Source organism: Burkholderiales bacterium (assembly GCA_035518095.1).
In the GTDB taxonomy this organism is placed as follows: Bacteria; Pseudomonadota; Gammaproteobacteria; order Burkholderiales; family JAHFRG01; genus JAHFRG01.
This window is the reverse complement of record DATIXX010000020.1, coordinates 1-57,671: the sequence shown is the minus strand read 5'-3', so window position 1 is coordinate 57,671 and position 57,671 is coordinate 1. Positions and strand designations below refer to the sequence as shown.

Annotated in this window: 57 protein-coding genes (1 of these 57 running past the window's edge); 16 read left to right on the top strand and 41 right to left on the bottom strand. The window is 56.1% G+C overall.

Annotated features, from left to right (window positions below):
• The 9 genes from VLV32_04060 to VLV32_04020 all read right to left on the bottom strand — a co-directional run.
• Positions 1–118 carry the 5' portion of a nitroreductase family protein gene (locus VLV32_04060; protein HUL41069.1) on the bottom strand. 488 nt of this gene lie to the left of the window's left edge, so 118 of the gene's 606 nt are visible here — the first part of the coding sequence; the start codon lies at positions 116–118; the stop codon falls past the left edge of the window.
• The gene (locus tag VLV32_04055) at positions 115–543 is read right to left on the bottom strand and encodes a DoxX family protein (GenBank protein ID HUL41068.1); all 429 of its coding nucleotides are present in this window, start codon (positions 541–543) and stop codon (positions 115–117) included. Before VLV32_04055 ends, VLV32_04060 begins: the two co-directional genes overlap by 4 nt.
• Before the next feature lie 26 nt (positions 544–569).
• The gene (locus VLV32_04050; protein ID HUL41067.1) at positions 570–1,268 is read right to left on the bottom strand and encodes a pirin family protein; all 699 of its coding nucleotides are present in this window, start codon (positions 1,266–1,268) and stop codon (positions 570–572) included.
• Between the two features lie 451 nt (positions 1,269–1,719).
• Entirely contained in the window at positions 1,720–2,091 is a 372-nt protein-coding gene (trxA, locus tag VLV32_04045; protein ID HUL41066.1) for a thioredoxin, read from the bottom strand.
• A 22-nt stretch (positions 2,092–2,113) separates the two neighbouring features.
• Positions 2,114–2,779 carry a hypothetical protein gene (locus tag VLV32_04040; GenBank protein ID HUL41065.1) on the bottom strand — a complete coding sequence of 222 codons (666 nt, stop codon included), beginning with the start codon at positions 2,777–2,779 and terminating at the stop codon, positions 2,114–2,116.
• A 78-nt stretch (positions 2,780–2,857) separates the two neighbouring features.
• A complete protein-coding gene (locus tag VLV32_04035) occupies positions 2,858–3,898 on the bottom strand; it encodes a trypsin-like peptidase domain-containing protein (GenBank protein ID HUL41064.1) in 1,041 nt (346 codons plus the stop codon).
• Positions 3,899–3,915: 17 nt separating this feature from the next.
• Positions 3,916–4,770: a substrate-binding domain-containing protein gene (locus VLV32_04030; protein HUL41063.1), complete on the bottom strand. Its 855-nt coding sequence runs from the start codon at positions 4,768–4,770 to the stop codon at positions 3,916–3,918.
• A 64-nt stretch (positions 4,771–4,834) separates the two neighbouring features.
• Entirely contained in the window at positions 4,835–5,227 is a 393-nt protein-coding gene (locus tag VLV32_04025; protein HUL41062.1) for a cytochrome c, read from the bottom strand.
• A gap of 111 nt (positions 5,228–5,338) precedes the next feature.
• On the bottom strand, positions 5,339–7,150 hold the full coding sequence (locus VLV32_04020) for a methanol/ethanol family PQQ-dependent dehydrogenase (GenBank protein HUL41061.1): 1,812 nt from the start codon (positions 7,148–7,150) through the stop codon (positions 5,339–5,341).
• Between the two features lie 397 nt (positions 7,151–7,547).
• On the opposite strand from VLV32_04020, the gene VLV32_04015 reads away from it, so the two are divergent.
• Positions 7,548–7,931: a 4a-hydroxytetrahydrobiopterin dehydratase gene (locus tag VLV32_04015; protein HUL41060.1), complete on the top strand. Its 384-nt coding sequence runs from the start codon at positions 7,548–7,550 to the stop codon at positions 7,929–7,931.
• A gap of 65 nt (positions 7,932–7,996) precedes the next feature.
• Here the strand turns inward: VLV32_04015 and VLV32_04010 are convergent, their stop codons facing one another.
• Positions 7,997–9,331 (bottom strand): NAD(P)/FAD-dependent oxidoreductase, encoded by a 1,335-nt coding sequence (locus VLV32_04010; protein ID HUL41059.1) that lies wholly within the window; start codon positions 9,329–9,331, stop codon positions 7,997–7,999.
• Positions 9,332–9,373: 42 nt separating this feature from the next.
• Between VLV32_04010 and VLV32_04005 the strand changes: the two genes are divergently transcribed.
• Entirely contained in the window at positions 9,374–10,300 is a 927-nt protein-coding gene (locus tag VLV32_04005) for a quinoprotein relay system zinc metallohydrolase 2 (protein ID HUL41058.1), read from the top strand.
• 70 nt (positions 10,301–10,370) lie between these two features.
• The gene (locus VLV32_04000) at positions 10,371–11,216 is read left to right on the top strand and encodes a quinoprotein dehydrogenase-associated SoxYZ-like carrier (GenBank protein HUL41057.1); all 846 of its coding nucleotides are present in this window, start codon (positions 10,371–10,373) and stop codon (positions 11,214–11,216) included.
• Positions 11,217–11,538: 322 nt separating this feature from the next.
• Here the strand turns inward: VLV32_04000 and VLV32_03995 are convergent, their stop codons facing one another.
• Entirely contained in the window at positions 11,539–11,880 is a 342-nt protein-coding gene (locus VLV32_03995; GenBank protein ID HUL41056.1) for a hypothetical protein, read from the bottom strand.
• Between the two features lie 203 nt (positions 11,881–12,083).
• Between VLV32_03995 and VLV32_03990 the strand changes: the two genes are divergently transcribed.
• The 5 genes from VLV32_03990 to VLV32_03970 are packed head-to-tail and all read left to right on the top strand — an operon-like array spanning position 12,084 to position 17,334.
• Positions 12,084–14,030 carry a sigma-54-dependent Fis family transcriptional regulator gene (locus VLV32_03990; protein HUL41055.1) on the top strand — a complete coding sequence of 649 codons (1,947 nt, stop codon included), beginning with the start codon at positions 12,084–12,086 and terminating at the stop codon, positions 14,028–14,030.
• Positions 14,031–14,044: 14 nt separating this feature from the next.
• Positions 14,045–14,590: a flavoprotein gene (locus tag VLV32_03985; protein HUL41054.1), complete on the top strand. Its 546-nt coding sequence runs from the start codon at positions 14,045–14,047 to the stop codon at positions 14,588–14,590.
• A gap of 42 nt (positions 14,591–14,632) precedes the next feature.
• Entirely contained in the window at positions 14,633–16,039 is a 1,407-nt protein-coding gene (locus VLV32_03980; GenBank protein ID HUL41053.1) for a DUF6513 domain-containing protein, read from the top strand.
• A gap of 30 nt (positions 16,040–16,069) precedes the next feature.
• Entirely contained in the window at positions 16,070–16,645 is a 576-nt protein-coding gene (locus VLV32_03975; GenBank protein HUL41052.1) for a DUF447 domain-containing protein, read from the top strand.
• A complete protein-coding gene (locus tag VLV32_03970; protein HUL41051.1) occupies positions 16,642–17,334 on the top strand; it encodes a (5-formylfuran-3-yl)methyl phosphate synthase in 693 nt (230 codons plus the stop codon). Before VLV32_03975 ends, VLV32_03970 begins: the two co-directional genes overlap by 4 nt.
• A gap of 223 nt (positions 17,335–17,557) precedes the next feature.
• Here the strand turns inward: VLV32_03970 and VLV32_03965 are convergent, their stop codons facing one another.
• Genes VLV32_03965 through VLV32_03950 form a run of 4 tightly spaced genes read right to left on the bottom strand, consistent with a single transcriptional unit; the run spans position 17,558 to position 21,588 of the window.
• Positions 17,558–18,169, bottom strand: a complete 612-nt coding sequence (locus VLV32_03965) for an aspartate kinase (protein HUL41050.1) — start codon at positions 18,167–18,169, stop codon at positions 17,558–17,560.
• Positions 18,156–19,541 (bottom strand): aminodeoxychorismate synthase component I, encoded by a 1,386-nt coding sequence (pabB, locus tag VLV32_03960; GenBank protein HUL41049.1) that lies wholly within the window; start codon positions 19,539–19,541, stop codon positions 18,156–18,158. The genes VLV32_03965 and pabB overlap by 14 nt, the downstream gene beginning before the upstream one ends.
• A 9-nt stretch (positions 19,542–19,550) precedes the next feature.
• The gene (locus VLV32_03955; protein ID HUL41048.1) at positions 19,551–20,597 is read right to left on the bottom strand and encodes a hydantoinase/oxoprolinase family protein; all 1,047 of its coding nucleotides are present in this window, start codon (positions 20,595–20,597) and stop codon (positions 19,551–19,553) included.
• Positions 20,590–21,588 carry an ATP-grasp domain-containing protein gene (locus VLV32_03950; GenBank protein ID HUL41047.1) on the bottom strand — a complete coding sequence of 333 codons (999 nt, stop codon included), beginning with the start codon at positions 21,586–21,588 and terminating at the stop codon, positions 20,590–20,592. Before VLV32_03950 ends, VLV32_03955 begins: the two co-directional genes overlap by 8 nt.
• Positions 21,589–21,705: 117 nt before the next feature.
• On the opposite strand from VLV32_03950, the gene VLV32_03945 reads away from it, so the two are divergent.
• Positions 21,706–22,437, top strand: a complete 732-nt coding sequence (locus VLV32_03945) for a HisA/HisF-related TIM barrel protein (GenBank protein ID HUL41046.1) — start codon at positions 21,706–21,708, stop codon at positions 22,435–22,437.
• Positions 22,438–22,475: 38 nt separating this feature from the next.
• Here the strand turns inward: VLV32_03945 and fae are convergent, their stop codons facing one another.
• The 7 genes from fae to VLV32_03910 all read right to left on the bottom strand — a co-directional run bounded on the left by fae (position 22,476) and on the right by VLV32_03910 (position 28,945).
• The gene (fae, locus tag VLV32_03940) at positions 22,476–22,985 is read right to left on the bottom strand and encodes a formaldehyde-activating enzyme (protein HUL41045.1); all 510 of its coding nucleotides are present in this window, start codon (positions 22,983–22,985) and stop codon (positions 22,476–22,478) included.
• Between the two features lie 70 nt (positions 22,986–23,055).
• The gene (locus VLV32_03935; GenBank protein ID HUL41044.1) at positions 23,056–23,982 is read right to left on the bottom strand and encodes a triphosphoribosyl-dephospho-CoA synthase; all 927 of its coding nucleotides are present in this window, start codon (positions 23,980–23,982) and stop codon (positions 23,056–23,058) included.
• Positions 23,976–24,890, bottom strand: a complete 915-nt coding sequence (locus VLV32_03930; protein ID HUL41043.1) for a RimK family alpha-L-glutamate ligase — start codon at positions 24,888–24,890, stop codon at positions 23,976–23,978. Before VLV32_03930 ends, VLV32_03935 begins: the two co-directional genes overlap by 7 nt.
• Positions 24,883–25,905, bottom strand: a complete 1,023-nt coding sequence (gene mch, locus VLV32_03925; protein HUL41042.1) for a methenyltetrahydromethanopterin cyclohydrolase — start codon at positions 25,903–25,905, stop codon at positions 24,883–24,885. The genes VLV32_03930 and mch overlap by 8 nt, the downstream gene beginning before the upstream one ends.
• Positions 25,902–27,023, bottom strand: coding sequence for an ATP-grasp domain-containing protein (locus VLV32_03920; protein ID HUL41041.1), 1,122 nt, complete (start codon positions 27,021–27,023; stop codon positions 25,902–25,904). Before VLV32_03920 ends, mch begins: the two co-directional genes overlap by 4 nt.
• The gene (locus tag VLV32_03915; protein ID HUL41040.1) at positions 27,013–27,915 is read right to left on the bottom strand and encodes an NAD(P)-dependent methylenetetrahydromethanopterin dehydrogenase; all 903 of its coding nucleotides are present in this window, start codon (positions 27,913–27,915) and stop codon (positions 27,013–27,015) included. The genes VLV32_03920 and VLV32_03915 overlap by 11 nt, the downstream gene beginning before the upstream one ends.
• Positions 27,916–27,937: 22 nt before the next feature.
• The gene (locus VLV32_03910) at positions 27,938–28,945 is read right to left on the bottom strand and encodes a beta-ribofuranosylaminobenzene 5'-phosphate synthase family protein (protein HUL41039.1); all 1,008 of its coding nucleotides are present in this window, start codon (positions 28,943–28,945) and stop codon (positions 27,938–27,940) included.
• A 299-nt stretch (positions 28,946–29,244) separates the two neighbouring features.
• On the opposite strand from VLV32_03910, the gene VLV32_03905 reads away from it, so the two are divergent.
• From VLV32_03905 to VLV32_03880, 6 genes are all read left to right on the top strand, one after another.
• The gene (locus VLV32_03905) at positions 29,245–30,528 is read left to right on the top strand and encodes a formylmethanofuran dehydrogenase subunit B (protein HUL41038.1); all 1,284 of its coding nucleotides are present in this window, start codon (positions 29,245–29,247) and stop codon (positions 30,526–30,528) included.
• Positions 30,525–32,195, top strand: a complete 1,671-nt coding sequence (locus VLV32_03900) for a formylmethanofuran dehydrogenase subunit A (protein ID HUL41037.1) — start codon at positions 30,525–30,527, stop codon at positions 32,193–32,195. Before VLV32_03905 ends, VLV32_03900 begins: the two co-directional genes overlap by 4 nt.
• A gap of 89 nt (positions 32,196–32,284) precedes the next feature.
• Positions 32,285–33,181 carry a formylmethanofuran--tetrahydromethanopterin N-formyltransferase gene (fhcD, locus tag VLV32_03895; protein HUL41036.1) on the top strand — a complete coding sequence of 299 codons (897 nt, stop codon included), beginning with the start codon at positions 32,285–32,287 and terminating at the stop codon, positions 33,179–33,181.
• Positions 33,178–33,990, top strand: a complete 813-nt coding sequence (locus VLV32_03890) for a formylmethanofuran dehydrogenase subunit C (GenBank protein ID HUL41035.1) — start codon at positions 33,178–33,180, stop codon at positions 33,988–33,990. Before fhcD ends, VLV32_03890 begins: the two co-directional genes overlap by 4 nt.
• Positions 33,981–34,904, top strand: a complete 924-nt coding sequence (gene gluQRS / locus VLV32_03885; GenBank protein HUL41034.1) for a tRNA glutamyl-Q(34) synthetase GluQRS — start codon at positions 33,981–33,983, stop codon at positions 34,902–34,904. Before VLV32_03890 ends, gluQRS begins: the two co-directional genes overlap by 10 nt.
• Positions 34,901–35,560: a class I SAM-dependent methyltransferase gene (locus VLV32_03880; protein HUL41033.1), complete on the top strand. Its 660-nt coding sequence runs from the start codon at positions 34,901–34,903 to the stop codon at positions 35,558–35,560. The genes gluQRS and VLV32_03880 overlap by 4 nt, the downstream gene beginning before the upstream one ends.
• Here VLV32_03880 and VLV32_03875 read toward each other — a convergent pair.
• The 3 genes from VLV32_03875 to VLV32_03865 all read right to left on the bottom strand — a co-directional run bounded on the left by VLV32_03875 (position 35,550) and on the right by VLV32_03865 (position 37,673).
• Entirely contained in the window at positions 35,550–36,323 is a 774-nt protein-coding gene (locus tag VLV32_03875; protein HUL41032.1) for a class II glutamine amidotransferase, read from the bottom strand. The genes VLV32_03880 and VLV32_03875 overlap by 11 nt on opposite strands.
• 169 nt (positions 36,324–36,492) lie before the next feature.
• Positions 36,493–37,248 carry a molybdopterin-binding protein gene (locus tag VLV32_03870; GenBank protein HUL41031.1) on the bottom strand — a complete coding sequence of 252 codons (756 nt, stop codon included), beginning with the start codon at positions 37,246–37,248 and terminating at the stop codon, positions 36,493–36,495.
• Positions 37,245–37,673 carry a CBS domain-containing protein gene (locus VLV32_03865; protein HUL41030.1) on the bottom strand — a complete coding sequence of 143 codons (429 nt, stop codon included), beginning with the start codon at positions 37,671–37,673 and terminating at the stop codon, positions 37,245–37,247. Before VLV32_03865 ends, VLV32_03870 begins: the two co-directional genes overlap by 4 nt.
• 280 nt (positions 37,674–37,953) lie before the next feature.
• On the opposite strand from VLV32_03865, the gene VLV32_03860 reads away from it, so the two are divergent.
• Positions 37,954–38,181: a hypothetical protein gene (locus VLV32_03860; GenBank protein ID HUL41029.1), complete on the top strand. Its 228-nt coding sequence runs from the start codon at positions 37,954–37,956 to the stop codon at positions 38,179–38,181.
• 69 nt (positions 38,182–38,250) lie between these two features.
• Here the strand turns inward: VLV32_03860 and VLV32_03855 are convergent, their stop codons facing one another.
• The 16 genes from VLV32_03855 to VLV32_03780 all read right to left on the bottom strand — a co-directional run.
• Positions 38,251–39,120 carry a 2-hydroxy-3-oxopropionate reductase gene (locus VLV32_03855; protein ID HUL41028.1) on the bottom strand — a complete coding sequence of 290 codons (870 nt, stop codon included), beginning with the start codon at positions 39,118–39,120 and terminating at the stop codon, positions 38,251–38,253.
• A gap of 93 nt (positions 39,121–39,213) precedes the next feature.
• Positions 39,214–40,164: an AEC family transporter gene (locus VLV32_03850; protein HUL41027.1), complete on the bottom strand. Its 951-nt coding sequence runs from the start codon at positions 40,162–40,164 to the stop codon at positions 39,214–39,216.
• 110 nt (positions 40,165–40,274) lie between these two features.
• Positions 40,275–41,588, bottom strand: a complete 1,314-nt coding sequence (locus VLV32_03845) for an amidase (GenBank protein HUL41026.1) — start codon at positions 41,586–41,588, stop codon at positions 40,275–40,277.
• The gene (locus VLV32_03840; GenBank protein HUL41025.1) at positions 41,585–42,565 is read right to left on the bottom strand and encodes a D-glycerate dehydrogenase; all 981 of its coding nucleotides are present in this window, start codon (positions 42,563–42,565) and stop codon (positions 41,585–41,587) included. Before VLV32_03840 ends, VLV32_03845 begins: the two co-directional genes overlap by 4 nt.
• Before the next feature lie 423 nt (positions 42,566–42,988).
• Complete coding sequence (locus VLV32_03835; GenBank protein HUL41024.1) at positions 42,989–43,192, bottom strand: hypothetical protein; 204 nt, start codon at positions 43,190–43,192, stop codon at positions 42,989–42,991.
• Positions 43,193–43,270: 78 nt separating this feature from the next.
• The gene (locus VLV32_03830; protein HUL41023.1) at positions 43,271–44,647 is read right to left on the bottom strand and encodes an amidase; all 1,377 of its coding nucleotides are present in this window, start codon (positions 44,645–44,647) and stop codon (positions 43,271–43,273) included.
• A gap of 12 nt (positions 44,648–44,659) precedes the next feature.
• A complete protein-coding gene (locus VLV32_03825) occupies positions 44,660–45,979 on the bottom strand; it encodes a TRAP transporter large permease subunit (GenBank protein ID HUL41022.1) in 1,320 nt (439 codons plus the stop codon).
• Between the two features lie 39 nt (positions 45,980–46,018).
• A complete protein-coding gene (locus VLV32_03820; GenBank protein ID HUL41021.1) occupies positions 46,019–46,621 on the bottom strand; it encodes a TRAP transporter small permease subunit in 603 nt (200 codons plus the stop codon).
• A gap of 106 nt (positions 46,622–46,727) precedes the next feature.
• Complete coding sequence (locus VLV32_03815) at positions 46,728–47,894, bottom strand: TRAP transporter substrate-binding protein (GenBank protein ID HUL41020.1); 1,167 nt, start codon at positions 47,892–47,894, stop codon at positions 46,728–46,730.
• Between the two features lie 212 nt (positions 47,895–48,106).
• The gene (locus VLV32_03810) at positions 48,107–49,495 is read right to left on the bottom strand and encodes a citrate transporter (protein HUL41019.1); all 1,389 of its coding nucleotides are present in this window, start codon (positions 49,493–49,495) and stop codon (positions 48,107–48,109) included.
• Between the two features lie 67 nt (positions 49,496–49,562).
• Positions 49,563–50,690 (bottom strand): YbdK family carboxylate-amine ligase, encoded by a 1,128-nt coding sequence (locus VLV32_03805; GenBank protein HUL41018.1) that lies wholly within the window; start codon positions 50,688–50,690, stop codon positions 49,563–49,565.
• On the bottom strand, positions 50,687–51,889 hold the full coding sequence (locus tag VLV32_03800; GenBank protein ID HUL41017.1) for a cation:proton antiporter: 1,203 nt from the start codon (positions 51,887–51,889) through the stop codon (positions 50,687–50,689). The genes VLV32_03805 and VLV32_03800 overlap by 4 nt, the downstream gene beginning before the upstream one ends.
• Positions 51,890–52,167: 278 nt before the next feature.
• Positions 52,168–54,381, bottom strand: a complete 2,214-nt coding sequence (malQ, locus tag VLV32_03795) for a 4-alpha-glucanotransferase (GenBank protein ID HUL41016.1) — start codon at positions 54,379–54,381, stop codon at positions 52,168–52,170.
• 89 nt (positions 54,382–54,470) lie between these two features.
• Complete coding sequence (gene glgB, locus VLV32_03790; GenBank protein HUL41015.1) at positions 54,471–56,429, bottom strand: 1,4-alpha-glucan branching protein GlgB; 1,959 nt, start codon at positions 56,427–56,429, stop codon at positions 54,471–54,473.
• Positions 56,430–56,477: 48 nt separating this feature from the next.
• Entirely contained in the window at positions 56,478–57,122 is a 645-nt protein-coding gene (locus VLV32_03785) for a lactate utilization protein C (GenBank protein HUL41014.1), read from the bottom strand.
• Positions 57,119–57,671 (bottom strand): aldehyde dehydrogenase family protein (locus tag VLV32_03780; protein ID HUL41013.1); only part of this gene is annotated, 553 nt, incomplete at its 5' end. The genes VLV32_03780 and VLV32_03785, both read right to left, overlap by 4 nt.

Sequence of the window (57,671 nt, the reverse complement as noted above, 5' to 3'; positions counted from 1 at the left end):
GCGCCATTACCTGTCCGCGGCTTACCGGTTTCGATTCCTCAAAAGCGCGCGGACTCCAGCGCCTGGCGATGATATCGTGTATAGCGGTCGCGGTTTGGGCCTTCTTCTCTACAATCACGGATTGTCTCCGCACGTGTCCTTCTTGCCCAAACTGAATCGGCCGGAGCCGTAAGCCATGACGTACAGCATGCCGCCCATAATCGCAAGATTCTTCAGAAAGTTTACCTTGTTTTGCATTTGCGTCGCGTCAGCAATCCAGAATGGATGAAAAATGAGCGTGGTGGGAATGATAAATAGGAAAAGCGCCAGCGCTGCCCAGCGCGCATTCCACCCCAAAAGCAGCATCAGCCCCCCGCCCAACTCAATAATTATGGTGGGTACCAAAAGCACTTCCGCAATTGGCAACCCGCGACTCGCCATGTAACCCGCGGTCGCGTGAAATGCCATGATCTTACCGAAACCTGAAATGACGAATATTGCTGCCAGCAAAATGCGCCCGATGAGCGGTGCATATTGCTTGGTCATTTCACACGTTTTGTTCATGACTGTGCTCCTTTCATTGAATCAGCTCATTCAAGATCAAACAAAAGCAATTCGCTTTCAGCTGCAGCATTAACCTTCACCGCCTTCTCACCGCTGATTTTTGCGCCATCCCCCGCACTAAGGTGCTCACCGTTTAATTTGAGCGCGCCGCGCGCAACTTGGACGTACGCGCGCCGGCCGTTGGCAAGCGGGTGGCGCAGTTCTTTGTTTTGGCTCAATGTCGCGGCGTACATCAAGGCATCCTGGTGAATGGTGACGGAACCGTCGCGACCGTCCGGAGACGCGACCAAGCGCAATTTATCCCGTTTTTCCTGGGTGTCAAAATATCTTTGCTCATAGCTCGGCTGCAACCCGGTGTATTTTGGCAAAATCCATATTTGCAGAAGATGCACAAGCGCATCTTGCGACGCATTGAACTCGCTGTGGGTTACGCCGGTTCCCGCACTCATCCGCTGCACGTCGCCGGGCTTGATTATCGAGCCGTTCCCCATGCTGTCTTTATGCGCCAATTGACCTTCTAAAATATAAGTGATAATTTCCATATCGCGGTGGGGATGCGTTCCGAAGCCTTTCCCCGCTTTAACATAATCTTCGTTGATGACGCGCAGGCTGCCGTAGCCCATCTGCTCACGGTCGAAATAATCCGCAAAAGAAAAAGTATGGTACGTCTTAAGCCAACCGTGATCGAAATAACCACGGTCAGAGCTCTTTCTTACATCTATCATGGCAAAACCTCGCAATATTTACCGAGTCGATCCTATGCAAGCTTGTGTGCTTTGGCTGAATATTGATGGTGCGCAAATTTATTGACAAGCGCAATTCTATTGGGCTTCGAACCTCCTCATTGGATTTTGTTGCCTGCAAGCCCGGATGAGAAACATGAAGCAAGAAGCGCGAGATTGTGAGCGTAAAGCCCGAGTTCGAAGCAAGCACATAGTTAATTAGTAAGACACTGGAAATGATGTAATCCGCGCCTGATGCGAACCGGAATTGTGCCGTTTTACAGCGCGCATTCGGTACACCATGAACGGGGTATGTCCGTGGCACCCGCAAGCGGTACGGCGTTGGCAACGCGCTTGCACATCACTCAGTACGCGTCACGCTCACGCACTGATACGAAGCGTTCGTGATGCGACACCGTAAAGGAAAGCCTTCCGGCTAGCGCCGGACCCAGAACTAATGGCTAACCGGCTGCTCCTTCTTGATTTCCTCGTGCACCCGCGCCATATCCACCGCCTGTGCCTGCTTGATGATGTTTTCAAGCGCTGAAGCGTGAAGTGCGCCCGGTTGCGAGAACAAAATGACCTGTTCGCGCAGAATCATCAATGTCGGAATCGATCGAATCTGAAATTTCGACGCGAGCTCCTGTTCCTCGTCGGTATTCACTTTGGCAAATATGATCTCGGGATATTTCTGGGAAGCCGCATCGAAAATCGGAGCGAACGAGCGGCACGGTCCGCACCATGGAGCCCAAAAATCCACAATCACCATCGAGTTCGCGGCGATAGTCTGTTCAAAATTATCCTTGGTAAGCTGTATGATGGCCACTTGTACCTCGTTCAGAAGCGGTTTACTGCGCAGCCCGGTTTTCGTCCGGGCTGAACGTGAGGGTTTCCTCTATCAGCGGCGATACCTTGCCGGATTTGTCCACCCGGCTATCGGGATCCACACTGCGCAATTGGTATATTTCGCCCGGAATCCCCTCGGACAGAACAAAAAGATAATACTTGCCGATATGCGTGGCGGCACGCTCCTTCATCACCTCGTCATTGACGTAGGGCGAAATCTTGATTTCTTTCGCGTCCATTTCCTTGCCGTTATAGGCAATTTTAACCGGATGCACCTCGGCATGGTCGGCCAGCGCAAGCCGTATGCGACGCCTGAAAAACGGAGATTTGCCGCCGGTGATGCGCTGCATTTCGTGAATATCCCGTTCCAGAAACCACAATAAAACCGGGTTGCCCGTCACGTCCTCCATGGGTGGATAATTTACTTTGTTTGACCCGGACAAGAATTCAGTCGTCACGGTCTTACCACCATCCGGCATGACCTTATCAATCGAGATTTCAACGTTATCGTGGAAGTTTGGCTCCAATGTCCCGCTTCTAATAAAAATGTAGTGCAATTTTTCCGGCTTGGTGATCGTTTTCAAGTGGTTGGTTTCAAAAAGCAGAATTTCCGCCTCCGAAATTTTCTCATCGGCAAACGCGGCTGCCGGCGAAAATAAAAAAAACATCACTGCACCTGCCGTAAAAATATGTCTTGCCTGCATCAGGCCTTACCCCCGTCAACTGAAAATAAAATTTGCGCGCAACTACATTGCGCTATCGGAATTCTGGTGCAAAGTCTGTGCTTTTGACAGCTCTTGCGCCAGCTCCTGGTCCATGCCGCCCAGCACTTTGCTCACGTCCTCGGCTTCGCGGTCTTTTCCCAAGTCGAGATACACCAAACCGAGATTGTACCAGGCCTCCGGATAATCGCGCTCCAGTGCGATGGCTTTGCGGTAGGCTGCAACGGCTTGGTCATATTGCTGCAGTTGCTGGTGGGCTTTACCTAAAGCCAGCCAGGAATTTGAGTTGCCGCTCTCGGCGGCCGACCATCTTTGCGCAAGTTCCAGCATTTGGTTCCACTTTTTGCTTGCTTCCAGAGCCGCTGCCTGCAAAAAGAACGGCTCGCGCTCATACGGTTGTTGCCAGAACGCAAATTCCTCGGGCAACGGCGCCACGTTCTGCAACTTGTCCATCGCCATCCGGTGCGTTACCCAGCTCACCGGCAGCGAAAAATCGTAGCTCTGATCGAGCCGCGAAATGAAGGTCACGACCCCGACCAGCCTGCCTTGCTCGTCAAACAGTCCGCCGCCGCTGGCGCCAAACCTGAATTGAGTTGTGCTTTGTATGACTTTGCCGCCGTCATAGTTATACAGCGCCCGGACCTGGCCGCTGGTCATGCGCGGGCCCAGTCCGTTGACGTAACCGATTGCGTACACAAGCTGTCCTACTTTGAGCTCGTCGTTCGCAAACCGGGCCACCGGCACCGTGGCTCCCGGAACATAAAGCAGACACAAATCATGCTGCACATCGCTCAGCTGTTTTTGCGCGGACCAGCGCTGTCCGGATTTAATCACCGCGATTGTGGTGGCGTTCCGGGTTACATGACAATTGGTAACCAACCGGTTCGGGCCGACCACTACGGCAGAACCAACCGAAGTGCTGCCATCGGGGTTCGCTGCTTCGATTTTCACTACTGTGGAGGCAATTTTGGCGTAAAACTCAAAATCCATCGCGGCGGCGCCAGGCAGCGGAAATAATAGCAATGGCGCAAAAAGGGCAAGGGTCGCGAATTTTTTTTCAGCCATTTCGGGCGCTAGCCTCGTTACTGCTCCTTGACTAAAGGCACACCGTACTCGTCGAGAATCGCATTAATCTGGTCGCGATTTTTTTCTATCAGCTTGTTGACTTCTTCTTTCCATTCCTTGTCCGGTTGGCGCATACCCATGGCGATGGCGTAGTCAAAAGCGACGTTACGGCCTTGGTACACTTGACCATTTTCCGACTGCATGGAAACGAGGACGAGCTCAGGATGTTGTTTGGCAAAGTAACCCGCTATCGGCCCCCAAATGAACAGCACGTTGACCTTGCCGGGCAGCAGGTCGTCAAAAATAACCTTACCCGTGTAATCCGCGATGTCTCCGGTCTGCAATTGGTAAGGCACTACCTGCTCCATAAGGTTGTACTTGAGCACCCAATCCGCCGCCGGAGTGCGGCCAAACACGCCGAATTTGAGCGAACGGAGGTTGGGTAGCTTGAGCAGGTCTTGGGGCGTTTTCACGCTGTCGAGTCCCTTGCCTTTGACATATACCATCATATATGTCGACCGGTAATACGGCATGGAGGTCGCTGTCTCCGGATAATTGGCTGATACGCCCATAATCAGGTCGCATTTAAAACTGCCGTCCTCGACGCGCGCCCTCAGGGTGTTGCGCAAAAACCCGAAGCGCTGCGGATACCAGGTATATTCGAGCGGCAAGCCCAGTTGTTTCGCGAAAAGTTGCGCGATCTTGTTTTCGAAACCTTCCTGTTTGCTGTTGGAGAATGGCAAGTTATTCGGGTCTGCGCAGACACGTAAAGCTTTACCGCCCGGTGGTTCGGCGAAGGCCGGCGCGCTTATCATGCAAGCCAGGCTTGCCAATATGAATGTTAAGACCTGCAGGTTTTGAATGCGAATCATTAATTTGCCTTCTGTGAATAATACACTTTTTCGTGAAGAAAGACCGATGCTGCCACAGATATCGCTATTTGCTTTCAATTGGAAGAAGATGACCGGGCTTGATCGCACCGTCGGAACGCCCTTTGAGATACGCATAAAGATTGTCGATGTTGTCGTTAACCATTTTGGATTCCTTGAATGGCGGCATCACCGTACCGGGCCTGCCGTTCAACACCGTTTCCTTGAATTGTTCCTTGGTAAGCTTCTTCAGCCCCTCGATCAAAGACGGCCCGACCAGTCCTTGCTGCTGCGCGCCGTGGCAGCGTTCGCATGCCATCGCGCGCCAAGTTTTCCACCCTGCGAGGGTATTCGCGTCAACCTTATTGCCGTCCGCTACGGTATACAGCGGCTTGTCATCTGCAAAGACCACAACGCTTGTCAGCAGAAGAGCCGCCAAAAGCACAATTTTAAATTTCATGCGAAATACCTTTTCAGTTGGGCATCGCGCGGCAACAAAAAAACTGGCATCTCAACTTTAGTCAAGATGCCAGTTATTCGGTTCAACTAAATTGCCAAACGACCTCGTTCTCTATAGCGAGAACACGGTCAGCGTGCCGCCCAGATCTGTGTACCTGGAGAGATCCTTGTAGCCACCCACGGCACCGAGGCCGTCAGTGTCTTTCGTCAGACCGGCCGCCAAACCAATGCCGGCCCAGCCACCGATGCCGGATAGCACACCGATGTACTGCTTGCCTTTATATTCCCAGGTATTGACGTTGCCGATGATGCCGGACGGAGTTTTGAACTTGTACAGTTCTTTGTTGATGTTCCTAGCATCCACGCACTTCAGGTAGCCCTCGAGCGTGCCGTAGCAGGCAATTCCACCCGCGGTGGTCAGAACGCCGCTCCACACCGAGAATCTCTCCCCGTGGGATTGAACGATCTTGCCCGTACCCGCATCCCAAGCGATGAAGTTGCCCATATCGCCATGTTCGCCGGGTGCGGGGAACATCGACAGCGTTGCCCCTACATACGGCTGGCCTGCGGTATATTCAACCTTGAACGGCTCGTAGTTCATGCACACGTGGTTCGTGGGCACATAAAACAGGCCGGTTTGCGGGTCGAATGAAGCGGGTTGCTCGTCTTTAGTGCCCAGTGCCGCCGGGCACACGCCTTTGGTGTCGACATCGGGACCGTTTTGATCCGTGCTGTACTTCGCAACCACTTGCGGACGGCCGGTCTTCATGTCAACGTGCGTCGCCCAGTTCACCGCCGGGTCATATTTTTGAGCCACCAGCAGGGCACCGGTCACGCGGTCAAGCGTGTAGCCGAAGCCGTTGCGGTCGAAGTGCACCAATGCCTTGGTGTGTTTCCCATGCACCGGGATGTCAGCCAGGATCATCTCGTTGATACCGTCGTAATCCCACTCGTCGTGCGGCGTCATTTGGTAGACCCACTTAGCCATTCCGGTATCAACATTGCGCGACCAGATCGTCATGGACCACTTGTTGTCACCGGGACGTTGATGCGGATTCCAAGTGCTCGGGTTGCCCGAACCGTAGAACATCTGGCCCAAGGCAGGATCATAGCCATACCAGCCCCAAGTCGTGCCGCCACCGATTTTCCACTGATCGCCTTGCCAGGTCTTCAGCGAAGAATCGGGGCCAACCGGCGCCATCTTGCCGTCGGTCCAGGTCATGGTATTGTTCGGGTCCACGCAGATCGTGTCATCCGGTCCCGAGCTATTGCAACTCCACACCTTTTTGCCGTCGCTGAGGTTATAGGCAGTAACACGGCCCAGCACACCAAACTCACCACCGCTGATGCCGGTCATCACCTTGTCTTTCATGACAAACGGCGCGTTGGTGTTGGTTTCGCCGATCTTGGGATTGCCGTTCTTCACTGACCAGACTACTTCGCCACTATTAGCATCCAGCGCCACCAAAGTGGTATCCGCTTGCTGCAGGAGGATCTTGCCTTCGCCATAGGCCAAGCCGCGATTTACCGTGTCGCAACACATTACGGGAATCACGCTGGGATCTTGGGTGGGCACGTACTTCCACTTGATGGTTTGGTCAGCCAGGTTAATTGCAAACACTTTGTTGGGAAACGCCGAATGGATATACAGCGTGTCGCCAATCACCAGCGGCCCGCCTTCATGCCCACGCAATACCCCGGTGGAGAAGGTCCAAGCCACTTTCATCCTGCCCACGTTTTCTTTGTTGATTTGGTTCAGTTTGCTATACCGCCAAAGATAAAAATTGCCGCTTGGATGAGCCCAGTTGCTGGGATTGTTCATGAGCTTTTCCAAGTCGGAATCGGAACCGGCGAACGCCAAACCTGATATTGCCAGCGCAGCCAGCACCCATGGCAGGTGCTTCAATTGCGATTTAATCGTCATATCAACTTCCTCCTTCAAAGAATCTTTAAGAGAGAAAAACTATTTTTCACCACGGCCCCTAAATGACGAACAGCAAAAAATTGTTCGTCACAAGAGTTTACTTTAGGGGAAGGTAACGAGGTGCATTACCTTCACGCACTATAGCACAGAATATGCCCGAATCAAATTGCAATTTATGAGCACAACAGAACCGGTTTTTGTTGTTAATTTACAACATATTAATTGATCAATATGAATTTGCATTTTGTGTCATAAATGAATCCTTCAATTAAACTAGTTAACATCTTGTGTCAGAAATGAAAAGCCATTAGATGCAAATCCAGCTAAAGGATTTTGAATAGCGCAAATAATTAATAGGCGAACTTCCGGTTTATGTTAAATTAGACATGAGGTTGACATGCAGGCAGAAAAGCAAACCCGCGTATATTCTGAGCCGGAAATCAAGGCACGGCTGGAAAAGGAGCTGCCACACTGGTATTACGAGGACGGATGGATCCGCAGGAAATACCGTACCGGGAGTTGGAAGGGCACGCTCATGGTGGTAAACACCGTTGGACATCTCGCCGAGGCCGCGTGGCACCACCCCGACCTTACGGTTTCCTACGCATTCGTGATCGTTAAGCTCATGAATCACGCAGCCAAAGGTATCACCGATAAGGATTTCGAACTCGCCAAGAAAATCGAAAGCGTGATCCAGTGGCAACCCGGCAAGGAGGGTGGCGCTCTGGAAGGTACGCCGAATGAGGATCAGCGGTTTAAGTATGTCAAGTACGACGAGTAGTGGTTCACTGTGGCTCAATTCGCCGACTTGCATGCGCGTAACCGCGCCGGGCGATTTTCTGAAGATTAATGCAGCTTGACCGGCGGCTCAGTGCGCCGCGTAATCAGCCGCGCCAACGTATCCAAAAAAACCTTCCAAAAGCCGTGCAGCTCGTAAAGATGCATCTTGTAGAGCGAGACATACATCAGCCGCGCGAAATAACCTTCGAGAAAAAGAGTACCGCCGGTAAGCGCGCCCATCAAACTGCCGATGGTGCTGTATTTTCCCAGCGATACCAGCGAACCAAAATCTCGATAGCGGTAGGCAGGCAAGCTGTGCCCACGCAATCGGTATTTGATGGCCTTCACCAGAAATGAAGCCTGCTGGTGCGCGGCTTGAGCGCGTGGCGGCACGCTGCTGTTCCTTTCAGGCCACGGGCACGAAGCGCAATCTCCGAAGGCAAAAATATTTGCGTCGCGCGTGGTCTGCAGCGTGGGCCGCACCATCAATTGGTTTAACCTGTTCGTTTCCAACCCGTCCAGGTTTCTCAGGAAATCCGGCGCCTTAATGCCAGCCGCCCAAACGATGAGTTCTGCCGGAATCGTCCTGCCGTTTTGCGTTTGCACCGCGTTTGCCGAAACCTGAGTCACCCGCTCGCCCGCATAGACGTGTACGCCGAGGGGCTTAAGCTGATGTTCCGCTGCTTTTGACAAGCGCTCGGGCAACATCGGCAATATGCGCTCCGCAGCCTCGATGATGGAAACCTTGATATCTTTTTCCGGGTTTATTCTATCCAGTCCGTAAGCGATCAGTTCGCGGGTGGTGTTATGTAAATGAGCGGCAAGTTCCACTCCCGTGGCGCCGCCACCGATAATCGCTACTTGCAATTGCTCCGGGCGCAGCGGCACAGTCTGAAAGTTGGCACGGATGCAAGCATTGATCAGCCGCCGGCGGAAGTGCTCGGCCTGCTCCGGCGTATCCAATGCGATTGCGTATTGTGCCGCTCCCGGCGTGCCGTAGTCATTGGTGGTGCTCCCCACCGCGATCACCAGCGTGTCATACGCAATGACATGTCGCGGAATAAGCTCCTCGCCCTGGTCATCAAAAGTGGGCGCGACAAAGACCTGCCGTTGCGCGCGGCTTATCCCATCCATGCTTCCGAGACGAAACTGGAAATTATGCCAGTGTGCCTGCGCCAGATACTCGAGTTTATTGGTATCGAGGTCCATGCTGCCCGCCGCCACTTCGTGAAGCAAGGGCTTCCACAAATGCGTGCGCATTTTGTCAATGAGCGTGATCTGGGCGCGGAGTTTTTTACCCAGCGAATCGCCGAGCTCTGTGGCGAGTTCCAGTCCGCCCGCGCCGCCACCGACAATCACGATGCGGTGCGGGGATGATTCAGGGTTCGAGTGGACCTTCATCGGATTTTTTACTTAACGACAATTTGTGTAATAGTAGCAGAAATGGTATTTCCGTCTTTGCGCATACTGTTATGCTTATTTCTGGCTTTTGCTTCAGTCAAGGCCCGGGCCGATGATTTCGCCATCAGCGAGATCGCGCCCGGAATTTATGTACACACCGGCGCGCAAGAGGAAAGCTCGCCGCGAAATCTGGGGGATATCGCCAACATCGGCTTTATCGTTGGAGATAAATGCGTTGCGGTTATCGACACTGGCGGTAGCATTGTAATTGGACGCAGATTGCGCCAGGCGGTATTAAGCAGAACCCCTCTGCCGATATGCTATGTCATCAACACGCACATGCATCCTGATCATATTTTCGGCAATGCGGCTTTCAAACAGGATCACCCGGTGTTTGTCGGCCATTACAAATTACCTGCGGCAATGGCGGCGCGCGGCGCCAACTATCTGCATGCGCTGTTGCGCGACGTCGGGCCCGAGGCTCAAGGAAGTGAAATCATCCTGCCGACACTGACCGTCAAGGATTCGACGGAACTTGACCTCGGAAACCGCCGGCTTGTCCTCAAGGCCTGGCCTACTGCGCATACTGATAACGACTTGACAATATTTGACGAAAAAACACAGACGCTGTGGCTCGCCGATCTGCTTTTCACCGGGCATATTCCGGTCGTTGACGGCAGCCTCAAAGGCTGGCTCAGTGTGCTTACGGAACTTCGGGGAATCAAAGCGCGCCACGTCATTCCCGGACATGGAGAGCTTGATCCGGCCTGGCCTCAGGCGCTGCAGGCGGAATCCGATTATTTGAATGATCTGCTGCGCGAAGTGCGCGCTGCGATCAAGCGCGGGGAGACCTTGCAACAAGCCGTGGATACTGTGGGATTATCGCAGCGCGACCACTGGCTGTTGTTCGATTCATTCCATCGGCGCAATGTCACGGCAGCTTATGCCGAGCTCGAATGGGAAGACTGATGACTGGGCTGAGGTTCGCGTCTATACTACTGTCAGTGGTGTTTCCGAACCCGCTTTTGGAAGGCAAAAAATGAACAGTTTAATTTCTTTGACGCGGCTTGCGCTCGTTTTAAGCACGATTTTGTGCGCCGCTCACGCCAATGCGGCCGATACCGCTACGGATCCCTCCAAATCCGAAACCTGGATCAAGGTAAGAAATATGCTGTTCGAAGGCCGGCCGATTGAGACGTCTGGAAACGAAATAATCACGCTTGAAGCGCCGGTGCGGGCAGAAGATGCGGCCACGGTTCCGATTTCCATCAAAGCCGGAATCCCGCAGACATCGCAAAGGTATGTGCAAAAGATTTATCTGATTATCGACCAGAACCCCTCGCCAATTGCTGCAGTATTTCACCTCACTCCGGATAGCGGGCGCGCGGACATCGACACGCGGGTGAGAATCGAACAATACACCTACGTACGGGCAATCGCCGAAACGAGCGATGGCAAGCTATACATGGCAACGCGCTATGTAAAAGCGTCCGGCGGCTGCTCGGCACCGGCAGGAAAAGATCAAGAGGCAGCACTGGCCCGGCTCGGCAAAATGAAATTCCGCGTTGACAATAAAGTTGCGCTCGATCATCCGAATCTCGCTCAGCTCATGATCAGCCATCCCAATAACTCGGGGCTACAAATGGATCAGTTGACGCGTCTCTACATTCCCGCGCGTTATGTGAAAAAGGTAGACGTTACTTACAACGGCAAGTTGATACTCTCGGCTGACGTGGATTTTTCCATCAGCGAAAACCCGAACTTCCGCTTTTATTTCACTCCGCGCACATCCGGCGATCTGAAAGCCGAGGTCATTGATTCAAATGATCTCAAATTCAACAGCTCCATCCATGTGGAACCCGGCGTGACCGCCGCGGGAAGTTAAGCTGCTGGATCTGGGATTGGCGGGTTGAGGGAGCTGCAGGAAAATTGCCTCCCGTACTGCATTACCTCCATCCTCCGCGCAGCATGGGTTGATGTGCCGGACTCAATGTATGCAGTTTATCTCATGGATATTCAGCGATCCGGCCGATGGCGGGCGTAATCATGAGTGAAGCTGGGCCCTGGATCGCTAAAGTTCTCGTAACGGTCTATTGCTGAAAGCGCCGTTTTTTACAGCTTAAAATAGCAGCGCCCGTGACGCGAAGCCCGCGACCGCAAACAACTATGCTCCTTGGCCAAATCTGTGCAACTTTCGCATTAAAGCCTTACTTGAGCAGACATTCCTTTTCAGCCTCGGCTTTGATTTCTTCGTAGCGTTTCGCCATTTTTTTGATCTCGGGTGCATCCCGGAAAATGCCGCCGCCCTCGCCTGCAGTGTGTTGTCCCCGCGCCGCGGTAAATTGTTCCACGAAATCGTCGTATTTCATTTTTTTGGCGATGGCGTCAATCGCGCAGGAACACTTATACAGGGACCCGTAATACTGATAATCGGGATATTGTTGGGCGCATTGCAAAACGAACGCCACTCTGTCGTATGTCGGGTAATCGTAAGCAAGCGCTGCCCCCGGCAAAAATAGCAGCGCCAGCCAAGCTAAATACCTTTTCATCGAATCAACTCCTCGTGATATGCCATTAAAAAACTTTGCAAAAGGACAACTTACACAACGTAGCCAGTTTTAACGTAAAACACTATAATACACATAGTTGCTGTATCAAGCTTTCGTCTTGGCTATAAAAAAAATTTGCGCCACAACTGGCTGCAGCATTTTCAATTTTAAAACACAAAAGCCAAAAAGAATTATTTCTTCAGATGTCTGATCTCACCACGCACGCCAAGTTCATTCATTCCGTCCTGAAGGGCGCGGTAAAATTTGACGACGCCAGAGTCATCCGTTCCTGGAAGCGTTGCCTCGACGATTACCGGTTGGACCCTGCAGGCCCCCGGGACCCGGCCGTCGTGGACCGGCGCGAATTGCTGGAACGCCAGGAGCGAATCGTCGAGGTACTGTCTATAGCCAAGACCGAAATGTCCAATCTTTATCAGCAACTCGCGGGCTCGCGGTACGCCATCATGCTTACCGATGTGGACGGCGTGCTGCTCAGTTATTTTGGTGACCCTGAGTTCACCGTTACCGCGTCAAAAACAGGCTTGATGCTGGGCGCGGTGTGGAGCGAGCAATACCAAGGTACCAATGGAATGGGCACCTGCCTGATCGAAAAAAAACCGCTGATCATTCATCACCGGGAACATTTCCTGGCGCGCAATATCGGGCTTACCTGCTCCGCCGCGCCGATTTTCGACCACGAGGGAAAGCTGCTTGCCGTATTGGATGCTTCGGGGGAATCTCGGCTGGCACAGCAGCACACCCTGGTACTGGTCAACATGTCGGCGCAAATGATAGAGAACCGGGTTTTTCTTTCGAATTTCAGCAGGGAATTCATCGTGCGCTTCCACAGCCGACCTGAATTTGTGGGCACCCTGGGCGAGGGCGCGATCGCTTTTGCAGGGGACGGCCGCGTGATGGCGGCGAATCACAGCGCTTTATTTCAGCTCGGATATTCGGTGCCGCGCGATGTTTGCGGCAAGGACATTGGCGAATTGTTCAATACAACACTGCAATCCTCGCTTGAGCTTTCCTCGCGCAATTCATTCCGCCCGATGCCGATCTTCGAAGCGCGACACGGCGGCCGCTATTTCGCGGTTGCACAACAGCCCGAAGGCGTCAAGCCGGTTCCGGCCGCGCCGCGCGGGTACCGGAAAGGCTTAAACACCCCTCCTGCAGCCGGGACCTCACCGCTTGATGAGCTGGAGTTTGGCGATCCATTAATGCAGCGCAATATCGGTGCGGCCAAGCGCGTGCTGAGCCGTGAAGTGGCGGTGCTTATTTATGGAGAAACCGGCACAGGTAAGGAAATGTTCGCCAAAGCCCTGCACTATTCGAGCAGCCGCGCCGATAAGCCGTTCGTGGCTATCAATTGTGCGTCCATTCCGGAAACGCTGATCGAGTCCGAATTGTTTGGGTACAAGGCCGGAGCGTTCACCGGCGCAAGCAGGGAAGGCCAGAGAGGAAAAATTTTTCAGGCGAACGGGGGCACATTGTTCCTGGACGAAATCGGAGATATGCCGATCCAGCTTCAGGCGCGGCTGCTGCGCGTGCTCGAAGAACGCGAGGTCCTGCCTCTCGGCAGCGAGCTCCCGGTAAAAGTGGATATCAAACTGATCAGCGCCACGCATTGCAATCTTACTGAAAAAATACTTAAGGGAGAGTTCCGCCAGGATCTGTATTACCGCCTCAACGGACTCAGTGTTTCCTTGCCCCCGCTGCGCGAGCGCGCCGATAAGCGCAGCCTAATAAAAAATATTCTGGCAACAGAAAATACCGAGAGCCGTAAAGTTGAAATTGACGAGCAGGCCCTGGCGGCGTTGGAACGTTATCGCTGGCCCGGCAATATCCGCCAGTTGCGCAATGTACTGCGCACCGTGCTTGCGCTACGCGAAGACGACACCATCGCCATCAAGGACCTACCTCAGGAAATCGGCGGCGGCCGGGAGCCAGCGCGCGATATCCGCAACGATACGATGGCAGCGCTCAATCCTCTGGAGTCTGCAGAGAGGGGCGCACTGTGTCGCGAATTGGAAAGCCACCATTGGAACATCACGAATGTGGCGCGGCAACTTAAGGTCAGCCGCAATACCCTGTACCGAAAAATGCAGCGGCTGAATATTAAAGACCCAAATAAAGATACCCTTCGCTAGAGACAGGTTCTAGCGTGCGCGATCACAAGCCCCGCCTCGCCTGGGCACTAACCGGCTCCGGACATTTCCTCAGGGAATCACTGAACATCGCGCTTGAGTTGCCGCACGTCGACCTATATCTGTCGAAAGCAGCGGCCGAGGTTGTGCACATGTACGCTCACAATTTGAAGGAACTGCGCGCGCGCTTTCGCGTATTCCGGGACAACACCGCAAGTGCTGCGCCGGTAGGTTTGTTCTACTACGGGCATTACCATACCGTGGTCATCGCTCCCGCTACGTCCAACACGGTCGCCAAATGCGTTTGCGGCATTTCAGACAGCCTGGTTACCAACATTTTCGCGCAAGCCGGAAAGTGTCGAGTACACAGCATCGTCTTTGCTTGCGATACCGAGCCGGTGGTAACCACTGAAGCGCCAAAGGAGTGGGTGACGCTATACCCGCGCAAAATTGATCTCGACAACACGGAAAAACTGAAAAGCTTTGAAAATGTCACAGTGGTTATGCGCATCGAAGAGTTGCGCGACGCGGTTAGCGCGCGCATGAAGGCGCTGGGCATATAGAGCTGAAATCGCCGGTCCCCGCCCCAGGTGTATATTAAGCGTATGTCCGAACACATCTTATTTCTCACCGGCAGGCTGGCCGAAAAAAGCCTCAATCGGGTACTCAGCCAAATGCAGCCCGGCGAATTCACTTACCAGGTATTGAACATCGGCATCAGTGTAGCGGGCCTGATGACCGCCGATTTGATCATGCGACGCCTGCCCACGGCCGGCAACAGCACTCGTATCATGGTGCCCGGCCGCTGCCGCGGTAATCTTGAAGCCATTTCAGAACACTACGGCGTGCCCGTGGTGCGCGGGCCCGATGAATTGAAAGACCTGCCGCAGTACTTCGGCAGGCGTGACGCAAACAAAGACCTGAGCCGTTACGATGTGCGCATATTCGCCGAAATCGTTGACGCGCCTCAACTAAACATCGAACAGATTCTGCGGTGTGCGAAAAGCTACCGTAACGATGGTGCAGATGTGATTGACCTCGGCTGCCTACCGGAAACACCGTTTCCCCATCTCGAAGAAGCGGTTCTCACACTGAAGTCGTCGGGATATGAAATCAGTGTGGATTCGATCGAACCGGAAGAACTGCTGCGCGGCGGCAAAGCCGGAGCGGATTATCTGTTAAGCCTTAAGGAAAATACCTTATGGGTTGCGGAGGAAGTTGAGTCAACTCCGGTGCTGATTCCTGACTTGCCCGGCGATATCGCGTCGCTTGAGCGAGCGATGAAAAAAATGGCGGCGCGCGGCCGCCGGTTTATTGCCGACTCGGTGTTGGACCCGATACACACCGGATTTGTCGACTCGCTGGCGCGGTATTACGAGCTGAGGCGGCGGCATCCGGAAGCCGAGATCATGATGGGGATCGGTAATCTGACGGAATTGACCGATGCCGACACTACGGGGATTAACGCGCTGCTCATGGGCATCATATCGGAATTGCGTGTCACCAACGTTCTCACGACCCAAGTAAGCCCGCATGCGCGGCGTGCGGTACGCGAAGCGGACGTGGCGCGACGTATTATGTACGCGGCGCGGGAAGCGTCGAGCCTGCCGCGCGATTTCTCCTCGCAACTGCTTACCGTCCATGCACGCAAACCTTTTCCGGACAGCGCGGAAGAGATCGCCGAGCTGGCAGGCACTATCAAGGATCCGAGCTACAGAATTCAAGTCAGCGAACAAGGCATTCACATTTACAACCGCGATGGCCTACATATTGCCACCGATCCGTTTGCCTTGTTTCCCCATCTCGATCTGAAGAACGATGCCGCGCACGCTTTCTATCTCGGGGTGGAGCTGGCGCGCGCGCAAGTCGCCTGGCAATTGGCCAAGCGTTACAATCAGGATGAGGAACTGGATTGGGGCTGCGCAGTTGAGCGCAAGCCAGAGGATTTGACGCAGCATCGTGCACCGGGCACGACGCTTGAAGTGGTGAAGAAAAAAGCAAAAAACAAATAGGCAGAATTTACTGGAGGGTTCAGGCCCGATATGATTTTTGAAACAATAGTTTCCACCAGGGCCAATGACGGCCGCGTTCACATCGCGCCCATGGGCATTCGCGAAGACCGCGGTATGATCCTACTCGCGCCGTTTCGCCCGTCCACCACCCTGGATAATGTCCTCGAGAGCAACTGCGCAGTGGTCAATTGTTGCGACGATGTGCGCGTATTCGCCGGCTGCCTTACGGACCGTCGTGACTGGCCCACTGTACCCGCGGACAAAGTGCCCTGCGTGCGGCTCGAATCGGCGCTTGCACACTGTGAACTGAAACTCGACCACATGGACGAGGACGAGTTACGCCCACGGCTCTATTGCCAGGTGGTACATCGCGTCAACCACTTACCATTCCGCGGCTTTAACCGCGCACAGGCGGCGGTGCTGGAGGCGGCAATCCTGGTGAGTCGTTTGCAAATGCTACCGTGGGACAAGATCGAAAGCGAAGTGAAATACCTCGCCATTGCAATTGAAAAAACCGCCGGTCCCGCAGAACGCGAAGCATGGGGCTGGTTGTTGGAAAAAATCAACGCGCACCGCACGCTTTTGGCGCAAAAACACACCGCATGACCCGACTGCTCGCAAGCGTAAGATCATTGACTGAAGCACGTCTCGCGCTCGCCTGCGGCGCTGACGTCGTTGATTTAAAGGATCCCGAGGCCGGCATGCTCGGTGCGTTGCCTCTGGCTACCGTGGCGCGTGCGGTAAAGATGGTGGATCGACGCTGCACGGTCAGCGCAACCTTGGGGAATTTGCCGATGCAGCCGCAAATTTTGCGCGACGCCGCTGCGCGAATGGCCGCCACCGGGGTGGATTTCATTAAAGTCGGTTTTTTCGATGCCGACAAGAATTGTATCGCCGCTCTTGCAGGAAATACGCGGCTAATCGCCGTGCTTTTTGCCGACCGCAGTTGCGACTTTGGCCTGCTTGCCGATCTTGCCAAGGCCGGCTTTGCGGGTGCCATGCTTGACACCGCCAACAAGGTCAACGGCGGTCTTCGCGGCCAGATGGCTGCCGCAGCATTGCGGGAATTCGTACAGCGTGCGCAAGCCTTGGGGCTGATGGCGGGTCTTGCCGGCTCGCTGCAGCTGGACGACGTGCCCTATTTAATCGAACTTGGACCGGACTATCTTGGATTTCGTGGCGCGCTGTGTGCGGGAAACCAAAGAAACCAGTCTTTGGATTCCTCCCGGCTCTCGGCGATGCGTCATGCAATTTCCTGCCGGGCGAAAGACCCAAATACGGTTATTGCCCGATAACCAGAGCGCTTCAATGAAAATTCATATTTTCGACCACCCGGCGCGCCTGTCAGAGTGTCATATGGGAAAGGCGGGCCAAGTCTTGGGTACGAATACAGCCAAGTAATTGATGTGAATTAGCGCGCGCATGGCTCCTCCTCCTGCAGAAATTATTTGAAGGTTTATTTTTGCCGGCCTCAATTTGCCCGCGCAACTGCGCATTCGCTAATACAGATTTATTAGGTTACTGACGCGAACCGCCGATTCCTGCTCCGGCAGTTGCCAAAAGCGAACAGACCCAGGCGTAATCCTCTCGGCCGACCAGTTGCACATCGAAAGCCGCGACATCAACAAAACCCGGGAAAGCGGCATCCACAATGCCTTGTGCTGAAATTTCCGCGATGTCTGCTTCCCCCTTATGCAATGAACAGGATTTGACCAGCACCAAGCGTTCGGCTTTGAGGCGGCGCGCCAGCCAAGCGGCAAGGCTGTCCGAGGTCACGTCCCAGCTTGGAGCCACGTCTTCGGAAGCGAGGGTTTGTACAGGCAGCCAGACCGGCACTTGGTTGTCACGCAATAGGTCGCGAATTTCGGTTTCGGTGCGGGCAAGACCGAAACCTTTTTGCAAACCGCAAAGCATGAGGCCGTACTGCTCCATGGCCCTCAGCCCCATGGCGTGGGCCGCGGTATCGTCGAAGCCCCATTTTTTCTGAGCTTCGCGCACCCAATCGGCGAAAAAGCTGCCTCCTGGGACAATCACCACGCGGCCCCGGCCCATTTCAGCGAGCATTTCGAGCCAGCGCTTCAAATCTTCAGGATAATTGGCCAGACTGCCGCCAAGCTTAACGACCCACATCGGCCATTAAATTGTGCTCGAGCAACCTCATCATGGCTGCTGCTTTGTCGTAAGTCTCCTGGTATTCGTCTTCCATGCGCGAATCAACGACAATTCCGCCGCCAGCCCAGAAGCGTATCGTGCCGGCGGAATACACCAGGGTCCGGATGACGATGCTGCTGTCCATGCCGCCATCGTAACCGACATAGCCAATGGCACCGCAATACACACCGCGCCGGTGCGGCTCGAGTTCTTCAATAATCTGCATCGCGCGCAGTTTGGGTGCGCCGGTAATCGAGCCGCCAGGAAAGCAGCCGCGCAATAAATCCAGCGCGCTTTTGTCGCGAGCAAGCTTGCCGGTTACAGTACTCACTAGATGGTGGACCGTTGCGAAGCCCTCGACCTCAAACAGCTTCGGCACTTTCACTGAGCCGATCTCGCATGATTTACCAAGGTCGTTTCTTAGCAAATCGACAATCATCAGGTTTTCCGCGCGATCTTTTTCGCTTTCGCGCAGCGCCTCGGCAAGCGCCGCGTCCAGACGCGGGTGGCCCGCGCGCGGTCGAGTGCCCTTGATCGGCTTGGTCTCAACCTGGCGATCCCTGAGTTTGAGAAAACGCTCAGGCGAAGTGCTCAGGATCTGCGCATATGGGGTGTTGAGGTAAGCGGAAAACGGTGCCGGATTGAGGATGCGCAGCGCCTGATAAGCCAACCACGGGTCGCCCACCGCAGTTGCGGAAAACCTTTGCGCGAGATTCACTTGGTAACAATCGCCAGCGCGGATGTAGTCGTGAACACGCTTAAATGCGCGCGCATAATGCTCCGGGGTCAGGTTGGAGGCGATTTTGCTGGTTATGCGAAACGGTGCCCGAAATCGCTCTTGCGCGGGTTGACTGAAACAAGCCACCAATTCATTCCATTTTTCGCGCGTTTCCGGCTCGCGTTCCCCGCTTGCCAGGTAGCTGCGGCGCGAGTGATGATCCACCACCAGCGCCCAGTCATAAATGCCGACAGCCATTTCCGGCAGTCTATCCGCGTCGTCGGCAAGCGCCGGCAGCGTCTCCAGTCGGCGCGCCAGATCGTATCCGAAATATCCAAGCGCTCCGCCGGTGAAAGGCAAGGCGCAATGGCTTTCCTCCATGGGTCCCAAGTAGCGCCTTAGCAGGGCGAATGGGTCTTCGGGGGAAAGCTCGCTTACGCCATGGCGGCGTATTTCGGTGACCTTGCCGCGGGTAACCAGGGTGGCATATGGCTCCGCCACTAAAATATCGTAGCGTGCCTGCGAGCCAAAACGCGTGCCGCTGTCCAGGAACGCCGCCCAAGGCTGGTCAGCGATCGCTTCAAACAGCCGCGCGCTGTCCTCATGATAGGGCAATTCAGTCAGCCGTGGCATGCTAGGATTTTATTCCTGGACTCTGCTTTGCGCCAGCGCAGCGACTGCAACCGCAGACGCGCACGCATCAATCCACAAGCGATCGTTGAGCGACGATGCCACCAGCCCGGAAAAATCCAAATAAGGCCGCGCAAAGCGGGAAGCAAGCCTTTTCACCAAGAAGCGGCCGAAACCTGTTCCGATAAGCGGCGCCTCATCGCCCGCTATCCCCAGCGAAAACAATCTTGAGCAAGCCTGGTGCAAACGATTTTGTTGAAGGTCAGCGATATAACCGGCGACGCGCTGCCAGCTTGATATAGGCGAAGACTCGAGGTCCCTGCCCAGCATGCGCGCCAGGCGGCGAGCGCTGTCCTGCATGGATTTGCCGCCCCCATCGGCAGCCGGCAACTGATCCGCCCCGTCCGGCAGATCTCCGGTCAGCCGGTAAATATCCGCCATAGTTGCAAACTGCTCGGCCATTAACCCCTGCCATTCTCCCGCGAACGGCGCGCAGGACGCGATCGCCATCACCGGCGTACGCACCACTCCCGTGTAAATGAGCTCATCAAACACCATGCGCTGCTGGTCGTTCCATCCCCGGGCGTGCACTGCGCCGGAATTCAGCAAAACCAGATCGGTGGTGGTGCTGCCGATGTCAATCAATAACCCGTGCCTTACGTGCTTGGCCACCAGTTCGGCGGTCGCAAACCAGTTCGCCGAAGCCACGTCGCCGGCGTAATTCTTGGCTTGAGCTACGCCGACAAAACCGCTGCGTCCGGCAAACACCATCAGGTTCGCATGCGGCAACTTGGCGTGCATCGCCTCCACCAGCGTGGTCACGCCTGCAACGCGATTGGGAAAAATATCCGCAAGTTCTCCAGTCATAGTGAGCGCGTGCAGCGCCCCGGCGCGACCAAAGTTTTTCAGCGCCTGAGCCACGGCACTATCCAAGTGCTGCAAGCCTTGCCAGAGCGGACAAGGCAGCTGCATGGCGTTGCATACGCGTCCGCCGCTGTCCACCAGCGCGACTTTGAGATGCGCACCCCCTAGATCCCATCCGACTGTGCAATCATGCATACATACCCTCGACATCGATCTCAATTCGCCGCCGCGCGAATTTCGGCACGCGAAAAGGTTTGGCATCGTCCATAAGATTCATCACCAGCGCCGCAGGATTGCGGCCCAGCGCCTGCCGCAAACCTGCGTAGGACGTAGTGAGCCGCGGGTTCACTTCCATCACTACGTGCCGGGAACCGCATTGCACAAGATCTATGCCGACGTAGCCCCACAACCCAGGAATCGCCGCCGCAACGCGGTCTGCCAAAGCTGCAAATGCGCCGTCTACGTCAATCAAGGCATTGACCACGCTGCCGAGAAAATGGAATCGACCGTTGCGTACGGCAATGCGCTGATGATTGCAGCTTAAAAGAAGAGCCTCGCCTGCGCGGCACAGTGCGCAAAGGCTCAGTGCGCTTCCGGGAATAAACGGTTGCAATACGTAATTGTCCGGTCTCGCTTTAAGCCATTCCTGCGCCGTCACGAGATTCTGGAACAAGAACGTGTCCCCGCAGCCTGCGCCGTCATCGGGTTTCACAACCCACTGTCCTACTGCGTCGTGCAATACGGCTTGCGCCGGCGAGTAAGTCGGCACCGCCGCGATTCCTGCGCTCTCAAGATGGCATGAAGTCGCGCGCTTGCTCGCGGCAAGGTGCACCGCGTCCGGATGGCTGCCCAATAACCTGCGTCCCCGGTTAAGCACGCTTCGATGGATGCGCTCAAGCACCCCTCCGCTCTCCGGCGCGATTGGCCATACGGCATCTGCAATATCGATGCACCGCTCCATAATCCGTGCCGTTTGCTCGGCTGTTCGTGGAGTGTGCGCAGTGATCCGGAAATCCAATGCGGAAAGGCGTGGATCGCGCATGGTGATTATTTCCATTCCGGGTATATCGACGAGATCGCGCAATAACGCGTTAAGCATGATATCGCCTTCGTGTGCAAGCGAAACCGGCAGCGCTTGGTCAAGCAGCCCGCCGCCGGTAATATGCTCGTATACGAAGATGCGCATTTGAAACGAATTATCCGCCCGCAGAAGCGCGGGGGCGCGCGCAAAATCTTTTGGAACCGGACTCAATATTAATCATATGCATCTCTTTGCTTCGTCGTCTGCAAGGTTAATCAGGCGATGAAAATTATTCCAGTTCTGGATCTGATGCAGGGCCGAGTGGTACACGCGCTTGGAGGTGAGCGCCATCAATATCGTCCCATTGAATCCGGATTATGCGCCGGCAGCAGCGCGCTCGACATTACCTGCGCGCTACTCGAACTGTGTCCGTTTCGCGTGCTTTATATTGCCGACATTGATGCGATCCAAAAGAACGGCGGCAACGTTGAGGTAATCGAAAATCTCCATAAGCGTTTTCCGCAGCTTGAGCTTTGGGTGGACTCCGGAATAGCGGACGCTGCAGCCTTTACGGGATGGCAGGAACGCGGAATCGGGCACGCAGTAATCGGCAGTGAATCGATTCCTGAAGCAGCGCTGCTTTCCACTATTCGCAGCGGTACCAACGCCATTTACCCCCTGCTATCGCTGGATTTTAAAGACAACCATTTTAATGGCGAACAGCACTTGCTCGACCACCCAGAGCTTTGGCCGGAGCATGTTATTGTCATGACGCTCGCACGTGTCGGACGCCTCCGCGGACCGGATCTAAATCAGTTCACCGCGATCAGGCGGCTCGCACCGCAAAAAAAAATTTACGCCGCCGGTGGAGTGCGTAGCGCGCACGACCTCACGCGCTTAGCGCGCGCAGGCGCAGACGGCGCTCTGCTTGCGAGCGCGCTGCACCAGCGCCGCATCAGCGCCAGCGATCTGGCTGCATTGACCGCGGGCGCGGATTCCAGGAGCGCGCAATGAGCAGCATCGGCTGCCCATCGCCCACCTGCGCATCCGGATTATTTCGGGGAGAACGGATGTGCTACGGTGCCCTTCTTGCTCACCACTTCAGAGGCCCTGGGTTGGCCCGCCACTGCTCGCTTAATCGCCTCCTTGGTAGCCTGGTAATTGTAATCGTAGATCTTGGTGTCGTTCTCGGCTAACCAGTGGATGAACACGCCGACACAGATAAAAGTGTCGTCAGCCTCATTTGACGGAATCGTTCCATCCTGCACGCAATCCGCAACGGCCATCGCCACGGCGCGCTGCGCAGGCCCAAACATCTGGACCGCTTGCTTGGCACCCTTGATGGTCACCTTGTTAAATAGAATGGTGTTGGGTTTGGTTAGCAGGTTGGGCGCTACTACCGCAAGCAAGGTACTAAAGCCGTCCTTGTTGTTGGTCAGCGCATTGCAGAACGCACGTTCTACTGAGCTGCCACGCGGTCCCATAATCAGGTCTACGTGAGCCACTTCATTGCCCTCGCCAACCAGCGATTCTCCAACGAGTACACGATCAATTTTCGCCATTTTGCCTCTCCTTAGTTTGGCTGTTTAAACAGTGAAACATAACTCCGAATCCCCGGCGGCGGCCGCCCTCCTAAGCGCCGACATGCTGAGGGTTCGTTTTACTACGGTGCGAGGGGTGATTCGCCTCGCCGCCGGTAAAGCTTCCGACCAACAAATCCTGCAATCGCAGGGCAAGCAGGCTGGCGACGCTCAAATCAGCGGTTGTACCCGGATTAATTTGATCGCGTTTGAGCTCTGCATCCAAACCCAGCAATTGCGGCATCATCGCATGCGGCGATTCGCTGGCCTGCCAGGCACTTTCCAGAATCGCGGCGCGGGAACTGACCTCGCGTGCCAACTCAATGCCGAACTTGCGCGCCACGTGGCTGTCGGGAAAGCGTGCAAGTAATGCCAGATAAGCCGCGAGCACTGCCCATTCGTCACTCGCGAAACGGGCAAATGCTTGACGCGCATTTGGCACACCCACGTCGAAAACGTCTGCAAATGCGTTCGCGTATTGGCGCGCGATGCTGTCCCGACCTTGCGCCTCCTGCATAGCCGCAAGCAGTGTCACCTGCGGTGTCTCGCTCACATCATGGCGCGGGCTAGTCCCAAGCCCGGCCGGATTCGCGAGGCGAATCGCTTCATAGGCGAGCTCCGCATCGCGCTGCGTAAGCTGCGCCAGTACCCCGCGCAAAGCGGGTCGCAATTCGCGAGCGTCGTGCTGCTGAACCGCGCACACTAGCGGTGCGGCGAGAAGCACGATTCCAAGATTGGTGTTGCAGCCCACCGCCTTTTGCGTCTCTTGAACCGAACGTAGAATGCGCTCGCCCACGCTGGCGCAGGAATCAGTTAACGGCGCCAAGATGGCATCAGCGCTCGCGGCAAACTGCAGCGCGGTCATATGGTGGCCGGCGCTGTATATGCTTACATTGCCGGGCTTCGGCGCGCGGATTTCCGCAAGGCATGCGCCCTTCAATGCCTGCGCCAGCTGCTCACGCGAGATTGTATTTAGCATACCATCTTCACACCCGCTTGCGGCAGTTTGCGAGCCAGCAGATCATCCACCAAATATTGTGCCAGGTTGTCTCGGCATACCCCCTGCAAGCCGCGCCAAGCCGGAATGCCGTTGACTTCAATGACATAAGGCTCGCCGTCCACGTCACGCATAAGATCCACACCGGCATAATCCATACCCACGGCGCACGCCGCATCCTGTGCCAGCCTTTGCAAGATCTCATCCGGCGGTGCTTTTTCGCATTTAGCCCCTTGCGCCACGTTATTGAGCCAGCTGGTGCCCCGCCGCACCATCGCCGCTCGCGCGCTGCCGCCCACCACCAGCACCCGGAAGTCATGCCAGCGGCCCTCGGCGCACGCTATAAACCGTTGCAGATAAGCCGTCCCCGAATAGTTGACGAGATCGGGGACATCCATACCGCTCTTCAAGCGCTGCAGGCCAAATCCCTGCGAACCGAACAACGGTTTCAATACCAGCTCGCGCCCCGCTGCAGTTTCGCGCAATAATACGGCGCGCGCTCGGGCCGCGGACTCGCACACCCAGGTTGCCGGAGTGGGAATGCCGGCACGCTTCAACAAAAAACTTGTCATTGCTTTATCGACGCTGCGCTCGATAGCGCGTGCATCATTGTAGACCGGCACGCCGAGTTCACGCAGCGCGTGCAGCACGTCGAGGCGTAAAATAACTTGCTCCAGCGTGCCCCCGGGTACGCCACGCACGAAAACGGCGTCCGGCAGGCAATTTTTAAATCCCGGGATCACTACACTGTTGCGCGCACGCGCTAAATCGAAATGGCAATTCTGCAGGGAAACAAACTGACTTTCGCAGCCGCGTGCAGCGAATGCTTGACGTAATTGCCGGCCATGCCAGCCCGGATCATCCGTGATGATGGCGATCCGCTTAACCATTGATTCCCCCAAATGAAACATCCAGTAAATCCGCATTGAGCTTGCCGGCACGGAAGCTCTTACCGCTCTCGAGACAGCTTACGACGACTTGCGCTGGTGCGAATAGCATTGGGTCGATCTTGTAAAAATCATATTCGTAATGCCTGAAAATATCCGCAAAGCGCTTGCCATAGTCGCGTGAGGCCGAGCATGGGAGCTTGTGCGCAAGATCAGCAGCATCGCTGTCACTGCAATTCACGAAAAGCTGCACTTCTCCACCGAACAAGATGGCGTCGTTAGTGCGCCCCATGGCTTCGATGAAATCTTTGCAAGGCGGCGGTAGCGGCGCGCTTCCTGCTCCGTCGACGACATGCTGCAGTGGAAACCCTAGCGCATGGACCTTGTGCAAAGCCACCTCCAAAACGCGCGCCACGATCTGGACAACGCCCGCCAGACTGCGCGTCGGCGTCAGGATAAACGTCAGCTTATCCGCCTCGACCCTACAATCACGCAGTACTTTTTCCACCACTTCTTGAGGTGGAGGCTTGTCGACTTCAAGCACTAGGCAGGTGCGGTCGGCCTTGTCGCGGTAGCCAAGCTCAGCAAACAGGTCTTCCTTGCCGGCAAGAGCGCGTCCCGGCCCTGACCCTAATGCGTGAAATGCGCCTTTACCGCTCCCGTGTGAAAGGCTCCACCCGGCATATTGGCTGCCCAGACATGCCAAAACTGGGTTCTTGGAATGCACGGTTACCTGCAGCGGCCAGCGGGCCGCATTTACGCAAAGGCTCACAGTGCCGAGTCCTCCCATGCAGATTTCAGCGATGCGGCGACCCGCTTCCAACCCGCCGTCGAAAGTAATTCCGGCGTCCACGACGGTATGCCCCTGCGGCCCATGGGTAACTCCTAGACGCAGCGCCTGATGCTCACGCAACAGCTCCGCCACTAAAGGCGCAGCCTGATTATTAACGCTGGGCCAATGTGCGGACTGCGCGTTTAGCGCAGAGTTGGCCGCAATATCGCGATTCTGAGCACTCACGCCGCTTCCTCCGTAATCATCCGTGCGATCATCTTTTGCCGTTGCATCAGCAACCGCTTGACTTGCTGCGTCGACCCGCCTTGCGCATGCACCATGCATAGCGGCGAGCCCGGCGGGTACTCCCTTCCTGCTCCAGGAATGTCACTGACCCATTCTGGAAATCGGGTATTCAAAGAAATGCGCAGAGACCTCTCGGCATAAACCATTGCGTGCCCTCTTGTAATTTTTTGTATAACCAACTGCAGGTCAGGCAATTCGCCCCGGCATGCGCGCAGGTGCCAGGAAAAAAGGGACTCCGCGCAATCTACATCGTAAAGATCCACGGTTGCACAAGGCCGCGGGTTGACTTCCAACACCCGGTATTCATTGCCCCGCAGCAGAAAATCCATACCGTTCAATCCCACGAGGCTGGTTGCCTGCACCAGCCGATTCAGCTTCTGCGCGATTTCCGCCTGTAAAGCGGAATCGAGTTTCGCGTGGCTAATCGCGCCAGCATAACTAAAGGGCGATCCTGCACTTGTAGTCCACTGTTCGTTAAAACCAATAATGTGCGACTTCCTACCGTCGGCGAGAAAAGTTACCGACATGCAGCGCCCCGACTCGAGCTTCTGGTAGTAATGCATTCCATCCGGTTGTCTGCCCGCCGCGGGCAATACGTGAATTCCACCGTAGCCGCCAATTTTTTTTGCAAGCCAGCCGCAAGCTGGCCGTGGCGGTGCAAAGCGCACTTCCGGGTGCGCCATTTCAAGCCCATCGAGCAACGTAAAAAAAAGCCGCGGATCCTTTATGCGCGTCACTGTCTCAGGATTATTGCCGAATAGCGCTCTGCCCGTAGCGAGCTGATTGAGCAGTTGCGGCTGGTCCTCGAAACCTGAACCGTATACCAGGCCGGAGCAGCGCTGGGGCGGGCACAGCTCGTCCGCCGCTTTCAGCAGTGACGCCGCGTCGAAACCATGATCATGCTGCGCCACCGCCCGGCTGTGCTGTGCAAAGCGGTGGGTATCCGAGTCGTTATATAAATCGAGCACCACTACCGGAATGCCGCCGCGGTTGGCGGACTGCGCCAATGTTCTGCCGGTAAGAGCGGCGACAAGGAAAAGCTTGTCTTCAACTGACATATTTGCGCGCCAATGCAAACGCCTCGCGGAAATCTAGGTAAAGCGGTGCTTCTGCCCGCAACATTGCTTCGAAGAGACCCCGCTGCACCTGGTATTTGATGTTACCGATCGCCAGCGCGCCGATTCCTACCGCTTTGCCGGACCCAGCCGCAAAAGGCACGCCATCGTCCATCAGCCCCACGCCCTCGATGCCGGCAGGCGGCACGGCATTGATATCTGCAGCCACCAGCAAGCGCCGTGCCTGTTTCAGTAGCTGCTGGCTCAACACCTGCACACCGGCTTTTGCCGTGGCCATCAACACGTCCATGTTCGTTATAGCCGCTGTTTTGTTTTCTTCTGAACTAGCGTCTACCGGTTCGGTGCTTGCCCCGTAACGGGCATTGGCAACTTGCGCGGACATGCGTGCTCGGGTACCGCTGCTGTGGCTTGCAATTTTGACTTTGGCTCCCGCCCCCGAAGCCAACACTGCAGCAGCAGTGCCCACCGGCCCGGTGCCGCCCAGCACCAGTACTTCGAGTCCTTTCAAATCGCAGTGATGCACCCGTTTCAATTGCCGTTCCACCGCCGCAACCATAGCCGCCGCGGTAGTGAACGCTCCGGAAGGATCCGCGAAAACTGATACTTCGAATGGCGGCACCATCGCGAGTTTTGTCGCATCCAACATGTCCGCGGCCATGCCAATTTCGCGTCCGCCGATGAAAATTCCGGTGCGTTTAACGCCGCTTGGTCCACGTGAAAATATCGCATCCTGTGTAAGCGCCGCAACTTGGTCGAGGGTGATATTGGTATAGGCCGCAACCGCGTTGTAACCGGCGTCGTATGCCATGTTCACGTCGAATGGGCTGACATTTGGACTCGGCGTTATCATGTGCAGCAAAAAAGGTTTTTCCATAAGTCCCTTGAGAACTTGTTTATCAGATCGTCCCGGTTTTGATGCTGCGTTGCTGCAGCAGCACTTCCCCACCCCGATTGCGCGCGGCGCAGACTTTAAAGCGCAGCGCATTATCTGCGCCCCAGCGCTTTTCAGCCTCGCACAGCAGCTTGCCTGCGCAGATTTCGGAATCCACTACGGCAAATCCCGTGGGCCCCCATGAGCTCTGCCCGACGCAATTCACGCCTTGACGTTCGAGCCACGCAAGCACTTCGCTTACTTTCCGGCTCGCATAGCGTCCGCCCTGCGCTGGCGCAAAATGGTCGCCGACCACGCGCTGTAGTTCGCTTACCGCTTTTCCAAATTCCAGAACATCGGCCTCCGCCAAGGCCGGCATTAAATGCATCAGTACCAGGCGGCACAAGTGCGCGGCGCTTGCCTCCGGAAACAGCGGCAAGGCATCAAAGGCCCTCTCCTCATCCGCGCCGTGCAGACCCTGGGCCCGTAAATCGAAAATCAGCAATATCCGCCAGTTTGACGGGAAAGTGATGCGGCTGGTGATGCGCGGAGGCTCTTCGCTTTCGCCTCGCCCTCCATCGATGAGAAATCCGCCGTGGTCGAATGCCCCTATTCCAATGCCGGAGCGGCTTCCACGGTCCAGCAATGCAGCGATTTCTCTGGCGCTGAGGCTGAGTTGATAAAGGCGCGTGACCGCGATGCCGGCGGCGATTGCAAGCTGCGTGCCCGATCCGAGACCCGTGTGCTCGGGTATTGCCTGCACCACCGCCATTCGCACCGCGCCGTCCAACCTCAGCCGTTCCTGCAAGCGCCGCAGAACTCGCATGGCGCGCTGCGTTTGTGCGCCCTCTACCGAAAACGTCGCAGCGCGTTCCGCGTAAATGCGTGTGCTAAACCCCTCCAGCGTCAAGCCCAAGCTGCCAAAGCGCCGGCCGGTGGCACCGTTCAAATCCATGAAGCCAAGGTGCAAGCGCGCCGGGGCCTCCACAACTACAGTTTGAACTTCTTTATCGGCGCTTGCCAAGCCGTTCATTATCTCTTAATTTAAACCTAAAACGTTCAGCAACTATTATGCCATTCATTTTTATCATTGTATTTCAAGCCGGTCATCACAAGATAAAACTGTCATTGCGACAGGCGCGGAACAGGGTGTCACTCTATCAGCGCATTAGGGTCGGTTTTGCTGCGCTGCCGAGCCATCGATATATTGTTAGAATATAGCAAAATTTCGGAGCTTGCATCGCGCACGGCAGACCCATTTGCGCATTATAGGCTGGTATTGGGCGTGCCTAACCACTACAATCCGCCTCTTTCGGCAAGCGAAATATTTCCATGACGCAATTTTTATCACCCGGAATGTGGGACGAAGTACCTTGCCCGTTTTGCGGACTGGTTTGCGACGATCTGCGCATCACCACGCATTCCGGAAAGCTTGAGGTCATTGCGAACGGCTGTCCCATCAGCAGCAGGGCGTTCGCCACATTAAGTTTGTCCGAACCCGCCGCTCCGCAGATCGCCGGAAAAACTGCTTCGCTCGATAACGCGGCAGCCGCGGTTGCCGATTTCCTTGGCAACGCAAAACAACCGCTTGTCGCCGGCTTGGGCACCGATGTCGCGGGCATGCGGGCGCTAATGCAATTGGCGGATCGCATAGGCGCAGTAGTAGATCACATGAACAGCGTTTATCTCATGAGTAATATTCTTGCGCTTCAGGATAGCGGCTGGGTTACTACAACTTTAAGCGAATTGAAAAACCGTGTTGATTTGCTGGTGCTTGCGGGAACGGATGTCACGAGCCGATTTCCGCGCTTTTTTGAACGTTATGTCTGGAATCGCGACCATCTGTTTGTCAGCAACGCCCGTGAAGTCGTGTATCTGGGACGGGGACTGGACACGCAAGCCGGAACCGCCCCCGACGGGCGGAAACCGACTGTCATCGCCTGCGATATCACTCGCATCGGTGAAGTCGCGGGGGCCTTGCGATGTCTAATCGCCGGAAGGCAGTTACAGGCTACTCGAATTGCCGGCGTCCCGTTGCAGGAATTGCAGAAGCTTGCAGCACGCATGCAAGCCGCACGCTATGGCGTGCTTGCTTGGGCTGCCGCAGATTTTGATTTCAAACACGCGGAACTTGCCGTGCAAAGTCTGTGCGGGCTGGTTAACGATCTGAATCGTAGCACCCGTTTTTGCGGTCTTCCATTAGGCGGCAACGAAGGAGATGTGACCGCCAACCAAGTTTGCACTTGGCAGTGCGGTTTTCCGGTGCGCACGGGATTTGCAAGCGGGGGGCCCTATTACGATCCGCGTCACTTTTCTGCCGAGCGCATGCTCAGGGAAAACGAGGCGGATGCGTTGTTATGGGTCTCCAGCTTCAATGAGAAAAACACACCGCCGGAGACTTCGGTTCCAGTGGCAGTTCTCGGGCGCAGGGGCATGAAATTCCGCAAAGAACCGCGCGTTTATATACCCGTGGCCACACCCGGTGTTGATCATTCGGGGCACATTTATCGCACCGACAACGTGGTGGCTCTGCCGCTAAGAAAGCTGCGCGAGAGTGCGCTGCCCTCGGTGGCTCAAGTTGCCGCTGAAATTGAAAAAGTGCTGGAATCCCGTTGATGCTCACGAAACTCAAAGGCGGCAAAGTTTACGACCCCGCCAATCAGGTGAACGGGGAAGTGCGGGATTTATATGTGCGCGATGGCCGTATCGTCGCCGCGCCTGTTCACGATGAGCGCACGCACTGTGAGTACGATCTGACCGGGCACATCGTGATGGCGGGCGCAATAGATCTGCACACCCACATAGGCGGGGGAAAAGTGAATATCGCGCGCGCGATGCTGCCCGAAGACCATCGCCGCGACATCGTTGCGCGCACGTCGCTCACCCGCTCCGGCTGCGGTCATGCGGCGCCCGCCACGCTTACCACGGGCTATCGCTATGCGGAAATGGGCTATACCGCGTGCTTCGAGCCGGCGGTGTTGCCGATGAATGCGCGCCAGGCGCACATGGAAATGGGCGACACGCCCATCGTGGACAAGGGCGGTTACGCGCTTTTAGGAAGCGACGATTTCCTACTGAGAATGATGGCCGCTAAATCCGATCAAAAAGCGATCAACGATTACGTGGCGTGGACGCTGAATTCCTCGCACTGCATCGGCATCAAGGTTGTGAATCCTGGAGGCATCTCGGCATTTAAATTCAACCAGCGCGCGATGGACCTGGATGAGGACCATTCCTATTATCAGGTGACGCCACGCCAGATTCTCACGGTTTTGGCGCGAGCGCTCAGCGACCTTGGCGTACCGCACCCCTTGCATGTACACGGATGCAATCTCGGCGTACCGGGAAATGTCGCAACCACATTGGAAACCGTAAAAGCTGCCGAAGGCTTGCCGATGCATCTTACCCATATCCAGTTCCACAGCTATGGAACCGAGGGTGACCGGAAATTTTCATCGGGTGCCGCGCGCGTCGCCGAGGCGATTAACCAGAACAAAAACATTTCCACAGACGTGGGGCAAATCATGTTTGGCCAGACCGTCACCGCTTCCGGCGACAGCATGACGCAGTTCCGCAATGCGCCGTTCGGCCGCCCAAAAAAATGGGTCGTGATGGACATCGAGTGCGATGCCGGCTGCGGTGTGGTGCCGTTTCGTTATCGCGACACGAATTTCGTCAATGCATTGCAATGGGCGATCGGCCTTGAAATTTTCCTGATGGTCAGCGACCCATGGCGCATTTTCATCACCACCGATCACCCTAACGGCGCGCCATTCATGAGTTACCCCCACCTGATTAAGCTGCTCATGGACAAGACCTATCGAAACAGCATGCTCGACACGATTAACCCTGACGCTGCCGCGGAAAGCACGCTGGCAAGTCTTACGCGCGAATATTCCCTTTATGAAATCGCCATCATGACTCGCGCCGCCCCAGCGAAAATCCTGGGCCTTACCGACCGCGGGCATCTCGGTCCCGGAGCGGGCGCCGATATTACCGTCTACAGCGACGATGCCGACAAGCAAAAAATGTTCGCCCAGCCCCGCTATGTGTTTAAGGACGGCGAACTGGTGGTTCAAAACGGCAAAATAACCAAAGTTTCCTGGGGCAATACACATGTGGTAAAACCTGAGTACGATAAAAGCATTGAGCAGCCGCTTAAAACTTATTTCGAACGCTACCAGACGATGCGGATGGACAATTTCAAAATCAGTGATGACGAGATGCAGGAATTTGGACACGCTAACAAGCTTCTGTCGCATCCCTGCCGCAAACAAACATGATTTTTACCGCAGAGGCTCTGGGACGCAGAGTAAACATTTGTCTTCTCAGCGCCTCCGCGTCTCCGCGGTTCAGAGATAAGTAAACTATCATGGTCATTAACGGCGTCACTATAGACGACACGTTTGCTGAAGCCTTCGGCATGAAGGCGACACGCGTCGTCATCACCGCATACAATCTCAAATGGGCCTATCACGCGGCCAACGCGGCCACCGGTTTTGCCACCTCGGTCATTGCCTGCGGCTGCGAGGCTGGAATTGAACGCAAGCTCGAACCTGAGGATACGCCGGACGGGCGACCGGGCGCGGCGATTTTGTTATTCGCGGTTTCAGGCAAGGAGCTCGCGAAACAACTGGAAAGGCGCATCGGGCAATGTGTACTGACCTCTCCCACCAGCGCCGCGTTTGCCGGAATTTCGGAAGGCGAGCGATTACCGTTGGGCAAGAATCTGCGTTATTTCGGGGACGGGTTCCAGTCGTCCAAATTGATCGGGGGCAAACGGTTGTGGCGCGTGCCGGTAATGGACGGCGAGTTTCTGTGCGAAGAAACAACCGGCATGGTAAAAGCAGTGGGTGGAGGGAACTTCCTGATTCTCGCGGAATCCCAATCGCAGGCGCTCGCTGCGGGTGAGGCGGCTATTGAAGCCATGCGCAAAGTGCCCAACGTCATTATGCCCTTCCCTGGCGGTGTGGTGCGCTCGGGCTCTAAAGTCGGCTCCAAATACAAAACGCTGATGGCCTCCACCAACGATGCATTTTGTCCGACTATTCGCGGCATCACACGATCAGAACTTTCCGAAGAAGTGCACGCGGTGCTGGAAATCGTTATTGACGGATTGACTGAAGCCGATGTGCGCAGCGCCATGCAGGCGGGCATTGCAGCAGTGTGCGGGCTCGGGGTCAAAAACGGCATACGCCGCGTCACCGCGGGCAATTACGGCGGCAAGCTTGGACAGTTTAATTTTCAATTGCGTCAAATCATGTCATGAGCGCGTTGACTTTGTCATTGAAAGAGACGCCGCGCCAGCGTGTCGATCTGTCCCCGCTCACGCCCGATTTTCTTAAAGGGAAAACCCATGCGCAAATTTCCGCCATAGAACTTGTGTGCGGCAACCGCAGGCTGCGGGTAGGCGAGCTTTTCGATGTGAGTGGTAATGACGCATCCAGCCTGATAATTAATAACAGTTGTTGCAAACTCGACCGGATCGGGCAAGCGATGAGCATCGGCAGCATCACGATACACGGTGATGCGGGCGCCTACCTGGCGTACGCCATGAAAAAGGGCGCTATCACCTTGCACGGCAACGCCGGTGCTTATGCTGCGAGCGGCATGATAAGCGGCCTGCTGCGCATTCACGGCAATGCTGATGATTTTCTCGCGGCGGCGATCCCCGGTGAGAGGCACGGCATGAACGGGGGCCGCGTGATCGTCACCGGTAATGCCGGGGATCGCACGGGCGACCACATGCGTCGGGGACAAGTACTGATCGAGGGCAATTGCGGTGATTTTTGCGCGTCGCGCATGATCGCTGGCACTATTGCGGTGCTGGGAACAGCGGCACGCGGCGCTGGCTTCGGAATGAGGCGCGGCACTCTGCTGCTCAATTCCATGCCGGCGGAATTACCCGCTACTTTCAACGATTGCGGCGCGCATCATCTAAATTATCTGACGCTGCTCATTAAATCCTGGCACTCGCTTGACACCAAATTCGCGTTGCTTGAACCGCACTCAAGCGTGCGCCGCTACATGGGCGACGTCGCCAACTCGGGAACAGGTGAAATCCTAGTGTGGCAATAACCAAAGAACCCACGCCTTACCGTGGCCGCTTTGCGCCCTCTCCGACTGGGCCGCTGCATTTCGGTTCCTTGGTTGCTGCGGTCGGCAGTTTCCTAGAGGCAAGAAGCCGCAATGGCGAGTGGCTGGTGCGCATTGAGGATCTGGACCCGCCGCGCGAGGAGCCCGGCGCTGGCGATGACATTCTGCGAACGCTCGAGGCGTGCGGGATGCAATGGGACGGTGAAATTGTCTACCAGAGCACGCGTCGCGATGCGTACCATGCCGCGCTGCACAGCCTGCGAGACCGCGGTTTGATCTATCCCTGTGCCTGCAGCCGCCGCGAAATAGCAGATTCGGCAATCGCGGGGATTGACGGCCCCGTTTATCCGGGTACCTGCCGCAACGGACTGCAGCCGCAGCGCAGTGCGCGCGTGTGGCGCGTGAGAACCGACCGGCAGCTTGTTGAATTCATCGATATAGTACAAGGATGCGTGGCGCAGCGCCTCGAAATCAATGTCGGGGATTACGTGCTGTACCGCGCAGACCGAGTGTACGCATATCAACTCGCTGTTGTCGTTGACGACGCGGAACAGGGAATCACCGATGTCGTGCGCGGTGCCGATCTGCTGAGCTCGACTCCCCGCCAGCTTTATTTGCAAAAGCTGCTGGGCTACCCGACCCCGAATTACATGCACCTGCCGGTAGCGCTGAACAGCGCGGGAGAGAAGCTAAGCAAGCAGACTCTCGCGCCAGCAGTGAATAAGGCGGAGGCGTTATTATGGCTATGGCAGGTTCTGTGCTTTCTCGGTCAAAAGCCGCCGCAAGAACTTACGCGAGGCACGCTCCACGATCTCTGGAACTGGGCGATCAGCCACTGGCAACCGCGAAACATTCCCAAGGCTCGGGCTCTGCAGGCAAATTCGCTTAAATCATGAATAAAACTATTTCCTTGGCCGATCACGTATACGACTATTTGTTGTCGGTGTCGCTGCGCGAGCCCGAGATTCTGCGCAAATTACGCAATGAGACGGCTAAAGACCCGATGGCGCGCATGCAGATTGCGCCGGAACAGGGACAATTCATGGCGCTGCTGGTACGGCTCATGCGCGCCAAAAAATGCCTGGAGATTGGCGTTTATACCGGTTACAGCTCGCTCTGTATTGCCCTGGCATTGGCGCCGGACGGCAGAATTACTGCGTGCGATGTAAATGACGAGTGGACGCGGATTGCGCGCCGCTATTGGAAAGAAGCGGGTGTGGCGCAGAAAATTGACCTTCACCTCGCGCCTGCGCTTGAGACGCTGGGCGAGTTGCTTGTCGCAAACCACGCCGGCACCTTCGATTTTGCTTTCATTGACGCCGATAAGGGAAATTATCTCGCTTATTACGAACATTGTCTGAAGCTACTTCGAACCGGTGGATTGATCGCGATCGACAATACTTTATGGTCGGGCCGCGTCGCTGAAGCCGACAATCGCGAAGCGGACACGGTGGCGCTGCGCGAGTTTAACGGCAAGCTGCTTCATGACCCGCGGATTGCGCTGTCACTGCTGCCGATTGCCGACGGGCTTACTCTGGCGCTCAAGTACTAGCCGAGGGCTCGCCGTCCCTGAACATCAGGAGCTCGCCAGGGGCCATTGTGGTCCAGGTCTCGTCGTCGGTTAGCGGCAATGTAGCGATCACCGCCACCTTGTCATTTGGCGTGGTGAGCCGGCTGAAATCCACAGTGATATCCTGGTCCTTCAAGTGTGCACGGCCAAACGGCGCATGGCGCAGTACATAGGAAAGCTTATCAGCGCAGTGGGCAAAAAGATATTCGCCGTTGGAAAGCAGGTAATTGAACACACCGTGGTGCGCCAAGTCGCGAGTCACGTTCTTGACCGTGTTATAAAGAGATTCAGCGCGCGGTTGTCCATTTGGGAACAAAGTGCGCAAGGTCTCGAGCATGAAACAGAAAGCATGCTCGCTGTCAGTCGTGCCGACAGGGCGGTAATTTCCGTTCAGCGGGCAATAAAAGTCCTTGAGCGTGCCGTTGTGCGCGAAGATCCAATAGCGCCCCCACATTTCACGCATGAAGGGGTGAGTGTTCTGCAGACACACCGCGCCGCGCGTGGCCTTGCGGATGTGCGCGATTACGTTGAGCGAGTGAATGGGATATTTACGCACCAGATCCGCTACCGGTGATTTCGCCGCGGGCTTGGAATCAAGAAACAGCCTACAGCCCGCACCCTCAAAAAAAGCGATTCCCCAGCCGTCGCCATGGTGGTCCGTTCCGCCACCGCGGGAGTGAAATCCCTCGAAAGAAAAACATATGTCGGTAGGCACGTTGCAATTCATGCCCAGCAACTGGCACATCGTTAGCCTTGGCAAAACATCAATGCGGTCATTCTGGGACGCATCGTTGCATTTATAACACATTGCGAGATAAAAAATAACGCCCGGGCTTGATATCAAAAAAATCAGGTTCGCCTGGCTTTTTGCTTCAGCAGAGAATTAAAAAACGGGAAAAGATTAGCGGAAATGCTCAGCCGCCGCTTTGCCCTTTTTCCCATTTGAAGCCCAGCGCCGTTACGCCGTCTTTTAGAAGCCGCATCGCTTGCGGCACCTGCTGCTTGTCCCCGCGCACGCCGATTTCGATCCAGCGCTCACCCGGCGCAAGATGCGGCAGACTGAATAACTTGAGTTCTGGAAAGCGCGCCACGCAGTCATTCATCAGATCCAGGAGCACGCTTTCCATCGCGCCCGGCACGATGATCGCTTGCTCCGCGCCGCGCCCCAAATACTGCAGGTGGCGGTAATGCGTATCCAGTACCCACTCCAGCATCGGCCATGCCATTTGCGGAAATCCGGGGAGAAAATGATGATGCTTCACGCTGAAACCGGCCACGCGGTTGTAGGGATTGGGAATGATGCGGCTGCCTCGAGGCAAGTCTGCCATCAATACCCGTTTGGGATACGCGGCGTCGCCAAACTGTGCCACCAATTCTGCAAGCGCGTCGGGATGGCGGTACAGTTCCACACCTGCGGCCTCCGCCGCGCAGCGCCGGGTGTGATCATCGGGTGTGGCGCCGATGCCGCCAAAGCAAAAAACGATATCCTCCGTGGCGAGGGTCCGCCGCAAGGTGGATGTGATTAGCTGCGGGTCATCCCCGAGATATTCGCACCAGCTAAGTCCCAACTCCCGCTTGTTGAGCGCGTGAACGACTTGAGCAAAATGCTGGTCCTGGCGCTTGCCGCTAATAATCTCGTCGCCGATGATAATGGCGCCAAGCTGCGTCATCCCATTATGTAGCTTTCGAGTTGCTTAATGATGTATTCGCGTTCAGATATCGCTTCCTTCACCAAGTCGCCGATGGATACCACCCCGACCAGCAAATTATCTTCGTAGACCGGCAGATGCCGGACCCGCTTGTCGGTCATCAACGCCATGCACTCGTCCACGGTTTGCGCTGTCGTCACGTAAACGATTCTGCCGGTCATGATATCGCTGACGTGGATTTCCTTGGACGATTTGCCGTGCAGAATCACTTTGCGCGCATAGTCGCGCTCGGAAATGATTCCCACCAGTTTGTCGGCGTCAATCACCAGCAGCGCTCCGACTTCTTCTACCGCCATCAGCTTCAGCGCATCATAAACCGTGGCGTCCGGCGCAATGGAAAGGATACGGCGTGCTTTGCTCTGCAAAATTTGTTTTACGGTTTTCATGTTTGCCTCCCGAGTTACAAGTCACGCAGGCAACCCGTCTTAATTATAGCCACTTATAGCTCGTTTGTTCCGTGTACTGCGATACAAGCATAGATTACCGGGAATTTCGCGTTTTCTTCCAAATGCTCAACACCCTAGGGCAGCCCGACCCTGTGTTCGGAATCGATAATAAAATTGCATGAAACTTTTGTTGATCCGGGGAATCTGATTTTGTGCATGCATCAATCCGGGTTATGTGTGCTTGTGTTTATCTTTTTTAATCTCGAATAGGAGCCAAAAGATGACTAAGCATAAGCAGATGACCGTACCTATCCTTGTTGCAGTTCTACTGGGCTTGAGCTCGAGCGTGGCGCTGGCAAGAAACCAAAAACAGTCTGAGGAGAATTGCATGAAAGTGCGCTGCTGGAGCCAGATTGACACCAATCATGACAACCTGATTGAACCACAAGAATGGATAAAGTACGAGCAGACCCACCCAGGTCCGCAGGCCAAAAAAAATAACGCGTAGTCCGCCGGCTTCGCCGGCTGCTACTAACTGAAAAGCCGGTCTTTTGCATAACAGCGAAAGGCCGGCTTTTTATTGGGACATCCGTTCGACCACCTTGACCAGCGCGGCGGAATCGAGTTCGCCATCGCCGCTGCCCATAAGTGCATTCATGTGTTGAGTGACTAAAGCCGCGCCGGGGAGCCCCAAGCCCAGCTTATGCGCGGTTTCCATGACGATGCGCATGTCCTTTTGATGCAGCCTCACCTTAAAGCCGGGCTTGAACACGTTATCCAGCATGCGCTTGCCATGCACTTCCAAAATTTTGCTGTTGGCGAAACCGCCCAACAGCGCGTCGCGAACCTTGGCCGCGTCGACGCCGTTCTTGCGCGCAAAGGTGAGCGCCTCGCCCACCGCTTCGATGGTTAAAGCCACTACGATTTGATTGCACGCCTTGGTCACCTGTCCGGCTCCGTTGCCGCCGGTGAGCACGATGTTCTTCCCCAGGCATTCGAATAGCGGCTTGACGCGGGCAAATACCTCCGGCTTGCCGCCGCACATGATCGAGAGCGTGGCATTGATCGCGCCGATATCGCCCCCCGAAACCGGTGCATCGAGCATTTCCACGCCTTTCTCTAAAAGTTTTTCCGCCATCGCCCGCGTTGCGACAGGAGAAATTGTGCTCATGTCCACTACTACTGAGCCCGGCTTTGCGCCATGGATTAAACCGTTTGTCGCCAATACGACCTCCTCTACGTCGGTCGTGTCGGAGACAATAACTATCGTGACTTCGGATTTTTCCGCCACTTCCTTGGGTGAGCCGCACGCTATGGCCCCCGCGTCTTTCAAAGGTTTCATGGATTCCGCGCGACGCGCATAAACTGAAAGCGAGTGGCCGCCTTTGATGAGATTGAGCGCCATGGGTTTACCCATGATGCCTAAGCCTACAAAACCGACTTTCATGATGTTCTCCTTAGGATTGACTGCATTGATGGCGAAGAACCCCAAATACAAATAATAAACGAAATCGGAGCCAGCAATTCGTTCACCCACTTATTAACGGATCAACCCCAATGCCACGAAAAGCGGCAGCGTAACCCAGAAGAAGATGGTGCTCCAGCCGATGAGGAGCGCAGCCGCGGAGTGGTCCAGGTGAAAGCGGTCGGCAAGCACCAGCGCCGCCACCATAGTAGGCGTGGTCCCTTCTACTACCGCGGCATACTGGGCTTCTCCCATGGGGTGAAACAGGAGTTTTGCCGCGACCCATACCAATAGGGGCGTTGCCAGTAGTTTTATCGCAGCCACTGCGAGGATTTCCCGGCGCGGGGTCAGCCGGCCCCAGGGTATGGTCATGCCCAAAACAAAAAGAATCACCGGAATAGTGGCCAGACCTATCATGCGCGTCGCGTTGACAAGCGGCACATAAGCCCACCCCAGCTGTTGCGCTCCCGCCCCCAAGATAAATGCCCAAATGGGTGGCATGGAAAGCATCGCTCGCCAAAACGATTCATGAGGAATATTCGGATCGTCTGCTCCCAATCGGGTGGATATCCACACACCCAGGCTCCAGACGACGGGCATGGTCATCAGCATGTCATTGAATACCGCATAACGCGGTGCATCTGGACCGTAAAAAAAAGTAAGCACCGGAACGCCGATGTTGAACGTGTTGCCGAACATGCCTCCCAGCAAAAGGATCGCCCGAGTGCTGTCTTTGAGTCCCTTTCCCAGGCGGGTATGGTAAAGCAACGGGTAAAGAATGGCACCAGAAAGGAGTGAACCTACCCCCACTAGAAGGGGAACAGAAAGCAAATCAGTAGTAATCGGGGTGATTGCAGCGACGGAAAATAGGATCGAAGGATAAAACATGTAGAGCACCAGCCGATTGAGTTGGGTGCGCAGAGGCGCAACCGGCGCGTCGCGAAAAATCAGCGGCCAAAAAGCTCCTGCCGCCACCAGCAGCGTCAGCGGCAGCATCACCTCGATATCGAGCTTAAAAAGTTGCATTGAAACACTCATGTCAGATCGGTTCGCTCAACGCTAAGCAATGAAATTTCCGCGAAGCACCCTGGAGATCATCCTGCGAAGCTTTGATCGCCGCCTTTCGAGTGGTCAATCTAGCCGAACAATCCGGAAAATGGCAGCCGCCCCTCGCACCAGTTCGCAATGGCAAGCAGTTTGTCGTCATCTTGATAGGCGCCGACAATCTGCAAGCCCAGCGGCAGTCCTTGGGGGCCCAGTCCGGTGGGAATCGTGATAGCAGGCACGCCGCATAAGGTCCAGATGGTGCAAAAGGACGGGTCGCCTGTGTTCTCCAGCGTGGCGGGCGCCTCTCCGTTCGAAGGCGGCGTAAGGATTGCGTCAAATACTTTCAGGAAAGAAGAAAGATCCTCCTGAAGTTGACTGCGCAAGCGCAGCGCATCCTGATGCACGGAATCCGAAATACCACTCCCTTCATCGAGAAACGCGTTAAGAACTGCGCTGATTTTTTCACGGTTTCGAATTTGAACTTCCCGAAAGAATCGCGCCGCCTCATAAGCCATGATGTGCCGAAGGCATGGGTGGGCTTGATTGAAAGTGGCAGGAAGCTCCATTTCCACGACCTCCGCGCTCGCTTCACTCAGCTTTCTCAGATTATCGGCGAAGAATCTGTGCTGCGCTTCCTCAGCACGCGTCCATGCCGGTGAGCGTACTGCTGCTACTTTGGGTACTTTGCCTAGCGCAATGATGTCTCGGCGGATGGGATTTTGCGCTTCCGCGATGCAGGAAGTCACCCACGCCGCATCCCTGACGTTGCGCGTGAACACGCCGGTCTGATCCAAGGTAGGACTGTAATCCAGAGTGCCGTGATTGGAAATCGTGCCTTGACTGGGTTTGAATCCCACTACTCCACAAAACGCGGCGGGGCGAATGATCGAGCCGTTGGTCTGCGTCCCCAGCGCCACGGGCACGAAGCCGGCCGCGACGGCGGCGGCGGAGCCGCTGGAAGAGCCGCCCGGGGAATGGGCGGGATTCCAGGGATTACTGGTCTTGCCCGGACTGAGAAAAGCAAACTCCGCCGTCACGGTCTTGCCCATTACAAAGCCGCCAGCCTGCTCGAGTTTTTCCACGACTCGGGCGGAGGCTTTGGGGACATTGCCCTTGAACAGCGGCGAGCCCATTTCAGTAGGAATGTTGCGGGTATCGAAAATATCCTTAATGCCGACAGGCAAGCCGTGGAGCGGTCCCGTATTTCCTGCGTCAAGTTTTTTATCCGCCGCCGCCGCCAGTTCGAGCGCGCGCTCGGCATCAAACCACTGCCACGCCTGAACAATGTTTTCTTTTTCCAGGACGCGCTGAATGCAAGAGCGGGTATAAGCAGTGCTGGTGGTATGACGTGTTGTGATCGCCTCCTCGGCTTCGCGCACGCCCAGACGAAAAATATCCTTCATCGCCCCGACAGGACTTCGGGATTGAGAAGATTGGGCGGATTGCCGTTAGTCAAAGCGGCTACCAGATTTTCTGCGGCTTTCATCGCCATCGCCAGCCGCGTAGCTCGCGAGGAGCTCGCAATGTGCGGCGCAAGCACCACGTTTTTGAGCCTGAGAAATCCGGGATTCAGTTTGGGCTCGTTTTCGTAAACGTCGAGTCCCGCCGCTGCAATTTTTCCGGTGGACAGCATTTCAACTAGCGCTTCGTCATCCACGATGCCGCCGCGCGCCGCGTTGATTAGAATCGCTTCCGGTTTCATCTGAGCCAGTTCTTTTCTTCCAATGATGTGATGGGTCGCCGCCGAATAAGGCAGGTGCAAAGTAAGAATGTCGGATTGTTTGAGCAATTCTCCAAAGCTGACATGCTTCGCGCAGGCGCTGCGTTCAATGTTTTCGCGCAAACGTTCGCGATTATGGTAGATCACCGTCATGTCAAATCCGCATGCCCGTCTTGCCACTGCCTGTCCGATGCGCCCGAGGCCCAGAATGCCCAAAGTTTTATGATGAACATCGGTGCCCATAATCTGTTTCAACTGCCAGCGTTTCCATTGGCCGCTGCGCAAGTAAGCCTCGGCTTCAGTAAGCCGCCGGGACGCCGCGAGAATCAGGGCCCATGTGAAATCAGCCGTAGTCTCATCCAGCACTCCCGGCGTGTTGGTGGCCATGACACCGTGCGCAGTGCATGCAGCCAGATCAATATTGTTGTAACCCACGGCAATATTGCAGACGGCCTCGAGCCCGGGGCAGCGCGAGAGCAGCTTCTCGTCCACGCGGTCGGTAATGGCCGTCATCACGCCGTTCTTGCCGGAAAGCCTTTGAGCCAGCGTCGCCTCGTCAAGCTGTACATCGTCCTGGTTGGCGTCCACTTCGAAATGCTGTTTCAAATGCTCCAGCACTTCATCAAACACCTCTCTCGTGACCAGAATTTTTGGTTTCATGGTAATCGACGCTGACAAAGGTTTTTAAAGCGTTTTCAAATTTGTGTCGATATTCAGAATGTACGAAATGGGAATTTTCGCTTATGTGCCGCCAATTTTATGGTCAAAATGCAATTCCAGCTTTTTTGTCACGGACCAATGACTTTTGACTTGTCGTATTCGCGTCGGCATTTAACCCGGTAAAACGAGGTCTTGGAAAAGGCGGGTACGATGAAAACTTCCACGTTTATCCCGCAATTCTAATGCAGCTTATACCGACTTTTGGCGGCTACGAAAAGCTTCGCAAGCACTCCGGAACTAGAGTTTCCAAAGCGCAACCACGCCACTTATCTTGGAGGCGCGGGACCAACAAGCCAAAGAGCAACTCAGCTCGGGAACAGGATTCGCGTTTTGCTGCACCAGCGGTCCGCTGGTTGCGGATTTTCAGTCGGTCTTCCGCGCGCGATTCGCGCTCTTGGGCCCCTCGGTTGGCGTTTCCCGGAATTCGACGATGAATTCGCGGATCATGAGGCCGAAGACTACGATCACTATGATCCATAGAGGCACGGAATGGATCGCGTACGCGAGGTAACCAATGTAGAGTGCGCTCATCGCAACTGCTATTAACGTAATGATGATTTCAAACACGTTTCACCTCTTCATGCCGTTGCCGCCCGCCGCCCAGGCGCAATACGAGCCGCTTCTTTGCCCGACGCGGCTTGCCGCCTAATCGGAACTCTCTCCAGCCACATGATTTTCCAGCCAGCGCGCACACTGCAGCAGTCGCGCGTCATCACCGCGCGGGCCGACTAGCTGAACTCCCAGCGGCAGGCCTTCTGCACCCTGCATGATGGGCACGGCGATGGTGGGCAGTCCGCACAGAGTCCATAGCGTGCAGAAGACCGGGTTTCCGGTCGTTTCAAGCCCGCGTGGTGCTTCGCCAATCGTCGCAGGCGTGACGATGGCGTGGAATTCGTGAAACACGTCGTCCAGCGCTGCATTGAAGATCGGAATGCGCGCCACCGCACGGTTGTAGTCCACCGCCAAGTGGCGCTGTCCGCGCTCGATCATCTGGCGCAGGGTGGCGCTGAGCTGCGCCGCGCCGTGTTGGTATTCTGGCGCAAAACTCAGAGCAAGGTCGGCTTCCATGATCAGCCGATGGAGCGTGACGGCGTCGGCGAACGGCTCCGGCAGCGTCACTTCTGTAACCTGGTTGCCGAGAGATTCGACCAGCTCTGCGAAGGCCGCCTGTGTATCGGCGGAAGCCTGATCCCACATCGGTGTCTTGACAAACGCGAAACGTGGAGGAAGTGGAAGCGGGCGGGTAACGAAATCGAGCAGTCGCGGGGAAGCGCAGGGTCGCAAATCCGGATCCGAAGAATCGAACGCCATGAGCTCCTGCGCCAACAGTGCCGCATCGGCCAGCGAACGCGCGAAGACACCGACTTGATCGAGAACGCGTGATTGGCGCAGTATCCCGCCGCGGGAAATCAACCCGTGTGTTGGCTTGTAACCCACGATGCCGCAGTACGACGCCGGGCGGATGACCGAACCGTTGGTTTGCGAGCCGATTGCGAGTGGCACCATCTGCGCCGCAACCGCCGCGGCCGAGCCGCTCGATGATCCACCGGGCGTGCGCGTGGGATCGTGCGGATTACGCGTTTTGCCGGGAGCATAGACCGCAAGCTCGGTAGTTACGGTCTTGCCCAGAATGACTGCCCCCGCCCTCCGCAGCAGGGACACCACAGTTGCGTCTTTCCTTGGCCGCCTCCCGGCATGCAGAGGCGTGCCATCTTCCGTGGGCATGTCCGCCGTGTCGATGTTGTCCTTTATTCCGACGGGAACCCCGTGCAGCGCGCCCACGGGTTTTCCCCGGCGCCGCGTTTCATCCGCTGCCCGCGCCTGCTCCAGCGCATGCTTTGCCTCCAGAAACGCCCAGGCCTGAACGCTCTGCTCCACCTCGTCGATCCAGGCTAGACACGCGTCCACCAGCTCCTCGGACGTGATCTGACCGTCGCGGATCGCTGCCGCCGCCTCGGTCGCCCCGAGCCGGGTCAGCGCGCGCGCGCGCTCGGTGAGTATCTCGGGCATGATTTCAGTCATCACTGCGGGCGTCTAATGGTACATCACCCTGGGAAGCCACTTCGCCATGTCCGGGAACACGTACAGCAGCGCCATCGTGATGAAGACCATAAAGACGTACGGCAGCGCACCCGCGAATATCTGGGTCAGCCGCACGTGCGGCGGTGCGACCCCCTTCAAATAGTAGGCAGACATCGCCATTGGCGGCGTGTTGAATGAGGTCTGAATGTTGAGCGCAACCAAGATGCCGAACACCAGGGGATCGACACCGAACACCGGAAGCAGCGGCAGGAAAATGGGAACAAAGATGATGATGATTTCCGTCCACTCTAGTGGCCAGCCGAGGAGGAAGATGATGAACTGGGAGAGAAGCAGGAACTGTACACGCGTGAGGTGCATGTTCCCAATCGCGTGCATGACGAGATCTTGTCCGCCGAGGTAGGCGAAGACGGAGGCGAAAGTCCAGGAACCCACGAACAGGAAGGTAACCATCGCCGTGGTGCGCGCCGTGAGGTAGACCGCCTCTTTGAGGCGCTGGTAGTCGATCGCGCGGTAGCCGGCGGCTAGGATTACGCTTCCGAGGGCGCCTACCGATGCCGCCTCGCTGGGCGTCGCGAGGCCGAACACAATCGCGCCCAGCACCGACATGATGAGCACCGCGAGCGGAAAGAACGAGGTGAGCAGTGCGACCACAACCTTTTGAAACGGGACGTCCGTCTGCTCCTTAGGCAAATCGGGGGCAAGCGACGGGTTGAGAATCACCCGTCCAATTACGTACAGGCAATAGAAGCCGGCGAGCACGAAGCCCGGGATGAACGCCCCTGCGTAGAGCTGCACCACCGAGATGCCCGCCGTCGCCGCGTAGACGATGAGCAAAATACTTGGAGGGATCAAGATCCCGAGGGTCCCGCCGGCGCAAACCACCCCTGCGGCAAGCTTGGTGTCGTAGCCTGCTTTGAGCATGGCCGGAAATGCGAGCAACCCCATCAAGGTGACTACCGCGCCTACGATCCCTGTGGCGGTCGCAAAAAAGGCGCAGGTAAGCAGGGTCGCCACCGCCATCGAGCCCGGAACCCTTCTAGCTGCGATCTGAATACTGAAGAACAATCGATCCAGTATGTTCGCCCGTTCCACGATGTAACCCATGAACAGAAACAGCGGGACGGCGGTGAGAACATCGTTGCTGAGGATGCTGAAGGTGTTCTGGGTGAGAAGAAAGAAGATCCGGTCGCCCATCGCCCAGTAGCCGAAGAACACGCCCATCGCCATGAGCGTGACCCAGATCGGGAATCCGAGCATGATCGTGACTACGAAAATGCCCACCATCAGTAAGGCGACATCCGGGCTCGTCATTGGGGCGCGCTCCTTTTTCTTGTTTGGATGATTATTTACCTACGACTTCGCTTCCGTGCCGCGCAATCCGTGTTCCCTGATTGCCTCCTGTTCATGCAAGATGGCGGTCTCCAGCTCTTCGACGTCATGCAGTCGCGGTGGCCACTGTCCGTCTCGCAGGCAGAGCACGCACCTCGCCACCTCGGCTAGACCCTGCACGAACAGCAAGACGCCACCCGCGGGGATCAGCGTTTTCAGGGGAAAGATCGGGATATCGGCAGGGCTGGACACGGCCACCTCGTGGTAGCGCCAGGACTCCGATGCGTACTGGGAGCCCGCGTATATGAGGGCTATGACGCCCGGGAAAAAGAAGGCGATGTACAGAACGAGATCGATTCCTGCTTGCACCCGCGGCCGCCACAGCCGGTAAACCACATCGACGCGGACGTGGCCGTGGCGCGCGAGGGTGTATGCGCCTGCCATGAAGAACAGCGCCCCGTACATGTTGTAGGAAACATCGTACGCCCAGGTGGTGGGGTCGTTCAGCAGGTAGCGCACAAAGACCTCGTAGGATTCGCCGAAGGTCAGAATGAGAATATACCAGCCGAACGCCTTGCCGACCGCGGTATTCCAGCGGTCAATATTCAGAATGAAGGATTGCATGGCGCGACTCGAACCCCCACCTTAAGTCGTTTTCATTTCGATGGGGTGGCGCTTGACGGAAGGCGCCACCCCGTCGCTTCATTGCGTGCCGAAGGGTTACCGATTTCTAGAAGCCGAGCGGCAGTTCCTTCCCGTAGTAATGGTCGTAGGCGAGCTTGAGGTCGGCCCGATTCAGGAGGTTGAAGTAAGCGCTATTCTTGGCCCACGCTTTCTGCGAGTCGCACACCGCTTTGAATTCGGGCACCTCGGCGCTGTACTTCGCGACTACCTTGTCCCAGGCGTTGAGCTGGGCCTGGAGGATAGACTGATCGGTGCGGTATACGTGCACGCCGTCCTTGTGGATCAAATCCTGCAGGTCCTTCGGATACTGTTCGAAAGCGGTCCAGATCGCTTGCGAGTTGGCGGCTTGCACGGAGTGCTCGAGGATCGACTTGTGCTCTGGCGACAAAGAGTTCCACTTGGCCGTGTTGATCTCGATCTCGAGCGCCTCGCCGGTCTGATGGTAGCTCGACAGCATGTAGTACTTGGCCACGTCGGCGGCGCCAAAGCGGCGGTCCGAGGTTGGATTATTGTATTCGAAAGCCTCGATCACGCCTTTCTCCATGGCGGGGATGATCTCGCCGCCGGGGAGCTGGGTCACCTTGCAACCCACCTCCTCCATGACGTTGGTCGCGAGGCCCACGGTGCGGTACTTGAGATTCTTGAGCTGCGCCGCGCTCGTCGGGTGGAACTTGAACCAGCCGAGCGGCTGGCAGGGCATCGGCATGTAGTACCAGCCAATGATCTTCAATCCTAGCGTCTTTTGCAGCAGGTCGAGGTGCATCTGGCGGCCGCCGCCCAGGTAGTACCATGATAGGAACTGATCGGCATTCCAGCCCCAGCAAGGGCCGGTGCCAAACAGCGAGGCCGCTCGGTTCTTGCCGTACCAGTAAGCGGCCACTAAATGCCCCATGTCGAGAATGCCTTTGTTGACCGCGTCTTGCACCTCAAACGCCTTCACCACCGACCCGGCAGTGAGATAGTCGATCCTGAGCCCCGAGCCTTTGCCCATGTCGTTGACGATGTCGACATACTGAATGGCGTACACTTCCAGCATATCTCCCGCGCCCCACGATCCCTGCATTTTGAGCACCGTCTGCCCGGCGCCGCGCGAGATCATGGGAAAGCCAAGGGCGGCAGCGCCCGTGCCAACGGCGGCACCTTTAAGAAATTTGCGGCGCGAGTTCACTGTTTCGGTCTTGGCAATTTCGGAAGCCGTTCGATTTGTGCTCATGGACTCCTCCTTCATTTAAGCGTTTTTAAAAGCAACTTAAGTTTCGGGCAGGATGCCCGGCTTGGTATGGTTTGCGCTGTTGTAAAGGAATTGAATCAAACGCGATAAGCCCAATTCCCCACGCATCAGGCGAACGCTCCCATCGTATACCGAGGTTAGGCTAAAATCAATCGCGTGGTATCGGTAAAGTCTGGAAAGCGAACGTCTAGGGTTTAAATCTTTCCGACTTTCACAACCGCGTGAAATGGGGCGCTTGATGATTTGTGCGGCGCATTCGGGTGCCAACCGAGCACCAGAAGCAAAGCAACGAAACCGATAATATAGGCCACCGTTACATGCCAGCCTTGCGTGAGCCATGCGCCGACCGATTTGGCTTCCGGGTACATGTTCGAAAGTGCCACTCCTGCCGACGAACCAAACCAGATCATCGAGCCGCCGAAACCCACTGCATATGCAAGATAATCCCAGTCATACCCGCCCTGATGTAGCGCTAAGGCAGTAAGCGGAATGTTATCAAACACTGCGGAAACAAAACCCAGGCCAAGTGCCGTATGCCATGACGCGGCCGGCAGTTTCTCCACCGGCATGAGTGACGCGCACAGAATCAGCGAAAGCAGAAAAATGCTGCCTTTTATTGCGTTCGGCACGACCTTCCAGTCCGGTTTGCGAAGCGGAATCGCAATCAAGATCGCGAGCCACACTGCCGAGCCGATAAAAGGAAAACGGTCGGAGATATCGGCAAACTTGACGTTGACCACGATGTTCGCGACGATCGCGGCAAACAGGATCAGCGCGACGATGAAAACCCGTCCCCAATCAATGCGGACTCCGCGCGGCGGGTCCTTTCTTATTGGCGAATAGCGCTGTTGCTGCAGCGCCGCAGGAATGCCACAAATTACCAACGCCAACGATGCGCCTACATAAGCTTGAAATACATCAAACGGACTCACACCGTCGATCCACATCATGGTGGTGGTCGTGTCGCCAACCACACTTCCCGAACCGCCGGCATTGGAAGCGGCGACAATGGCCGCGAGATAGCCAATGTGCACCTTCTGCTTAAATACCGCCGCGGCGACGGTGCCACCGATGATTGCCGCCGCGATGTTGTCAAGAAAGCTCGACAAAACGAAGATCATCACCAGTAACACGAATGCGCCTTTCCAGTCGTCGGGAAGGAATTTCGGCAGCACGGCTGGCACCTGGCTCTTTTCAAAATGCCTGGAAAGAACCGCGAATCCGACCAGTAGCAGAAAAAGATTGGTGAGAATCACCCACTCATGCCCCATGTGGGAGATGAAGCCAGAAAAACCGGGGCCATGCCTGAACCCAACGAAAAGAAATTTATAACTGAGGACGACGGTTAGACCGGTAAGCGCCACATAAAGCGTATGGCGATGGAATAAAGCCACGCCCAAGAGTGTCAGCGCAAACAGGATAAAATCAACCGGAATCCCAAGCAACGCGGGGCCGTCCCGTGCAACACTCCCGGCTACAGGCGCAGCGCTTGCCAAGCCATTCCACGTGAGGCTGAATGCCGCGAGCATTAGCCGAGTTGTCTTGCGTGCGCTGCGCTGCTTGATGTTTTCAAAAAAAGCCACGCTACCCTTTCATGGACCCGCGCGCTCCTCGAATTGCATCGGACGCCGCGGAAATGCAGCCAAAGCTTCAGCTTCGTTCCGGTTTCCCCATCCACAGATTGCTCTGCAGCCGCGCCACGTCGTTAAGTGAACCGGATTTCTTGAGTTGCTCGCGCAACCAGTATGAATCGTTGCGGCGCGCCGCCGTCTCGTCGAGTAGCTGATTGAGCGCGGAACCACTTTCCAGGGTTTCGGCGTACGGCGCAAGGAGTTTGAGCGTCGCGATCAGGTCGTCACCCAGGCTGCTGTGGCTTTCGTCATACGCGTTAATAAAATTGGCGGCAAAACCGTAGCGGCAGGCCTGAAACCGGTTGTAATTGTAAACCAGGTAAATATCCCGGGTCGCACGCTTCGGCCGTTCCGTCAAGTAGTAATTCGCAAGCGCTTGGGCGAACGCGGCGATTCGCGCCGCCTTGTCCACCGTCAATGGCGTATCGCATACCCGGATTTCAACCGTCCCGTAATCCGGCTTCGGGCGGATGTCCCAATAGAAATCCTTCATGCTTTCCACAATCTTGAAACAGTACATGCGGTCGAAATAAGCATTGAATTCATCCCAGCTTTGCACAAACGGCATAGTGCCGCTCAAAGGAAAGGCGCTAATGGCGTTGAGCCGCGAAGATGCAAAACCAGTGTCTTCCCCCTGATAAAACGGCGAAGAGGCGGAAAGCGCGATGAAATGCGGAACATGGCGTGACAACATGTGAATGAGATAGACCGCGTCATCGCCATTGGGACAGCCGATGTGGATGTGCTGCCCGAATACCGTGAACTGCTTGGCGAGATAGCCGTAAAGATTGAGCAGATGCTTGAAACGCTCGGTCGGATAAATGCGCCGCTCGCTCCACTGATGAAAGGGATGCGTGCCTCCGCCGGCCACGCGCAGGTTGAGCAGTTCCGCCTCGCGTACCACCACGTTTCGTATCGTCCGCAGTTCGTCGGCAAGCGCCGTGTAGTGCGTGTGAATTGAGGAATTGAGCTCGATCATGCTCTCGGTGATTTCCGGCTTTACCTGACCCGGATGTTTCACTTTGCCAAGTCTCGCCAGCAAATCAGCGGCATCGCGCGCTAGATTGCAATCGTGGGACTTTAGCAGCTGCAGTTCAAGCTCAACGCCCGTGGTGCACGCCTGCGATTGCGTGAATTCCAGCGTCATCGTCGTTCTCCCGCCTCGCCCGCTTGCTTCAGCGCAAACTGAGTCGCCAGCGGACCGATGAGCTCCAATAGGGCTACTGCGGTAAGCACCACTGCAGACAACCTGGCGCCGAATTCGGGAAAGAAACTCGACGTGTGCTGCACCAGGACGACAGCGAGCCCTGACATCGGCAACAATGCAATACTGAGCAAGCCCGCAGCGCCAGGCCGCAGTCCGCTTAAACGCCCAAACACCAGGATCGCCAGCGCCTTGCCCAGGAAACGCAGCACGATGTACACGCCGGCGATGAACAACGCTTGCGGTAGCGCATCGAAGCGCAGGCCCGCGCCAGTCACCACAAACAGAATCACAAAAAACAGCTGTCCGCCGTGACCGAACTCAACGGCCATCAGCTTGTGGCCGAAGTCGAGATTGCGCGCCAGTATGCCAAGAGTGAGCAATGCGACCAGTACTGATAGATTAAGCGTGCGGGCCAATCCGACAGTCAGCACAATCATGCCGACAAGCATGATGAACTGGCGATCCTCGCGCTTGCCCAGCCAGCCCGCGAAGCGTAACACGAGATAACTGCCGACAAAGCCCGTGAGCAGCGAACCTAGCGTGACATAGAGCGGTTGCAACAGCGTTTTTTCCCATCCGGCATGCTGTTCCAAAAGCAGGAACGGCAATAACATGGTCACACTGAAGAAGGCAAACACGCTGTTGATCGCAGTCAGCAGCAGCATGCGCTCAGTAAGCTGCCCTTCCGAGCGCAACTCATGCGCAACCAACAACACCACTGCAGGAGAAGTGGCGATTCCGATCGCCGCGGCAAGCGCGGCAAACGCCGGCTCATAATGGAAATAACGCAGCCCGAAATAAACCGCCCAGAAGGCAAACGCGCTCTCTGCAATCGCGGTAGCAAATAGCCAGCGGTTGCGGCGCAGCCATTGGTAATCAAGGCGGCGGCCGAGTTCGAAAAGAATCAGTCCCAATGAAATATCCACAAATACCCGGCTTTCCTGTATAAGGTCGCGGCTCAATACGTCAAGACCTCCCGGGCCGAACAGCACGCCAACCAGCAGGTAACCGGTGATACGCGGCAGCGCGAACAGCCGTGCCACCTCGCCGCCAAGCAAACCCAGCAGCAGCAGCAAACCGAATAACAGTGGCGGAGTGAGCGTGAGAGGTAAGATTGGCAGGAAGTCGAAGTTGGACATGGTAACGGCTGATGAAGTAAAACAACGAGTGTGATGCGCGGGAGCCGATATTTGGCTCTCGCATGAGGCAGGAACTGCTACGCTGATATATTGAAACTACCCGGATTATAACCAACGGGCATTTTTCTCTGCAACCGGAATTTCTCGCAGCATCCGGGGCGAGAGAAGCGCGCGGCACCAAAGCCTCGAGATACCATTGACCCCGCGCATACACTGTTTCTGCGCACGGTTAAGCGGAAGGTTAACGCAGGTTCGCCAGTCCACGTAAAGAACAGGCTTCAACTTGGCAAAAGAGCACCGCGCTCCGGATTGAGCGCCTCAAGCAATGCTGCAAAGCGCTTATTCTTGCCCCATCGTTCCAGCCGCAGCGTAGTCTTTAGTCTCCAATTTGGATACTGCGACCCGGTCGTCGCCGGGATATTTATTTGTTCCACCTCGCCGAAGACATTCTCCGGCTGCACCGCAAACAGCATGCACGGCGTACGCGAAAGAAAGCGGTGCACCGCGAAGGCAAGTTCGGGCGTCATATCCGGCGCAGAAACCGGATCAATGGTGATACCGGGCGGCAACAGTTTCTCGCGATCGAGCGCAATCAGCAAACCGGACCGGTCCTGGGCGCGCTGCATGATCTGTCGTCGCCGTTGCTCGTCATTTGAAAAAAGGTTCAGGCGTGCACGCAGTTCGAGGTCGTTACCCAGCCAGAAAGCGCGCAGCGTGGGCAAATCATGCGTACCGACCGCTGCCAGGGATTGCGGCGGGTAGTGCGCAGGCGGCGAGAAAGCGCCGTTGCCCTCGCGCTGAAAATACAGTAGGCGGGAAGAAAGGATGCCTGAAGCGTACAGCCGCTCATTCATTCCCTCCGGCAGAGTACCGAGGTCTTCACCGACCACCATACAGCGGTTACGCTCACTTTCGAGCGCGACGATCCCCAGCAAGTCGTCGACAGGGTAGGAGACATATCCGCCGCAGTCGGGATTTTCATTGCCGGGAATCCAGTAAAGCCGCATCAAACCCATCACATGATCTATGCGCAGCGCCCCGGAGTGGCGCATATTGGCGCGCAACAAGGTAATAAAAGGTTTGTAAGCGGCATCCTTCAACCGTTCCGGCAAAAACGGTGGCATACTCCAATCCTGTCCTTTGACATTGAATTCGTCCGGCGGGGCGCCCACGGTAGCCTGACCGGCATACAGTCCTTGCGCAGCCCAGGTTTCGGCGCCCCCCGAATCCGCGCCCACGGCCAAATCCTGATAAAGACCCACCCCAAGCTTTAGCTCCAACGCGCGTTTGCCGACCGCGTCCAGCTGCATCTCGGCATTCCACTGTAGGTAATCATAGTATTCGACGCGCCGCGCATGGCTCCTGGCAAATTCGAGAACCGCGTTTGAATTAGGATCGCGGTATTCCTCCGGCCAGGTGCGCCAACCCCAGGCCGTGGCATCGCGCACGTGAAGTTCCTCCTGAAGCGCGAAGAACAGCGAGGCAAGCCGCATCGTATCCCCCTGGGCGTTTTGGAATGCGCGGAAGGCTCGCTCGCGATCGGAGCCTGAATCGAGATGATGAGTACGGAAATGTTCGAACAGCAGGTCCAGGATTTCAAACTTGAGCTTTGCTGTCCGGCGGTAGTCGACCAAGTTAGCCGTGCGCAGATCACGCAGTTCAGCCTTAAATTCCCGGCGTGCCACCGACTTGCGCGCTTTCACGCAGTCGCGAAAATCGGGTACGCGTTGGGGATCGATGTAGAGAATATTTAGTAGCGCTCGGCTTGCAGGGCTGTACGGGCTCGCGTGGCTGGGGTCATGGGGAAACAGCGCATGCAGGGGATTGACGCCGACAAAAGCGGCGCCGCTTTGCGCCGCTAGTTCTACCAGCGCAAGCAGGTCGGTGAAATCGCCCATGCCCCAATTGCGCTGTGACCGAATTCCGTAAAGATTAACGATGGGGCCCCAAAGTTTGCCACTTTTAAGTGAAGCGGGCAGATAACAGCGATGCGGCACAATGATCAGCGACATGGTTGCTTGCGGCGCGGATTCCTCCCCGGGCGCATGAAGTTTGAACTTGTGATAGCCGGGCTGAGGAGGCCGGGTCAACAAGAGCCTCACGCGAATAAACCCCGCGCCAGCGACGTATTGCCTTTCTTCGACCGCCATTTCGGCGGGCAGAAAACTTCCGCTGCGCGACGCGCCCTCTTCTTCCTCCAGCGTCCACTCGAACTTGAAATGGGCACAGGTTTCCGGTAGCGCCACCGCCAGCGCGAGTTCCTCCCCGGCTCGCGCGACGTGTACCCGCGGCAGCGGCCGGCACCATTGTTGTTCTACGCGTGCGTTAAGAGCATTGCATATGTGCTCGTCCGATGTAACTCGGTATCCCATCGCTTCGAGCAGCGCGCTGCGCGTCTGGATCGATACTGTACGCATCGTTCCCCACGCATCCCGATACTGGGTCGCGACTCCGCAAGCAGCACATAGTTGTTCGAGCAAAGCAGGATTCATTTTTTTGCCGGTTGTAACAACCACCACACAGAGCAGGATGATGATCTATTGGGTATCTTGTCGACGATCGATGCGCGGGATCACTTGCTTTACGGGCTTTTCAGCCATAGCACTGCGAGAGGCGGGACGTTGAGATGCAAAGACCACTCGCGCCCATGGTGTGGTTCGCGATGCGCCTCTATACCGCCCGCATTGCCCACTCCGGAGCCGCCGTACTCAACAGCATCACTATTGAGCAGTTCCTGCCACCATCCCCCGCACGATACGCCAACTTTGTAACCCGCGCGCACGACGGGAGTAAAGTTGCATACGACGAGCACCGCATCGCGAGCGCTGCGACCTTTCCGCAAAAAACTCAATACACTGGTGTCCCGGTCCTGCCATTGCACCCATTCGAAGCCCAGTGACTCACAATCGTATTCGTGCAATGCGGCGTGCGCGCGATAGGTCCGGTTAAGATCTGAGATCCAGGCCTGCATGCCGCGATGAAGGTTGTAATCCAGAACGTTCCATTCGAGGCTTTCGTCATGTCGCCATTCGCTGATCTGCCCGAATTCGCCGCCCATGAAAAGCAGCTTCTTGCCCGGGTGTGCCCACATGTAACCATAGAGCAAACGCAAATTGGCAAACCTCTGCCACTCGTCTCCTGGCATTTTGCCGATCAGCGAACCCTTGCCATGGACAACTTCGTCGTGCGAAAGTGGGAGAACGAAATTCTCGCTAAACGCGTACCAGATGCTGAATGCCAGCTTGTCGTGGTGATACTTACGGTGGACCGGGTCTTCAGCCATATAACGCAGCACATCGTGCATCCAGCCCATGTTCCACTTGTACCCAAATCCCAGTCCGCCGACTGACGTAGGACGCGTGACCATGGGCCACGCCGTCGACTCCTCGGCGATCGTGTGCACGTCCGGATAGTCGCGGTACACTGCCTCGTTCAGGCGGCGCAGAAAGTCCACAGCGTGCAAATTCTCTCTGCCTCCGTATTCATTGGGAATCCAGTCACCTTCGCTCCTTGCGTAATCCAGATAGAGCATGGATGCGACGCCGTCGATACGCAGCCCGTCAACATGATATTTGTCGAGCCAGAACATCGCGCTGCTCATAAGAAAGGCGCGAACTTCATGGCGGCCGTAGTTAAATACACAACTTTTCCATTCCGGGTGATAGCCTTGCCGCGGGTCCGCGTGCTCATACAGGTGCGTGCCGTCGAAATAGACCAGTCCATGCTCATCATTGGGAAAATGCGATGGCACCCAATCGAAAATGACCCCAATCCCCCGCTGATGAAGGTAATCCACCAAATACATGAGATCCTGCGGCGTTCCGTAGCGCGCCGAGGGCGCGAAATAACCCGTGATCTGGTATCCCCACGAGCCGTAAAAGGGATGTTCCATAAGCGGCATAAACTCGACATGGGTAAATCCCATGCGCTGGACGTAGTCGGCAAGCGGCTGTGCAAGCTCGCGATAGCTGAATGGCCGGTTGCCCTGTTCCGGAATCCTGCGCCACGAGCCCAAGTGGACTTCGTAAATTGAGACCGGGGCTTCCCTCGCTAATTTTGCGTGGCGCGCCGCCATCCAATTTTGGTCTCCCCACGAATAATCGAGGCGAGTTACCTTGGAAGCGGTTGCGGGCGGCTTCTGCCAGGTAAATGCGAAGGGGTCGCTTTTGTCCGCCTCGTAGGCATTCATCCGGGAGCGGATTCGATATTTATAGAGCGTGCCGTCGCCTAAACCGGGAACAACGCCTTCCCAGATCCCCGACCCGTCGCCGCGAACCCGCAAGCGGTGCAGTTCTGAATTCCAGCCGTTGAAATCGCCGATCACGGAAACGGCTTCAGCATTGGGTGCCCAGACTGCAAAATGAACTGCAGGTCCCTCTTCGACCGTTACCCGATGCGCTCCAAGCTTGTCATACAACCGGTAATGGGTTCCTTCTTTAAACAAAAAAACATCGTGATCGCTGATCCGCCACGGCGCCTGGGCATCGACATGCTGTGGACGCGGCGCCGTGCCGGCTGACCCGCCATTCATGGCATCCATGAGGCCTTCGCTCCGGTACGTTTTGAACCAACCTTATCCAATTGAAAATTACCGTTGCACGATGACGACATGCACGCGGTACGGTCCATGAGCCCCGAGCACGATAGTTTGCTCGATGTCCGCGGTCCGGGAAGGTCCGGAGATAAAGTTGACCGCCCGAGGTATCATCGAACGTTCGCTGCGCAGCAAATCCCAGGCTTGTTCCATCGTGTTCACAATGCGAGCGACGTCGATAACGGCGATGTGCGTTTCAGGCAAGAGGCTGGTCACGAGGGGCGTATCCTGTCCCGAGAGCATCACCAATGTTCCGGTCTCCGCAATCGCGCAAAATGCCCCCGTTATACCCACAACATCGCTTCCGTTCGCAGGCCGCGCGGCCACCCTCATTCCTTGTGCAGCCCAATCGAGCCGCCCGAGTTCGGGCCAACACACGGCTTGCAGCGGGAGCCCTTGCTCACGCAGATAGCGCGCTATTGCCGACGGCGCCTGGTCCATGGATGCAACCTGGTCCACGCTGCTCGCTAAACTCGATGCGCACTCGCGAAAGCGCACAACGGGATTCCATTCGGCCTGCGGCCTGGGGCCAGCCGTGTGCTGCTCGATATAGGCGTTAATTTCATCTCGTTCGCCGCGAGCCGCGCTTTTCCCGAGCGCCGTGCGAATGCGGCCCAGAATGTTGTCGCGCGCACTCATGAGTGGCTAGGCATATGAAGTTTGGCTTTTTCGGGCCTCTCTGGCCAGCGCCCGGTGATCACTTTGGTGCGAGTATAAAACTGGATCCCTTCCGTGCCGTGAACATGCAAATCGCCGAACAGCGAATTCTTCCAACCGCCGAACGAGAAAAATGCCATCGGTACCGGTATCGGCACATTGATGCCGACCATCCCGACTTCTATTTCGTGCTGGAAGCGCCGCGCCAGTGCGCCCGAGCGTGTGAACACCGCAGTGCCGTTGGCGTGGGCATTGCGGTTGACCAGCTGTATGGCTTCGTCGTAATTCTCAGCACGCAATACAATCAGCACCGGGCCGAAAATTTCATCCCGGTAAATCGTCATTTGCGGCGTGACTTGATCAAACAGCGTGGGTCCGACATAAAAACCCTTTTCGTAGCCTTGGACTTTAATTCCGCGTCCATCCAGCACCAGCTTCGCGCCTTCTCTCTCGCCGAGATCAATATAATTCTTCACACGGTCGCGGTGCGCGCGCGTCACCAGTGGACCCATGTCCACTCCCTGAATATCT

Coding starts and splice junctions, on each gene's coding strand:
- VLV32_04015 (HUL41060.1), top strand. CDS start 7,548: ATGCAGGCAGAAAAGCAAACCCGCGTATATTCTGAGCCGGAAATCAAG.
- fae (HUL41045.1), bottom strand. CDS start 22,985: ATGGCGAAAATTGATCGTGTACTCGTTGGAGAATCGCTGGTTGGCGAG.
- VLV32_03975 (HUL41052.1), top strand. CDS start 16,070: ATGATTTTTGAAACAATAGTTTCCACCAGGGCCAATGACGGCCGCGTT.
- VLV32_04055 (HUL41068.1), bottom strand. CDS start 543: ATGAACAAAACGTGTGAAATGACCAAGCAATATGCACCGCTCATCGGG.
- VLV32_03800 (HUL41017.1), bottom strand. CDS start 51,889: ATGTCCAACTTCGACTTCCTGCCAATCTTACCTCTCACGCTCACTCCG.
- VLV32_03915 (HUL41040.1), bottom strand. CDS start 27,915: ATGGAAAAACCTTTTTTGCTGCACATGATAACGCCGAGTCCAAATGTC.
- VLV32_03905 (HUL41038.1), top strand. CDS start 29,245: ATGACGCAATTTTTATCACCCGGAATGTGGGACGAAGTACCTTGCCCG.
- pabB (HUL41049.1), bottom strand. CDS start 19,541: ATGCCACGGCTGACTGAATTGCCCTATCATGAGGACAGCGCGCGGCTG.
- VLV32_03860 (HUL41029.1), top strand. CDS start 37,954: ATGACTAAGCATAAGCAGATGACCGTACCTATCCTTGTTGCAGTTCTA.
- VLV32_03805 (HUL41018.1), bottom strand. CDS start 50,690: ATGACGCTGGAATTCACGCAATCGCAGGCGTGCACCACGGGCGTTGAG.
- VLV32_03950 (HUL41047.1), bottom strand. CDS start 21,588: ATGCGCATCTTCGTATACGAGCATATTACCGGCGGCGGGCTGCTTGAC.
- VLV32_03865 (HUL41030.1), bottom strand. CDS start 37,673: ATGAAAACCGTAAAACAAATTTTGCAGAGCAAAGCACGCCGTATCCTT.
- VLV32_04050 (HUL41067.1), bottom strand. CDS start 1,268: ATGATAGATGTAAGAAAGAGCTCTGACCGTGGTTATTTCGATCACGGT.
- VLV32_03855 (HUL41028.1), bottom strand. CDS start 39,120: ATGAAAGTCGGTTTTGTAGGCTTAGGCATCATGGGTAAACCCATGGCG.
- VLV32_04020 (HUL41061.1), bottom strand. CDS start 7,150: ATGACGATTAAATCGCAATTGAAGCACCTGCCATGGGTGCTGGCTGCG.
- VLV32_04000 (HUL41057.1), top strand. CDS start 10,371: ATGAACAGTTTAATTTCTTTGACGCGGCTTGCGCTCGTTTTAAGCACG.
- VLV32_03945 (HUL41046.1), top strand. CDS start 21,706: ATGAAAATTATTCCAGTTCTGGATCTGATGCAGGGCCGAGTGGTACAC.
- VLV32_04030 (HUL41063.1), bottom strand. CDS start 4,770: ATGATTCGCATTCAAAACCTGCAGGTCTTAACATTCATATTGGCAAGC.
- VLV32_03820 (HUL41021.1), bottom strand. CDS start 46,621: ATGCAATCCTTCATTCTGAATATTGACCGCTGGAATACCGCGGTCGGC.
- fhcD (HUL41036.1), top strand. CDS start 32,285: ATGGTCATTAACGGCGTCACTATAGACGACACGTTTGCTGAAGCCTTC.
- VLV32_03920 (HUL41041.1), bottom strand. CDS start 27,023: ATGTCAGTTGAAGACAAGCTTTTCCTTGTCGCCGCTCTTACCGGCAGA.
- VLV32_03850 (HUL41027.1), bottom strand. CDS start 40,164: ATGCAACTTTTTAAGCTCGATATCGAGGTGATGCTGCCGCTGACGCTG.
- VLV32_04005 (HUL41058.1), top strand. CDS start 9,374: ATGGTATTTCCGTCTTTGCGCATACTGTTATGCTTATTTCTGGCTTTT.
- VLV32_03910 (HUL41039.1), bottom strand. CDS start 28,945: ATGAACGGCTTGGCAAGCGCCGATAAAGAAGTTCAAACTGTAGTTGTG.
- VLV32_04025 (HUL41062.1), bottom strand. CDS start 5,227: ATGAAATTTAAAATTGTGCTTTTGGCGGCTCTTCTGCTGACAAGCGTT.
- VLV32_03845 (HUL41026.1), bottom strand. CDS start 41,588: ATGAAGGATATTTTTCGTCTGGGCGTGCGCGAAGCCGAGGAGGCGATC.
- VLV32_03785 (HUL41014.1), bottom strand. CDS start 57,122: ATGAGTGCGCGCGACAACATTCTGGGCCGCATTCGCACGGCGCTCGGG.
- VLV32_03880 (HUL41033.1), top strand. CDS start 34,901: ATGAATAAAACTATTTCCTTGGCCGATCACGTATACGACTATTTGTTG.
- VLV32_03830 (HUL41023.1), bottom strand. CDS start 44,647: ATGACTGAAATCATGCCCGAGATACTCACCGAGCGCGCGCGCGCGCTG.
- VLV32_03930 (HUL41043.1), bottom strand. CDS start 24,890: ATGGTTAAGCGGATCGCCATCATCACGGATGATCCGGGCTGGCATGGC.
- VLV32_03970 (HUL41051.1), top strand. CDS start 16,642: ATGACCCGACTGCTCGCAAGCGTAAGATCATTGACTGAAGCACGTCTC.
- VLV32_03840 (HUL41025.1), bottom strand. CDS start 42,565: ATGAAACCAAAAATTCTGGTCACGAGAGAGGTGTTTGATGAAGTGCTG.
- VLV32_03990 (HUL41055.1), top strand. CDS start 12,084: ATGTCTGATCTCACCACGCACGCCAAGTTCATTCATTCCGTCCTGAAG.
- VLV32_03980 (HUL41053.1), top strand. CDS start 14,633: ATGTCCGAACACATCTTATTTCTCACCGGCAGGCTGGCCGAAAAAAGC.
- VLV32_04010 (HUL41059.1), bottom strand. CDS start 9,331: ATGAAGGTCCACTCGAACCCTGAATCATCCCCGCACCGCATCGTGATT.
- VLV32_03815 (HUL41020.1), bottom strand. CDS start 47,894: ATGAGCACAAATCGAACGGCTTCCGAAATTGCCAAGACCGAAACAGTG.
- VLV32_03825 (HUL41022.1), bottom strand. CDS start 45,979: ATGACGAGCCCGGATGTCGCCTTACTGATGGTGGGCATTTTCGTAGTC.
- VLV32_03890 (HUL41035.1), top strand. CDS start 33,178: ATGAGCGCGTTGACTTTGTCATTGAAAGAGACGCCGCGCCAGCGTGTC.
- VLV32_04035 (HUL41064.1), bottom strand. CDS start 3,898: ATGGCTGAAAAAAAATTCGCGACCCTTGCCCTTTTTGCGCCATTGCTA.
- VLV32_03935 (HUL41044.1), bottom strand. CDS start 23,982: ATGCTAAATACAATCTCGCGTGAGCAGCTGGCGCAGGCATTGAAGGGC.
- VLV32_04040 (HUL41065.1), bottom strand. CDS start 2,779: ATGTTTTTTTTATTTTCGCCGGCAGCCGCGTTTGCCGATGAGAAAATT.
- VLV32_03955 (HUL41048.1), bottom strand. CDS start 20,597: ATGCATGATTGCACAGTCGGATGGGATCTAGGGGGTGCGCATCTCAAA.
- VLV32_03965 (HUL41050.1), bottom strand. CDS start 18,169: ATGTGGGTCGTTAAGCTTGGCGGCAGTCTGGCCAATTATCCTGAAGAT.
- VLV32_03875 (HUL41032.1), bottom strand. CDS start 36,323: ATGTGCCAGTTGCTGGGCATGAATTGCAACGTGCCTACCGACATATGT.
- VLV32_03870 (HUL41031.1), bottom strand. CDS start 37,248: ATGACGCAGCTTGGCGCCATTATCATCGGCGACGAGATTATTAGCGGC.
- VLV32_03995 (HUL41056.1), bottom strand. CDS start 11,880: ATGAAAAGGTATTTAGCTTGGCTGGCGCTGCTATTTTTGCCGGGGGCA.
- glgB (HUL41015.1), bottom strand. CDS start 56,429: ATGGATGCCATGAATGGCGGGTCAGCCGGCACGGCGCCGCGTCCACAG.
- malQ (HUL41016.1), bottom strand. CDS start 54,381: ATGAATCCTGCTTTGCTCGAACAACTATGTGCTGCTTGCGGAGTCGCG.